53 protein-coding genes and 1 tRNA gene (1 of these 54 only partly in view) are annotated in these 55,998 nt (G+C 67.3%); 22 read left to right on the top strand and 32 right to left on the bottom strand.

The features are described from left to right. The 4 genes in view from IEW85_RS12970 to dut are tightly spaced (at most 19 nt apart) and all read right to left on the bottom strand, a layout consistent with a single transcriptional unit that may run on beyond the window. Nucleotides 1-440: the start of a class I SAM-dependent RNA methyltransferase gene (locus tag IEW85_RS12970; protein ID WP_188686501.1), read on the bottom strand. 1,048 nt of this gene lie to the left of the window's left edge; 440 of the gene's 1,488 nt are visible here — the first part of the coding sequence; its start codon is at nt 438-440; the stop codon falls past the left edge of the window. Further along, a complete protein-coding gene (locus IEW85_RS12965) occupies nt 437-1,111 on the bottom strand; it encodes a DUF3159 domain-containing protein (protein ID WP_229659030.1) in 675 nt (224 codons plus the stop codon). The genes IEW85_RS12970 and IEW85_RS12965 overlap by 4 nt, the downstream gene beginning before the upstream one ends. After that, nucleotides 1,108-1,989: a DUF3710 domain-containing protein gene (locus IEW85_RS12960; protein WP_188686499.1), complete on the bottom strand. Its 882-nt coding sequence runs from the start codon at nt 1,987-1,989 to the stop codon at nt 1,108-1,110. The genes IEW85_RS12965 and IEW85_RS12960 overlap by 4 nt, the downstream gene beginning before the upstream one ends. Before the next feature lie 19 nt (nt 1,990-2,008). Then, the gene (gene dut / locus IEW85_RS12955) at nt 2,009-2,494 is read right to left on the bottom strand and encodes a dUTP diphosphatase (protein ID WP_229659029.1); all 486 of its coding nucleotides are present in this window, start codon (nt 2,492-2,494) and stop codon (nt 2,009-2,011) included. Between the two features lie 32 nt (nt 2,495-2,526). Here dut and IEW85_RS12950 point away from each other — a divergent pair, with 32 nt between their 5' ends. Next, on the top strand, nt 2,527-3,018 hold the full coding sequence (locus IEW85_RS12950; protein WP_188686496.1) for a DUF3093 domain-containing protein: 492 nt from the start codon (nt 2,527-2,529) through the stop codon (nt 3,016-3,018). 54 nt (nt 3,019-3,072) lie between these two features. Here the strand turns inward: IEW85_RS12950 and IEW85_RS12945 are convergent, their stop codons facing one another. Further along, nucleotides 3,073-3,372: a DUF4193 domain-containing protein gene (locus tag IEW85_RS12945; protein ID WP_188686494.1), complete on the bottom strand. Its 300-nt coding sequence runs from the start codon at nt 3,370-3,372 to the stop codon at nt 3,073-3,075. A 268-nt stretch (nt 3,373-3,640) separates the two neighbouring features. Here IEW85_RS12945 and sepH point away from each other — a divergent pair, with 268 nt between their 5' ends. Continuing rightward, complete coding sequence (sepH, locus tag IEW85_RS12940; RefSeq protein ID WP_188686491.1) at nt 3,641-4,969, top strand: septation protein SepH; 1,329 nt, start codon at nt 3,641-3,643, stop codon at nt 4,967-4,969. Nucleotides 4,970-4,972: 3 nt separating this feature from the next. Here the strand turns inward: sepH and IEW85_RS12935 are convergent, their stop codons facing one another. Together IEW85_RS12935 and IEW85_RS12930 are read right to left on the bottom strand one after the other, a co-directional pair. Then, complete coding sequence (locus IEW85_RS12935; RefSeq protein WP_188686488.1) at nt 4,973-6,211, bottom strand: alkaline phosphatase family protein; 1,239 nt, start codon at nt 6,209-6,211, stop codon at nt 4,973-4,975. A gap of 10 nt (nt 6,212-6,221) precedes the next feature. After that, the gene (locus tag IEW85_RS12930; protein ID WP_188686484.1) at nt 6,222-6,821 is read right to left on the bottom strand and encodes a DUF5998 family protein; all 600 of its coding nucleotides are present in this window, start codon (nt 6,819-6,821) and stop codon (nt 6,222-6,224) included. Nucleotides 6,822-6,893: 72 nt separating this feature from the next. Between IEW85_RS12930 and IEW85_RS12925 the strand changes: the two genes are divergently transcribed. The 3 genes from IEW85_RS12925 to IEW85_RS12915 are packed head-to-tail and all read left to right on the top strand — an operon-like array spanning nt 6,894 to nt 11,780. Next, entirely contained in the window at nt 6,894-7,922 is a 1,029-nt protein-coding gene (locus IEW85_RS12925) for a 3-oxoacyl-ACP synthase III (protein ID WP_188686482.1), read from the top strand. Nucleotides 7,923-7,965: 43 nt separating this feature from the next. Beyond that, nucleotides 7,966-10,740, top strand: a complete 2,775-nt coding sequence (locus IEW85_RS12920; protein WP_188686479.1) for an alpha/beta fold hydrolase — start codon at nt 7,966-7,968, stop codon at nt 10,738-10,740. Continuing rightward, on the top strand, nt 10,737-11,780 hold the full coding sequence (locus tag IEW85_RS12915) for an NAD-dependent epimerase/dehydratase family protein (protein WP_229659028.1): 1,044 nt from the start codon (nt 10,737-10,739) through the stop codon (nt 11,778-11,780). The genes IEW85_RS12920 and IEW85_RS12915 overlap by 4 nt, the downstream gene beginning before the upstream one ends. Nucleotides 11,781-12,497: 717 nt before the next feature. Here IEW85_RS12915 and IEW85_RS12910 read toward each other — a convergent pair. Further along, complete coding sequence (locus tag IEW85_RS12910; RefSeq protein WP_188686476.1) at nt 12,498-15,200, bottom strand: bifunctional acetate--CoA ligase family protein/GNAT family N-acetyltransferase; 2,703 nt, start codon at nt 15,198-15,200, stop codon at nt 12,498-12,500. A 55-nt stretch (nt 15,201-15,255) separates the two neighbouring features. Between IEW85_RS12910 and IEW85_RS12905 the strand changes: the two genes are divergently transcribed. From IEW85_RS12905 to IEW85_RS12890, 4 genes are all read left to right on the top strand, one after another. Beyond that, nucleotides 15,256-17,814 (top strand): DNA gyrase/topoisomerase IV subunit A, encoded by a 2,559-nt coding sequence (locus IEW85_RS12905; protein WP_188686473.1) that lies wholly within the window; start codon nt 15,256-15,258, stop codon nt 17,812-17,814. 73 nt (nt 17,815-17,887) lie between these two features. Beyond that, entirely contained in the window at nt 17,888-18,226 is a 339-nt protein-coding gene (locus IEW85_RS12900) for a BlaI/MecI/CopY family transcriptional regulator (RefSeq protein WP_188686469.1), read from the top strand. Nucleotides 18,227-18,297: 71 nt separating this feature from the next. Next, entirely contained in the window at nt 18,298-19,281 is a 984-nt protein-coding gene (locus IEW85_RS12895) for a M56 family metallopeptidase (RefSeq protein ID WP_188686466.1), read from the top strand. A 44-nt stretch (nt 19,282-19,325) separates the two neighbouring features. After that, nucleotides 19,326-19,649 carry a hypothetical protein gene (locus IEW85_RS12890; protein WP_188686463.1) on the top strand — a complete coding sequence of 108 codons (324 nt, stop codon included), beginning with the start codon at nt 19,326-19,328 and terminating at the stop codon, nt 19,647-19,649. On the opposite strand, the gene IEW85_RS12885 is transcribed toward IEW85_RS12890, so the two are convergent. The 3 genes from IEW85_RS12885 to IEW85_RS12875 are packed head-to-tail and all read right to left on the bottom strand — an operon-like array spanning nt 19,639 to nt 21,244. Further along, nucleotides 19,639-20,544: an SURF1 family cytochrome oxidase biogenesis protein gene (locus tag IEW85_RS12885; protein WP_188686459.1), complete on the bottom strand. Its 906-nt coding sequence runs from the start codon at nt 20,542-20,544 to the stop codon at nt 19,639-19,641. The genes IEW85_RS12890 and IEW85_RS12885 overlap by 11 nt on opposite strands. Then, nucleotides 20,541-20,789 carry an acetone carboxylase gene (locus IEW85_RS12880; RefSeq protein WP_188686456.1) on the bottom strand — a complete coding sequence of 83 codons (249 nt, stop codon included), beginning with the start codon at nt 20,787-20,789 and terminating at the stop codon, nt 20,541-20,543. Before IEW85_RS12880 ends, IEW85_RS12885 begins: the two co-directional genes overlap by 4 nt. Before the next feature lie 23 nt (nt 20,790-20,812). Continuing rightward, nucleotides 20,813-21,244, bottom strand: coding sequence for a DUF3099 domain-containing protein (locus tag IEW85_RS12875; protein ID WP_188686454.1), 432 nt, complete (start codon nt 21,242-21,244; stop codon nt 20,813-20,815). A 127-nt stretch (nt 21,245-21,371) separates the two neighbouring features. On the opposite strand from IEW85_RS12875, the gene fabG reads away from it, so the two are divergent. Beyond that, nucleotides 21,372-22,082 carry a 3-oxoacyl-ACP reductase FabG gene (fabG, locus tag IEW85_RS12870; RefSeq protein ID WP_188686451.1) on the top strand — a complete coding sequence of 237 codons (711 nt, stop codon included), beginning with the start codon at nt 21,372-21,374 and terminating at the stop codon, nt 22,080-22,082. Nucleotides 22,083-22,122: 40 nt separating this feature from the next. After that, entirely contained in the window at nt 22,123-22,875 is a 753-nt protein-coding gene (locus tag IEW85_RS12865; RefSeq protein ID WP_188686447.1) for an SDR family oxidoreductase, read from the top strand. Here IEW85_RS12865 and abc-f read toward each other — a convergent pair. Together abc-f and IEW85_RS12855 are read right to left on the bottom strand one after the other, a co-directional pair. Beyond that, nucleotides 22,862-24,460: a ribosomal protection-like ABC-F family protein gene (gene abc-f, locus IEW85_RS12860; protein WP_188686444.1), complete on the bottom strand. Its 1,599-nt coding sequence runs from the start codon at nt 24,458-24,460 to the stop codon at nt 22,862-22,864. The genes IEW85_RS12865 and abc-f overlap by 14 nt on opposite strands. A gap of 88 nt (nt 24,461-24,548) precedes the next feature. After that, the gene (locus IEW85_RS12855) at nt 24,549-25,112 is read right to left on the bottom strand and encodes an LOG family protein (protein ID WP_188686441.1); all 564 of its coding nucleotides are present in this window, start codon (nt 25,110-25,112) and stop codon (nt 24,549-24,551) included. Nucleotides 25,113-25,198: 86 nt separating this feature from the next. Here IEW85_RS12855 and IEW85_RS12850 point away from each other — a divergent pair, with 86 nt between their 5' ends. Next, complete coding sequence (locus IEW85_RS12850) at nt 25,199-25,825, top strand: flavin reductase family protein (protein ID WP_188686438.1); 627 nt, start codon at nt 25,199-25,201, stop codon at nt 25,823-25,825. A 30-nt stretch (nt 25,826-25,855) separates the two neighbouring features. On the opposite strand, the gene IEW85_RS12845 is transcribed toward IEW85_RS12850, so the two are convergent. Then, complete coding sequence (locus IEW85_RS12845) at nt 25,856-26,416, bottom strand: DUF3558 family protein (RefSeq protein WP_188686435.1); 561 nt, start codon at nt 26,414-26,416, stop codon at nt 25,856-25,858. 89 nt (nt 26,417-26,505) lie between these two features. Here IEW85_RS12845 and IEW85_RS12840 point away from each other — a divergent pair, with 89 nt between their 5' ends. Then, nucleotides 26,506-26,652, top strand: a complete 147-nt coding sequence (locus tag IEW85_RS12840; protein WP_188686432.1) for a PhzF family phenazine biosynthesis protein — start codon at nt 26,506-26,508, stop codon at nt 26,650-26,652. Nucleotides 26,653-26,668: 16 nt separating this feature from the next. Here the strand turns inward: IEW85_RS12840 and IEW85_RS12835 are convergent, their stop codons facing one another. The 10 genes from IEW85_RS12835 to IEW85_RS12790 all read right to left on the bottom strand — a co-directional run bounded on the left by IEW85_RS12835 (nt 26,669) and on the right by IEW85_RS12790 (nt 36,225). Then, complete coding sequence (locus IEW85_RS12835) at nt 26,669-27,031, bottom strand: hypothetical protein (RefSeq protein ID WP_229659027.1); 363 nt, start codon at nt 27,029-27,031, stop codon at nt 26,669-26,671. Between the two features lie 30 nt (nt 27,032-27,061). Continuing rightward, on the bottom strand, nt 27,062-27,724 hold the full coding sequence (locus tag IEW85_RS12830) for a hypothetical protein (RefSeq protein ID WP_188686429.1): 663 nt from the start codon (nt 27,722-27,724) through the stop codon (nt 27,062-27,064). 150 nt (nt 27,725-27,874) lie between these two features. Continuing rightward, nucleotides 27,875-28,201 carry a metal-sulfur cluster assembly factor gene (locus IEW85_RS12825; RefSeq protein ID WP_188686426.1) on the bottom strand — a complete coding sequence of 109 codons (327 nt, stop codon included), beginning with the start codon at nt 28,199-28,201 and terminating at the stop codon, nt 27,875-27,877. Nucleotides 28,202-28,261: 60 nt separating this feature from the next. After that, nucleotides 28,262-28,708: a Fe-S cluster assembly sulfur transfer protein SufU gene (sufU, locus tag IEW85_RS12820; RefSeq protein ID WP_188686423.1), complete on the bottom strand. Its 447-nt coding sequence runs from the start codon at nt 28,706-28,708 to the stop codon at nt 28,262-28,264. A gap of 2 nt (nt 28,709-28,710) precedes the next feature. Further along, the gene (locus IEW85_RS12815; protein ID WP_229659026.1) at nt 28,711-29,997 is read right to left on the bottom strand and encodes a SufS family cysteine desulfurase; all 1,287 of its coding nucleotides are present in this window, start codon (nt 29,995-29,997) and stop codon (nt 28,711-28,713) included. A gap of 7 nt (nt 29,998-30,004) precedes the next feature. Continuing rightward, complete coding sequence (sufC, locus tag IEW85_RS12810; RefSeq protein ID WP_188686420.1) at nt 30,005-30,766, bottom strand: Fe-S cluster assembly ATPase SufC; 762 nt, start codon at nt 30,764-30,766, stop codon at nt 30,005-30,007. A gap of 75 nt (nt 30,767-30,841) precedes the next feature. Continuing rightward, on the bottom strand, nt 30,842-32,131 hold the full coding sequence (sufD, locus tag IEW85_RS12805) for a Fe-S cluster assembly protein SufD (protein WP_188686417.1): 1,290 nt from the start codon (nt 32,129-32,131) through the stop codon (nt 30,842-30,844). A gap of 131 nt (nt 32,132-32,262) precedes the next feature. After that, a complete protein-coding gene (gene sufB / locus IEW85_RS12800) occupies nt 32,263-33,720 on the bottom strand; it encodes a Fe-S cluster assembly protein SufB (protein WP_229659025.1) in 1,458 nt (485 codons plus the stop codon). Continuing rightward, complete coding sequence (locus IEW85_RS12795; RefSeq protein ID WP_188686415.1) at nt 33,717-34,613, bottom strand: helix-turn-helix transcriptional regulator; 897 nt, start codon at nt 34,611-34,613, stop codon at nt 33,717-33,719. The genes sufB and IEW85_RS12795 overlap by 4 nt, the downstream gene beginning before the upstream one ends. Before the next feature lie 121 nt (nt 34,614-34,734). Further along, nucleotides 34,735-36,225: an NCS2 family permease gene (locus IEW85_RS12790; protein WP_229659024.1), complete on the bottom strand. Its 1,491-nt coding sequence runs from the start codon at nt 36,223-36,225 to the stop codon at nt 34,735-34,737. A 79-nt stretch (nt 36,226-36,304) separates the two neighbouring features. Here IEW85_RS12790 and IEW85_RS12785 point away from each other — a divergent pair, with 79 nt between their 5' ends. The 3 genes from IEW85_RS12785 to IEW85_RS12775 are packed head-to-tail and all read left to right on the top strand — an operon-like array spanning nt 36,305 to nt 39,052. Further along, entirely contained in the window at nt 36,305-37,279 is a 975-nt protein-coding gene (locus IEW85_RS12785; protein WP_229659023.1) for an ABC transporter ATP-binding protein, read from the top strand. Beyond that, nucleotides 37,276-38,028, top strand: a complete 753-nt coding sequence (locus IEW85_RS12780) for an ABC transporter permease (protein WP_188686414.1) — start codon at nt 37,276-37,278, stop codon at nt 38,026-38,028. Before IEW85_RS12785 ends, IEW85_RS12780 begins: the two co-directional genes overlap by 4 nt. A gap of 10 nt (nt 38,029-38,038) precedes the next feature. Then, on the top strand, nt 38,039-39,052 hold the full coding sequence (locus tag IEW85_RS12775) for a COX15/CtaA family protein (protein ID WP_188686412.1): 1,014 nt from the start codon (nt 38,039-38,041) through the stop codon (nt 39,050-39,052). Here IEW85_RS12775 and IEW85_RS12770 read toward each other — a convergent pair. Both IEW85_RS12770 and IEW85_RS12765 read right to left on the bottom strand, forming a co-directional pair. Then, on the bottom strand, nt 38,977-40,266 hold the full coding sequence (locus IEW85_RS12770; RefSeq protein ID WP_188686411.1) for a YncE family protein: 1,290 nt from the start codon (nt 40,264-40,266) through the stop codon (nt 38,977-38,979). The genes IEW85_RS12775 and IEW85_RS12770 overlap by 76 nt on opposite strands. A 126-nt stretch (nt 40,267-40,392) precedes the next feature. After that, entirely contained in the window at nt 40,393-40,821 is a 429-nt protein-coding gene (locus IEW85_RS12765) for an RDD family protein (protein WP_188686408.1), read from the bottom strand. A 136-nt stretch (nt 40,822-40,957) separates the two neighbouring features. On the opposite strand from IEW85_RS12765, the gene glnA (IEW85_RS12760) reads away from it, so the two are divergent. After that, nucleotides 40,958-42,382, top strand: a complete 1,425-nt coding sequence (gene glnA / locus IEW85_RS12760; protein ID WP_188686405.1) for a type I glutamate--ammonia ligase — start codon at nt 40,958-40,960, stop codon at nt 42,380-42,382. 222 nt (nt 42,383-42,604) lie between these two features. On the opposite strand, the gene IEW85_RS12755 is transcribed toward glnA (IEW85_RS12760), so the two are convergent. The 3 genes from IEW85_RS12755 to lplB all read right to left on the bottom strand — a co-directional run bounded on the left by IEW85_RS12755 (nt 42,605) and on the right by lplB (nt 46,885). Next, nucleotides 42,605-44,548, bottom strand: a complete 1,944-nt coding sequence (locus IEW85_RS12755; RefSeq protein ID WP_188686402.1) for an aconitate hydratase — start codon at nt 44,546-44,548, stop codon at nt 42,605-42,607. Between the two features lie 103 nt (nt 44,549-44,651). Further along, nucleotides 44,652-45,812 (bottom strand): acyl-CoA dehydrogenase family protein, encoded by a 1,161-nt coding sequence (locus tag IEW85_RS12750; protein WP_188686398.1) that lies wholly within the window; start codon nt 45,810-45,812, stop codon nt 44,652-44,654. Next, entirely contained in the window at nt 45,809-46,885 is a 1,077-nt protein-coding gene (gene lplB, locus IEW85_RS12745; protein WP_188686396.1) for a lipoate-protein ligase small subunit, read from the bottom strand. The genes IEW85_RS12750 and lplB overlap by 4 nt, the downstream gene beginning before the upstream one ends. A 98-nt stretch (nt 46,886-46,983) precedes the next feature. On the opposite strand from lplB, the gene IEW85_RS12740 reads away from it, so the two are divergent. Next, on the top strand, nt 46,984-47,982 hold the full coding sequence (locus IEW85_RS12740) for an LLM class flavin-dependent oxidoreductase (RefSeq protein WP_188686394.1): 999 nt from the start codon (nt 46,984-46,986) through the stop codon (nt 47,980-47,982). Nucleotides 47,983-48,015: 33 nt separating this feature from the next. On the opposite strand, the gene IEW85_RS12735 is transcribed toward IEW85_RS12740, so the two are convergent. After that, nucleotides 48,016-51,087 carry a bifunctional [glutamine synthetase] adenylyltransferase/[glutamine synthetase]-adenylyl-L-tyrosine phosphorylase gene (locus IEW85_RS12735; protein WP_188686392.1) on the bottom strand — a complete coding sequence of 1,024 codons (3,072 nt, stop codon included), beginning with the start codon at nt 51,085-51,087 and terminating at the stop codon, nt 48,016-48,018. Between the two features lie 25 nt (nt 51,088-51,112). After that, complete coding sequence (gene glnA / locus IEW85_RS12730) at nt 51,113-52,453, bottom strand: type I glutamate--ammonia ligase (RefSeq protein ID WP_188686389.1); 1,341 nt, start codon at nt 52,451-52,453, stop codon at nt 51,113-51,115. A 73-nt stretch (nt 52,454-52,526) separates the two neighbouring features. On the opposite strand from glnA (IEW85_RS12730), the gene panB reads away from it, so the two are divergent. Beyond that, nucleotides 52,527-53,351, top strand: a complete 825-nt coding sequence (gene panB / locus IEW85_RS12725; RefSeq protein ID WP_188686387.1) for a 3-methyl-2-oxobutanoate hydroxymethyltransferase — start codon at nt 52,527-52,529, stop codon at nt 53,349-53,351. A gap of 62 nt (nt 53,352-53,413) precedes the next feature. Here the strand turns inward: panB and IEW85_RS12720 are convergent, their stop codons facing one another. Then, complete coding sequence (locus tag IEW85_RS12720; protein ID WP_188686385.1) at nt 53,414-53,614, bottom strand: SPOR domain-containing protein; 201 nt, start codon at nt 53,612-53,614, stop codon at nt 53,414-53,416. A gap of 70 nt (nt 53,615-53,684) precedes the next feature. On the opposite strand from IEW85_RS12720, the gene map reads away from it, so the two are divergent. The 3 genes from map (at nt 53,685) to IEW85_RS12705 (ending at nt 55,615) form a co-directional block, all read left to right on the top strand. After that, nucleotides 53,685-54,587: a type I methionyl aminopeptidase gene (gene map, locus IEW85_RS12715; RefSeq protein ID WP_229659022.1), complete on the top strand. Its 903-nt coding sequence runs from the start codon at nt 53,685-53,687 to the stop codon at nt 54,585-54,587. A 4-nt stretch (nt 54,588-54,591) separates the two neighbouring features. Next, nucleotides 54,592-55,467 carry a polyphosphate--glucose phosphotransferase gene (gene ppgK, locus IEW85_RS12710; protein WP_188686378.1) on the top strand — a complete coding sequence of 292 codons (876 nt, stop codon included), beginning with the start codon at nt 54,592-54,594 and terminating at the stop codon, nt 55,465-55,467. Between the two features lie 71 nt (nt 55,468-55,538). Next, nucleotides 55,539-55,615, top strand: a tRNA-Val gene (locus IEW85_RS12705). Nucleotides 55,616-55,998: the final 383 nt, after the last annotated feature.

Raw genomic sequence — 55,998 nt, 5'->3', positions numbered from 1 at the left:
CTGATGTCCTCCACATGGACCTCGCCGTCGGCGTGCTCCTGCGGGATGTTCAGATCATGCAGCGAGATGCCTCCGATCCGTTGCAGCGTGTCCCGGAAGACCTGGCCCTTGAGCCGGCGCTGGTGCTGATCGGTGATGTGTCCGAACTCAGCTCCGCCCACCGGCAGGCGCCCCATCTCATCGGCCCGCAGCGAGTCGGCCAGCTTCCAGATGTGCCGGCGCCGGTAGTCGGAGGCGGAGACGACCTCGACGACGTCGGCGCGCCAGAACTTCGCCTGCTCACCGCCTTCGGTCAGCCGGGCCCGCACCACCTCCCCGGGGATGGCGTGGCGGACGAACACCACGCGGCCCTCATAGCGGGCCACACAGTGACCTCCATGGGCCATCGGGCCGACTTCCAGCGTGAGGACCTGCTGGTCCGCGGAGGGGGCAGCTGTCATGAGGTGCTCTCACGTCCGATCTGCGGTTCGGGGCGGGTGATCATCCAGCACACCCACAGGGCCAGCGCGTAGAGCGGCATGCCCATCACCAGCCGGGCCACACCCAGGGCGGCCACGTCGTCGGCCAGGTACATGGGAACCTGCACGATCAGCCGGGCGGCCATGACCACCACGATGATCCAGGTGGCCAAGGCGTAGCGGCGGCGGCGCACCGTGTCCTTCCGCCAGTCCATACCTTCTCCGCGGACCAGCCCGAAGAGCAGACCGATGATCGGCCAGCGCACCAGGATGGAGACGATGAAGGCCAGGATGTAGGACCCGTTGATGAAGAAGCCGGGGGCGTAGAAGTCGCGGCCGTCGCCGGTGGACATGGCGGCCAAGGCACAGATCCCGACGCCGGCGAGTCCGGAGAGGGACTGGATCAGCGGTCCGCGCTGCAGCAGTCGGCCCACAGCGAAGACCCCCGCCAGGACGAGGGCGATGATCAGCGCCGGGGCGAGGTCATCGGTCACCACGAAGGTGACCAGGAAGAACGCCGCCGGGAGTGCGGCCTCCAGCAGACCGCGCACGCCTCCGATGGAGGCCATGACGTTCAGCGACCCGTCCTCACGGGTGTGAAGCTTCGAGGCCGCGCTGCTGGAGAGCTGCCGTCCGACGTCTTCGGTGCTCACTGTTCGGCCGCTCCCGAGGCAGAGACGTCGGCGGCGGCAGGGTTCGGGCTCTCGCCGGTGCGGCGCTGAGCCGGGTTCCGCGGCACGGTGACGCGCTTGGCGCCCTCCGGCGGACGCAGCTGCAGAAGCTCACGCGGGGGCATCGGGTCATCTCCGCGGACCACGACGATCCGGGAGAAGAGGTCCTCCACCTCTTGGGCCGCGCTGCGGTCGATGGCGCCGCGGCCGCCGACCACGCCGCGCAGGAACCAGCGGTTGCCCTCGAAGCCGATGAACCTGGCCACGCGCCAGCCGGAGCGGCCGTCCTTCAGCGTGGTGGGGACCCGAGCGACGAGCTCCTTGCCGAAGCGGCCCTCGGCCTCTTTGACCTTGCCCTTCTGCTTGACCACAGATTCCTGGATCTGCTGGCGCACCTCATCCCAGGTGCCGCCGGACTTGGGCGCAGAGAAGGGCTGCAGCTGCACGCTGGCCTGGCCCACCGAAATGGTCAGGGCCACCACACGCTTGGTCTTCTGGTCGATGTCCAGGCGGACCTTCTGGTCCTTGCCGCCGGGGATCATGACCGAACCGAAGTCGATGTAGCCCTTGCGCGACTCGATCTCGCTGACGTCATAGGGCCCGCTCGAAGTCTCCTCCTCAGCGGAGTCGGCAGCCGAATCCTCGGGGTCGTGGCCCTCCACCCGGGGCGCATCGGCGGAGAAGGAAGCGGACTTGTTCTCGCCCTTCGTCTCCGCCTGCTCTGCGGCGGCAACGTCCTCAGCGGTCTCGGCCGAGGCGTCCTCCGCCTGATCGGCCGCTGCGGACTCCTCCTTCAGCGCATCGCGGATCGTCGGCGGCGCCGCGGCCTTGTCCTTCGATTTCTTCTTTCCGAAGAGCATGGGGATTGACCTCAATTCCTTACTGTTGCGAGCCGAGTCCGGTGGAGCCGAAGCCGCCTTCGCCGCGCGCGCTGTCCTCGAGATCAGCCACCGGCACGAAGTCGGCCTGGCCGATGCGCTGCAGCACCAGTTGGGCGATCCGGTCTCCGCGGCTGAAGTGCACGGTCCCAGCGCGATCCGTGTTCAGCAGGCACACCTTCACCTCACCACGATAACCGGCGTCGATGGTGCCGGGGGTGTTGACCAGGGTGATTCCGTGCCTGACCGCTAAGCCGCTGCGCGGGTGGACCAGGCCCACCCATCCCTCGGGCAGCGCGATGGCGATGCCGGTGGGGACCAGGCGGCGCTCCCCCGGCTCCAAGGCGAAGTCCTCAGCGGCCAGCAGGTCGGCACCGGCGTCGCCGGGGTGTGCGTAGCCGGGCACCGGGAGCTCGGGGTCCAACTGGCGGATGGGGACGGTGATCTTCTCAGGTGTGATCGTCTCAGGGGAGGTCTGCGGACTCATGCCACTGAGTCTACTCATGCGACGATAGGGATATGACGACTCAGTACGACGACGGCGTGCACTACGCCGAGAAGCTGTGGCCCTCCTGGTGGCTTTGGACCGCTGCAGTGATCATCGGGGCCTCGGTCTCCCTGATCTTCTTCCCCATCGACCTGTTCTTCGGCTTCCTGACCATGGGCGCCGGCATCCTGCTGCTGGTCTTCGCCCTGGTCATCACCACCCCGACCATCGAGGTCCGCGAGGGCTGGCTGCGTGTGGGTCGCGCGCAGATCGAGACCGGTCATCTGGGCCGCATCGTCGCCCACCGCGGACAGGCCGCCCGGGAGCAGCTCGGCCCGGGCTTCGACGCCCGCTCCTACCAGTGCATCCGCGGCTGGATCAGTCCGGTGGTCACCGCTGAGATCACCGATGAGCAGGACGCCACTCCCTATTGGCTGTTCTCCACGCGCAACCCGGAGGCGCTGTTGAAGGCGCTGGGCTCCACGGAGCAGGTGCGCGAAGAGGGCGTCAGCACCACCGGCTGAGCCGGGGGCCGACACCCTCTTGGCGAGTGCGGTCAGCGGGGAGGATTCCTTCTGCTATGCGTCGCAGTCCTTGCAGATGAACATTCCGCCCTGCTCCCGGGATACCTGGGAACGGTGGCGGACCAGGAAGCACTCCCCGCAGGTGAACTCGTCGGACTGGGCGGGCAGGACCCGCACCTGAAGCTCTTCGTCGGAGAGATCGGCGCCGGGCAGCTCAAAGCCCTCGGCGGCCTCAGCCTCATCCTCGTCGACCACCGCGGACTGGCGGTTGTTCGAGCGATTCTTCAGCTCTTCGATCGAGTCCTCATTGACCTCGTCGTCGTTCTTACGCGGTGCATCGTAATCAGTTGCCATGAGAGTCGCTCCACACTTCGAGTCCGTACGGCCTAATCGGTCGCACAGATTGTGCCCTCCCCGGGGGCGTATGGACAAATCGGGACACGCATGTTGAGCCGTGAGCAAAAATCGTTCGGGTCAAGCTCGAAGGATGCGGCCCCATTCTGTCTCCCCCGCGATACAGTGGCGAGAAGCGAAAGCGAGACGGCCGCTCCGGCCGGCGGGCCCGAAACCCGCCTGTGAGCAGGGGCGGCGGTCTCCACAGTCTTTTCGGAGGAAGCCTCTCATGCAGCACCTGCGCATCGTCGGCGTCGGCGACGAGGAGAATCGGAATCAGCTGATCCTCTCAGACGATGATGGCAACGAATACGCGCTGCCTGTCGATGACGCTCTCCGCTCTGCCGCGGGCCGCGCCGCCCGGCAGAGCTCCTCCTCTGACGACTCCCCCGCTCCCCTGTCTCCCCGTGAGATCCAGGCGCGGCTGCGCGCCGGCGACTCGGTGGCGCAGGTCGTGGAGGACTCCGGCCTGGACCACAAACACGTTGAGCGCTACGCCGGTCCGGTGCAGGCCGAACGCTCCTATATCGCCCAGCGCGCCCGCAGCACTGAGGTGGCCGCCGCATCCACCGCCGAACACCACCGCCTGGCCTTCGGCGACGCCCCCGCCAGCCTGGAGGCCATGGTCAAAGTCCGCCTGCGCGCCATGGAGGTGGAGCTGAAGACGGTCTCCTGGGATGCCTGGCGCCGTGAGGACGGACGCTGGACGGTGGAGTGCTGGTTCGATGTGGGCTCCTCGGAGACCCACGGGGCCGGCATCGGGCTGCAGCCGCCGGCCGAATGGACCTTCATCGCCGAGTCCCGTCAGCTGACTGCGGCCAACCGTTGGGCCGAGTCGCTGAGCTCCCTGCCGCTGCCGGGCAAAACCCGCCGCCGCGACAGCTCCCGCCATCTGGCCGCGGTGGATGCCCCCTTCGACGTCGACGCCGAACACTCCCCTTCTGCTGCACGGGACCGCGCGCGCTCCGCTCACGAGTCCGCGCAGCGGGAGCCTCAGCAGCCGCAGCGCCGCCATGACGCCGCCCGCCGGGCCGCCGCAGAGGCTTCGCAGAACACTGAGCCGCAGCCCAGCGGCGACGGCGCCGAGGGCGGAGAGCATGAGGATCTGCTGGATGTCCTGCGCGCCCGCCGCGGCCAGCGCTTGGGCGCCGATGAGGAGTCAGACGAGAAGCTGGCGCTCATGCTCACCCGCGATGAGCAGGGCGAAGGTGAACCCGTTGAGCCCCGCCTGCGCCCGGTGGAGGCTCCCGAGCAGGAGCCGGGGGCCGACCCGGACGAGCAGTTCACCGGCCCGATCCCGGGGCTGGAGGACAGTGGGGTCAGCGCGGACCGCTCCGAGGACAGCGAAGAGCAGGACGCGGCAGGCACCGATGCCTGGGGCTTCTCCTATGAGGACGGCGGCGAAGAGACCGAGGGACCGTCCCCCGAGGAGGCCCCGGAGCAGAAGGAGCCTGAGCAGCGCGAGGAGGCTCCCGAGCCCCGCCACCGCAAGCGTTCCTCCTCCCGCCGTCCCTCGATGCCGAAGTGGGATGACATCCTCTTCGGCGGCAAGGACTGAATCTCAGATCTCCTGACCGCTGAGCGAGAGCAGCGGGACCTTCCTCTCGGCGTCGGTGAGCGAGCCGTGCTGACCCACCATGGACAGCGGAGCCGGACCGCTTTCTGCCGTGTGGAACAGGGCGATGGGACCGTGCACGGCCACCAGCACATCGCCGATGCGTGAGAGCACCCGGTCCTCCACGGGACCGAACCACCCGGCGTCGAGGGCCTGGCGCTTCTGCACCACCCAGGTCTGATCGCCGAAGGCTCGCTGCCAGGCCTCCTGCACCTGAGCCTCTCGCCCTTCGGCGGTGTGCAGGTGCAGGAACCGGGGCTCACCGGCCACATGCTCCACCGCACCGAGCAGCTCATCCTGCTCCTGCTGCTCCAGCGCCTGGAGGTCGATTCGGCTCTCCGCAGCGATGTCGATCATGCCGTGATCGGCGGTCATCAGCACCAGGGCCTGGGAGCCGTAGAACTTGTCCAGGGCGGCGCAGAACCGTTCGGCCTCGGCATCGAGCAGCTCCAGCATGCGGATCCATTCCGCGGAGTCCACTCCATACTTATGGCCCGTCTTATCCAGCTCATCGACATAGAGGTAGACCATCAGCGGGGTGGGCGCGCCCTGACGGACCTGGCCCTTGCGGAGACGGTGCCCGGAGATCCAGTCCTCGGCCAGCCGGAACCGCGCGTCCATATGTTTGGCACCCAGGAACTCGCCCCCGGAGAGTGAGGCCTCGGTGAGTCGTGAGTCCTGGAACTGGGGGCGGGAGACTGTGACCACGGCGGCTCCGGCCCGTTCGGCCCGGGCCAGCAGGGAGTCATGGGGCTGCCAGCTGCGCGGATCCACCTCCGGATCCCAGCCGCCCAGCATGTTCACCACGCGGTCCAGGTCCTGCGCATAGACGTTGTAGCCGGTGAGCCCGTGCTCCCCCGGTGTCCGGCCGGTGCCCAAGGAGGTCAGCGAGGCCGAGGTGGTGGAGGGGACCCCGGCGTCGAGGACCCTGCCGGTGGCCGCCCGTCGCCAGCGCGAGGCCAGGAAGCGGGCATGACCGGTGTGGCGGGCGAGCTGCTCATCGCCGAGCCCGTCCACCATGAGCACCACGGCGATGCTCGCCTCGGGCAGACCCAGACGGTTCTCGAAACACTCCCCCTGGCCCTCGGCGCTGCTGAGACCGAGGGCGGCACCGACGGAGGGCAGGATCTGACGCAGGTGTGCGCCGTTGTAGTCCGGGGCCGCCGGTGGAGGCGGAAGAGTCATCGCAGCGGCCTCAGCGCGCGTACTTCACACAGGCGCGGCGCAGCGCTCGGACGAAGCTGCGGGCCTCATCCACTGCAGTGTCGCCCTCGGCAGTGGCGGCGATGCGCAGCACGATGTCCTCCGGCACCCAGGTGCCGCTGTCGCCGTGATCGGCCATGCAGTCGGGGTTGGCGCATTCGGCCGGCACAGTCTCGAACCGAGCGCCCCCTGTCCAGTGCATGTTCAGCGTCACCTCAGCCAGACCACGTTCCGGGACGAACCGGTCCGGGTGACGGTGGACCTCGGAGAGGATGAGCGACCGGATCCGGCTCACCGGGACCACTTCGGTGGAGATTCTCGCCACAGTGTCTGAGGACCCTGCGGCAGGCTGATGGAGTCCGCCGTCGTCGGCCTCCAGATCATGATCGTCCAGGTGAGCGACCACGACCACGTCATCGGCCAGGACCAGCACAGTGATGTGGCGGTGGACCTCCTCCATGTCGAAATGGGTGTCTACGTGCACGATCTGGTGGCTGGCTTCGCGGCCGTCGAGCGCCTCGGTCACCGTGTGGTGAACCAGAGCGGGGTAGAAGCCGCCGCGCTCGATGGCCTCGCGCATGGAAAGAGTCATGGTCACCATCGTATCCAGAGCCGCTGGAGTCCGAGGCACTGAGCGGTGCTGACTTTCCAGTAGCATGGACCGGTGCCCGGAAACACCACCTTCCATCACCAGAACGCCTCCCTGCTCTCTGTGGCAGAGGTCGAGGCTCCCGCAGCACTGACGTCGAAGGAGCTGGACAAGCGGCTCTCCGATGCGCTGAAGCGGCTGAAGCTGCCCACAGGACTCCTTCAGCGCGTGGCCGGAGTCAGGGCTCGGCGCAACTGGGACACCCCCGACGGCGCCATCACCGGCGCCGTGGAAGCGGGCCGCCGCGCCATCGAGGCCGCCGGCATCTCCCGCGACGACGTCACTGTGATGGTCAACACCTCGGTCACCCGTGAGCATCTTGAGCCCTCGGTGGCCGTGGGGATCCATCACAAGCTCGGCCTGCCGAGCTCGGCGATGAACTTCGACATCACCAATGCCTGCTTGGGCTTCGTCAACGCGATGACCCTGGCCAGCTCGCTCATCGACGCCGGTCAGGCCAAGTACGTGCTGATCGTCAACGGCGAGGACGCGCGGAAGGTCCAGGAGGCCACTGTGGAGCGGATCAACTCCCTGGAGCAGGCAGTCTCCCGCGATGACTTCATGAGCGAGTTCGCCTCCCTGACACTGGGCTGCGGTGCGGCCGCGGCAGTCATCGGCCCGGCGGACCAGCACCCTGAGGGTCACCGCATCATCGGCGGCGTGACCCGTGCTGCCTCTCAGCACCACGGTCTCTGCGTGGGCGATCACCGGGGCATGTTCACCGACTCCCGCGGCCTGCTCGACGGCGGCCTGGAGCTGGTCATGGACGCCTGGGAGGCCGCCGAGGAGCACTTCGACTGGCAGCAGATGGACTCCTATGTGACCCATCAGGTCTCCCAGCTGCACACCTCCTCCATCATCAAGGCGGCCAAGCTGGACAAGAAGCGAGTTCCGGTCACCTACCCCGAACTGGGCAATGTGGGGCCGGCCTCGCTGCCCATCACACTCTCGCGCGAGGCGGCTTCCCTCCACCGCGGTGCGCGCGTGCTCTGCATGGGGGTAGGGTCAGGGCTGAACACCGCGATGGTCGAGATCGAATGGTGAACCGGCAGTCACCGCAGTACACAGATTGAGGGGTGCAGCGCCGATGGCGAAGCTGAAGGCATGGCGTTCGATTCCGGCGGCCGGGGCACGGCTCCCCACCGAACACATCGCCGCTGAGGGGGCCTTCCCCGGGTTGGATCCGAAGTGGTCCCGGCTGGTCACCGCGAAGACCGACGACGGCGCCCACACCTTCCACGTGCTGGACACCGGTCCGGAGCTGGCCGAGCGCGGCATCACCCCCACCGGCACCATCCTGGCAGTGCACGGCAACCCCACGTGGTCCTATCTGTGGCGCCGCGTCCTCGCCGCCTCCCTGGAGCAGGCCGCTGAGGGCCGTGCCTGGCGCGTGATCGCACCCGACCAGCTGGATATGGGCTTATCCGACCGGCTGGAGCACCCGGAGGCACCGGCCGCCGAGGCTGAGTCCTACCGCCGCTTCGAGCAGCGCCTGGGCGACCTGGACGGGCTGATGGACGCCTTGGATGTGGACACCTCCGTCCCTCTGGTCACCCTGGGCCACGACTGGGGCGGTGTGATCAGCATGGGCTGGGCCATGCGCCACGCCGACGAGGTGGACGCCGTGGTCAGCCTCAACACTGCCGTGGACCATCCCGTCGACGAGCATGTCCCCGCCGCGCTGCGCGCCGCGATGGCGCCTGCCGTGCTGCCGATCTCCACAGTGGAGACCGAGGGCTTCCTGAAGGTCACCCTGGGCCTGGCCGAGGGCGGCCTGGAGTCTGCGGTGAAGAAGGCCTACCGCGCCCCCTACACCTCCCGCTGGGGCCGCGGCGGCATCGGCGGCTTCGTGGCCGACATCCCCGCGCTCAGCGAGCATGTCTCCCGCCCCGTGCTGGAGGAGACCTCTTCCAAGCTGACTCAGTGGCAGAAGCCCACCCTCTTCCTCTGGGGCCCCCAGGACCCCGTGTTCCAGGACCGCTATCTGGCCGATCTGCTGGAACGACTCCCCCATGCCGATGTGCACCGCTTCGAAGGCTCCGGGCACCTGCTGGCCGAGGACCGGAACATCGCCGCACCGCTGTTCACCTGGCTGGACGACCGCTTCCCCGCCGCCGATGTTCAGGAGGACGCACGCAGCGGCCTGCGCTCCCCCGAGCCGGCCGGCGAGGTCTCCCGCCTCCACGATCAGCTGGAGCACCTGACGATGACGTGGCGCAAGGCCAGCCCCGCCGTGGTGGACATGGGCGTGGCCGAGGACCAGGAGCGCGCCGTCTCCTGGGACGATCTGGCCGAGAAGGTCGATGCCCTGGCCGTGGGGCTCAGCGAGCTCGGCGTCTCCCCCGGTGACCGTGTCTCCCTGCTGGTCCAGCCCGGCAACGACCTCACCGTGATCCTCTATGCCTGCCTGCGCATCGGCGCCGTGGCCGTGGTGGCCGATCAGGGGCTGGGCCTGAAGGGGATGACCCGTGCTGTGCGCAGCGCCCGCCCGCAGTGGATCATCGGCGCCAAGCCCGGCCTGACCGTGGCGCGGACGCTGAACTGGCCCGGACGGCGGGTCAGCCTGGACGTGCTCTCCGGCCGCCAGGCCAAGCTCCTGGGCACTGTGGCCTCAGTGGAGCGCCTGCTGCGCAGCCACAGCGGACGCAGCCCGCAGGATCTGCCTTATCCGGCACCGGAGGATCCGGCCGCCGTGCTGTTCACCTCCGGATCCACCGGCCCGGCCAAGGGTGTGCTCTACACCCACGGACGCTTGGGTGCCCTGGTGGCTCTGCTGCGCCAACAGTTCGCCGTGAAGCCCGGCTCCTCGCTGATCGCAGGATTCGCACCCTTCGCCCTGCTCGGCCCGGCCATCGGCGCCACCTCGGTGACTCCGGACATGTCGGTGACCAAGCCCTCCACGCTGACCGCTGTGGCCGTGGCCGAGGCCGCCCTGGCCGGCGAGGCCACGATGTTCTTCGGATCCCCGGCCGCACTGCGCAATGTGGTGGCCACCGCCGGTGAGCTGAGCGCCGAGCAGCGCGACGCCTTGGGCGGGATCTACCTGGTCCTGTCTGCCGGCGCCCCGGTGCACCCGGTGCTGTTGGACCAGGTCCAGGAGCTCTTCCCGGAGGCTGAGATCCACACGCCCTACGGAATGACCGAGGGTCTGCTGCAGGCGGACATCTCCCGCGAGCAGGTCCACGAGGCCATGACCTCCGGCCCCTCCGGCGAAGGTCAGCCCGGCGTCTGCGTGGGCCGCCCCGTGGACGGAGTGCGTTTCGCCCTGGCACCGCTGGATGCCGAGGGGCACCCCGTGGAACAGCTGGTGGAGCCGGCCGACCATGTGGGCACCCTGGGTGAGATCGTGGTGTCTGCGGCCCACCTCAAGGAGGGCTATGACCGCCTGTGGCTCACCGATCGGCAGAGCCGCCGGGACACCTATGACGGGCTGATCTGGCACCGCACCAATGACGTCGGACACTTCGACGCCGAAGGCCGGCTCTGGATCCAGGGGCGCCTCCAGCATGTGATCACCACACCCGCGGGTCCGGTGGGCCCCGGCACCGTGGAGACCCCGGTGGACGCACTGGACGAGGTGGCCCGCGCGGCCGCCGTCGGCGTCGGCCCGGCCGGCACACAGGCCGTGGTGGTCATCGCTGAACCTGAGGGCAGCGCCAAGGCGCTGCGCACCGGCCGTTCCCCGCTGGCCCAGCCGGAGTTCGCCCGTACTGTGCGCGAGGCCTCCGAGGTCCCGGTGTCCGCAGTCCTGGTGCTGGAGGGGCTGCCCACCGATATCCGTCATAACTCCAAGATCGACCGCACCCGGCTGGCCGAGTGGGCCGCTGAGGTGCTCGCCGGCGAGAAGGTGAAGTCTCTGTGAGCCCGAAGACTGTGACCGATCAGGAGATCCTGCCCGGCAGCCGCGTGCTGGTCACCGGCGCTTCCGGCCTGCTGGGACGCTCCGTGGCGCAGAAGCTGGTCGACCTCGGCTATGAGGTCACCACCCTGCAGCGCAGCTCCTCCAGCATCGATGGCGCCCAGGAGGTCCGTGGGTCGCTCAGCGACCCCGAGGCCGTGACACGCGCCGTGGAAGGTCAGCACGCCATCATCCACATGGCGGCGAAGGTGTCCGTCTCCGGTGAGCGCGAAGAGTTCGTGGAGGTCAACATCCGCGGCACCGAGCGTCTCCTCGAGGCCGCCTGGAGCGCCGGTGTGGACAACGTCCTGCACGTCTCCTCCCCCTCAGTGGCCCACGGCGGCTCCTCGCTGGTGGGTGAGGGCGCAGGGGCTGCAGATCCTGAGCATGCCGAGGGCAACTACGCCCAGACCAAGGCCGAGGCCGAGCTGATCGCCGAGACCTACGGCAGTGCGGGCATGAACGTGCTGATCATCCGCCCACATCTGATCTGGGGCCCCGGCGACGGACAGCTGACACACCGGATCGTGGCCCGTGCCCGCTCCGGCCGGCTGCCCATCCTGGGCTCCGGCGCGGCCCTGGTGGACACGCTCTACATCGACAACGCCGTGGAAGCTTTCGTGGCCGGCCTGCGGCGACTGCCGGCCATCCACGGGCAGCGCCTGGTGCTGACCAACGGTGAGCCGCGGCCGATCGGCGAGCTCCTGATGGGCATCGCTGAGGCCGGCGGCGCCAAGCGTCCGCGCATGCGCGTGGCACCGGCCATCGCCAAAGCGGCGGGCCTGGCCGTGGAGAAGATCTGGGCCTCGGCCAGCCGAGTCACCGAGATGCCCGGAGACGGCGAGCCGCCCATGACCAAGTTCCTGGCCGAGCAGCTGAGCACTGCGCATTGGTTCGATCAGCGCCGCACCCGAGAGTCCCTGGACTGGACCCCCTCGGTCAGCGTCGATCAAGGGCTCGAGAAGCTGAGCGAGCACGTCCGCCGCACCGGCGGAGTGCTCTGAGGCTCCCCCTCCTCCTCCGGCGCACTCGGGGGCCTTGTGGATAACTTCTGCAGAGTTCGGAGATATCCGGCACGCTGAACGGATGAACCCTCCGCAGCCCAACGCCGCCCACCCGTTCCTCGTCAGCCGGTGGGAGCCGGAGGGGATCCACACGGGGAATCAGTACGGCAGGGCTCTGCGGCGCGGTCGGCTCCTCCGACTCAGGCGCGGTGTCTACCTCCCAGTGGACACCTGGGCTGAGTCGCAGCCGTCGGAGCGGTTCAGCCTGACCGCGGCGGCCCGCTGGCCTGGGCCCCAACTTTCTCCGTGGCTTCGGCACCCACATGATCTCTCCCACCACCGCTCCCGATCCCGCGTCGCCCATTCCCGCGGCGGCTCATGGCGTCAGTCTGCTGACCGAGCCGCTGACCAGGGCGGTTCCAGACGCCGTGGGCAGGATGCGCTTCCCAGCCGGCGTCGTCGTCTTGGATGCTGCGCTCAGAGGTGGTGACAGTCGCCCTACCCTCTCTCAGCAACAGCTCCAGGAGGGCGCCGCGGCTCTGCAGTGGACTTACGACGCCGCCACCTCTGGGCGACAGCCCTGGCCTTCGCCGATCCGGCCTCCGAATCTCCGGGTGAGCCTCTGGCGCGAGCACAGTTCGCCGCAAGCTTTCACACCTGTCGCGGGTCATGACGCGCGGCAATGTTGAAAACTCGCGGCAGCTGCCGAGCGCAGGCTCACCAGCGGGACATGGCGCGGCGGGCTGAGTCGGTGCGCTGCTCCGGGTTGGCGATCTCCACGGCGGCGTGCAGCACGCTGACCCCATCCGGTGAGGCCAGCAGCGGCGTCAGCTCCAGTGAGGCCACCTGCGGGTGGTTGTCCTTCAGGATCGCGATCCGCTGCACCGTCTCCTCCAGCGCACCCACATCCACAGCCGGCACACCCTGATAGCCCAGCAGCTTCTGCCCTGCCCGCGGCCGGCGCACCAGGCGGCGCACATCGCGATCGGTCAGCGGTGGGACCCCGTGGGCCCAGTCGTCGAGCAGATCCACCGCGTCTCCGGAGATGCCGAAGGAGACCACTGGGCCCATCATCGGATCCTCGATGGCCCGCAGGGTGCAGCCCTGTCCGGTGGGCGCCATGGGCTGGACCTCCAGCCCGGGACTGCCGTAGCGGGCCAGCGTCCGGCGCATCTCGGCCACCGTCCGGCGCAGCATCTCGGCATCCTCGATGTTCAGCTGCACACCGCCCAGGTCCAGGCGATGCCGCAGATAGGAGTTGGTGGCCTTGACCGCCACCGGATAGCCCAGCTCCTCGGCCGCGGCCACCGCCTCATCATCGGTGTCGAAGCCGATGGAACGCATCACGGTGACCCCGTAGAGCCCCAGGAGCTCGGCGACCTGATCAGGGTCCAGCCTGCGCAGCTCAGCGCCGCGCACACCGGTGAGCCAGCGCTTGAGCTTCTCATCGGCGTCGCGCAGCACCGTGGTGCCCTCCAGCCCGGCGGGGACGAAGGGCTCGCCGATGCCGTCCTGGCGCCACCGCTGATAGCGCGCGATCTTGCCCAGGGCGGCCACTGAGCGTTCCGGTGAGGAGAAGATCGGCACGCCCTGCTGCAGCGCACCGGTCTCGATCACCGGGGCCGCGTTGCCCACATGGTTCAGTGCCACGTTCTGATCCAGCACTCCGATATAGGAGGCCACCACAGGCTTGGCATACTCTCGCGAGATCTCGGAGATCGCGCGGCTGCGGTCCACATGCTCACCGGTGAAGCTGGGCTGCAGGCACAGCGCGACGGAGTCGACGTCGTCGTCCTCCAGCAGTTCGCTCAGGGCACGGGTCAGAGCTTTCCCTGCCTCACGGTTGGTGCCCTCCAGGTCCAGGTCTCCGACCACGCGGGTGGGCTTGAGGTTCTGCGACTCGGCGGCATCGGCCAACACTCGGCTCATCGAAGGCGAGTTGGAGAGGATAGCGATCCGCCGTCCGGCGGGCAGGGGCTGGGTCGCCAGCACCTGGAGCACGTCCATCAGCGAGTCATGGTTGCCCACCTGGACCACTCCGGAGTGGTCCAGCATGGCATCCACTGCGCCCAGCGGGGCTCGGGTGGTCCGCACCTCGTGGCCGGGCGGCAGCCGGCGGCCCATCACATCGGACTTCGCCACCACCACCGGCTTGGTGCGGGAGAGCCTGCGGACGATGCGCGAGAATTTGCGCGGGTTGCCGAAGCTCTCCAGATAGACTCCCACGGCGCGGGTGGCATCGTCGTCCTCGAAGTACTGCATGGCGTCGTTGCCGGAGAGATCCGCACGGTTGCCCGCCGAGATCACCGAGGAGAGCCCGAGCTCGCGCCGGTGGGCCTGGGAGTAGAGGGAGACCCCCACGGAGGCGGACTGGCTGAACAGGCCCACTCCGCCGCGCAACGGCATCGAGGGTGAGAGCGAGGCGTTGAGCGAGACGTCCGGATCGGTGTTGAGCAGACCCACAGAGGCTGGGCCCACCACGCGCATGCCCCAGCGCCGGGCCAGGCGGACCAGCTCGCGCTGATCGATCTGCGGAGAGTCGGTGAGAACCAGGATTCCCTTGACCCCGTGGCGGCCGCAGTCGGCCACCACCTCCTCCAGATGCTCCGGCGGAACCGCCACCACACCCAGATCGATGTCCTGTCTGATGTGCTCCAGGGAGGCGTAGGCGGTGGTGCCGCCCACTTCGAAGGCCTCAGGGTTCACCGAGTGGACGCCTCCGGTGAAGCGGCCCTCCACGATGTTCTGCAGCAGGTGATAGCCCACGGAGCCGTACTCGCGGGAGGCACCGATCACCGCCACCTGCTCCGGGGCCAGCAGCTCCCCCACGCTGCGGGCCTCCGCACGGTGCTCGCGGGACTCCATGACCTCGCGGGAGCGTTCCGTGGGGTCGATGCTGAACTCCAGCAGCACCACACCGTCCTCGAACTTCCGCTGGACCTCATAGCCGGCCTCGGAGAAGACCAGCAGCATCTTGCGGTTCTCCGGCAGCACCTCGGCGGAGAACCGTTCGATCCCGCGCTCCCGTCCGGCGGCCGCCAGATGCTCCAGCAGGATGGAGCCCAGGCCGCGGCCCTGGTGAGCGTCAGAGATGTTGAAGGAGACCTCGGCCTCTCGGGTATCGTCGATGCGGTCGAATCCCCCGACCCCGATGATCTCGTCGTCGAGCAGGATCACCATCGCCACCCGATCGGTGTGGTCGACCACGGTGAAGCGGGCCAGCTCCTTCTCCGTCAGCGTCGACTTATAGGTGAAGTACCGCAGGTAGATCGACGACTCCGACTGGCCCTGGTGCATCCGCTGCAGCCGGTCGGCGTCGTCACTGCTGATGGGGCGCAGATGAGCTGCCGCTCCATCGCGGAGCACGACATCTGCCTCCCAGTGGGACGGATATCCCTGGGTTCTGCTCTGATGGCCCATAGGATCAACACTACGAGAAGTTTGGCACGACCGATACAGGACCCTCACTCACACTATGGCGAGCAGCACCGAAGAGCCTCCGGCGACCCCCGAGGACAACATCGTCGACATCGACGTCTCTGCGGAGATGGAGACATCCTTCCTCGAGTACGCCTATTCGGTCATCTACTCGCGCGCTCTGCCGGATGCCCGCGACGGGATGAAACCGGTGCAGCGCCGCATCCTCTACATGATGGCCGATATGGGGCTCCGCCCCGAGAAGGGCCATGTGAAGTCCGCCCGTGTGGTGGGCGAGGTGATGGGTAAGCTCCACCCCCACGGCGACGCCGCCATCTACGATGCGCTGGTCCGCCTCGCCCAGTCATGGGCCCTGCGCCTGCCCCTGGTGGACGGCCACGGAAACTTCGGCTCCCTGGACGACGGTCCGGCGGCGGCCCGCTACACCGAGGCTCGGATGACCTCGGCGGCCCTAGCGATGACCGCCGATCTGGACGAGGACGTCGTCGACTATGAGCCCAACTATGACAACCAGCTGACTCAGCCTGGCGTGCTGCCCAGCGCCTTCCCCAACCTTCTGGTCAACGGCGCCTCGGGCATCGCAGTGGGCATGGCCACCAATATGGCCCCGCACAACATGCGCGAGGTGGTCAACGGCGCCCGCCACCTGATCCTCAACCCTGAGGCCACCCTCGAGGATCTGATGCAGCACATCCCGGGCCCGGACCTGCCCTCCGGCGGCCGGATCGTGGGCCTGGACGGCATCAAGGACGCCTATGCCACCGGGCGCGGCTCCTTCAAGACCCGCGCCACGGTCTCCATCGAGCAGGTCACCGCCCGCAAGACCGGCATCGTGGTCACCCAGCTGCCCTATATGGTCGGTCCGGAGAAGCTGATCGAGAAGATCAAGGACGCGGTCCAGAACAAGAAGCTGACCGGCATCTCCGATGTGCTGGACCTGACCGACCGCAAGAACGGCATGAAGCTCATCATCGAGCTCAAGGCCGGGTTCAACCCGCAGGCGGTGCTGGCCCAGCTCTATAAGCTCACGCCGATGGAGGACTCCTTCGGCATCAACAATGTGGCGTTGGTGGACGGCCAGCCGCGGACCATGGGCCTGCTGGAGCTGCTCCAGGTCTATGTGGACCACCGCCTGGAGGTCGTGCGCCGCCGCACCTCCTTCCGGCTGAACAAGCGCCAGGACCGGCTGCACCTGGTCGAGGGCCTGCTGATCGCGATCCTGGACATCGATGAGGTGATCCAGGTGATCCGCGCGGCTGAGGACAGCGGCACCGCCCGTGAGCGGCTGATGACGATCTTCGATCTGACCCAGCCCCAGGCCGAGCACATCCTGGAGCTGCGCCTGCGCCAGCTGACCCGCTACTCCACGCTGGAGCTGGAGCAGGAGAAGCAGAAGCTCGAGGAGGAGATCGCCGAGCTCAAGGCCATCCTCGAATCTGAGGCCAGGCTGCGCCAGACGGTCGCCGATGAGCTGGCCGATGTGGCAGAGAAACACGGCGATGACCGCCGCACCGTGCTGGTGGAGTCCGAGACCATGGAGCCTGCTGCGGCCGCCGCGCCCGCCGCCTCAGCTCCCGACGCCGGCAGCGGCCTGCAGATCGCCGACTCCCCCTGCTGGGCCCTGCTGTCGACCTCAGGGCAGCTGGCCCGGACCACAGACCGCTCCGCACTGATCCACCCCACCCGGCGCAGCCGTCACGACACCCTGGTCTCAGCGGTGCCGACCACGGCGCGCGGCGAGATCGGCGCAGTGACCTCCTTCGGCCGCATGATCCGCGTGCCGGTGGTGGATATGCCCGCAGTGGAGATCGCCTCCGGCAAGGCCAACCTGTCGCAGGGCGTGAAGACCAAGGAATTCTTCACCGGGGTCCACCAGCTGGAGAAGAAGGAAGAGCTCATCGCCTTCGTCCCGCTGGACGAGGTGATCGCACTGGGCACCGCCTCCGGCCGCGTGAAGCGGGTGAACCCGGACTACCCGCTCAACCGTGACGAGTGGGAGATCATCGCGTTGAAGGACGCCGGCACGCGCAATGCCGACACGGTGGTGGGTGCCTCCGTGGCCGCGGACACCGACGAGTTGGTCTTCGTCACCGCCGGGGCGCAGCTGCTGCGCTATGAGGCCTCCCTGGTGCGCCCGCAGGGCCGCACCGCCTCCGGCATGGCGGGCATGAAACTGGCCGAGGGCGACCGTGTGGTCGGCTTCTCCGTGGTTCCCGCAACGGCCGGCGAAGAACAGGCTGAGGGTGTCTCCAACGCAGTTGTGGTCACTCTGGCCGCCGGTGAGGTGCCGCTGGAGGGCTTCGAGTCCGGCAGCATCAAGGTCACCGACTTCGCCGAGTTCCCCGCCAAGGGCCGTGCCACCGCCGGTGTGCGCGCCCACCGCTTCGGCAAGGGCGAGGATCACCTGAAGCTGGGCTGGGCTGGTCCATCGCCGGCACTGGCTGCGGCCAAGAACGGCACCGCCCGGGTGCTGCCGGCGGAGATGTCCAAGCGCGATGCCTCCGGTGTGCCGCTGGAGCGCGCCATCGACGCCGTGGCCACCAGCCCCGAACAGCTCACAGCACAGCTGACAGCCTCCGAGACTCCGGAGGCGTGAGCGTCGCCACATTGTGACACGGTCCTACTACACAATGTAGAAGTCGGGCCCTCACCAGGAGTATCGTAGTGATATGGCCACACTTGGAGACCTCGAGCGTTCCGTCATGAGTCTGCTCTGGGAAGGCGACACCTCCCTCAGCGCCAATGACGTCCGGGACCAGCTGGGCGAAGACCTGGCGGTCACCACTGTGCTCACCGTGCTCTCCCGGCTGGAGAAGAAGGGCCTGGTCCGCCGCGAGCGTTCCACCCGCCCGCACCGCTACACCGCCACCGCCTCCCGCGAGGAGCACACGGTGGAGATGCTCAACGAGGTGCTCGGCACCGCCTCCGACCGCGAGGCTGTTCTGGCCCGGTTCATCGGCGGCGTCTCTGAGGAAGAGGCCGCGGCGCTGCGTCGCATCCTCAAGTAGACGCCCCTTCTCCTGTCCGGCGGTGCCGGACTGCTGCAGAGACCTGCCCCAGTCCCACGTAGGATGGTCCGGTGGAGTTTCTCGCCCTCTTTCTGGCGCTGCTCGCCTTCCTGCTGGCCGTTCCGGTCCCGCGCGCGTTGAGCACTGCCCGCTTCCGTTCCCGGTCCCCGTGGTCCGCCATGCTGCTGTGGCAGGCCATCGCACTGGCCGGCGGACTCTCCATCCTGGGCGCCCCGATGACCTATGGCCTGGCGCCCTTCGGAGAGTCCCTGCCTGAGGCTGTGGCTGAGGTGATCCGACTGATGTTCGCCGAGGACTACACGGCCCTGGCTGAGCGAGAGGTCCACCCCACCCATATCTTCGCGCTGTGCTTCAGCGTGGTCATGGGCGGGCACCTGCTGCTGACTCTGCTGCGCACCTATATGCGGGTGCTCGCCTCCCGACGCCGGCATCGGGACCTGGTGCGCCTGCTCTCCACCCCGGTGGACGGTTCCCCCGGCGCAGATCTCGGCCGGCACAGCGGCCTGGGCGCCCAGCTGGACGACGCCCATGTCATCGAGCACGACGCGCCGCTGGCCTACTGTCTGCCGGGCCGCACCTATGCCGGATCGGTCACCGTGATCTCCCGCGGCCTGCTGGATCAGCTCTCGGAGAAGGAGCTGGCAGCAGTGGTCGCCCATGAGCGGACCCATCTGCATCAGCGCCATCATCTGCTGACCATGGCCTTCGATGCCTGGTACCGCGCACTGCCCTGGCTGCCCACAGCGCGCCATGGGCGCGAGGCCGTGCTGGAGCTGACTGAGATGCTGGCCGACGACGGCGCCCTGCAGCATCATTCACGGGATGATCTGCTGCGTTCCCTGGCGCTGAGCTCGCCGGAGGAGGAGTCGAAGGAGGCCGAGCTGAGTCGGCACTCCTCGGCGCTGATCACCGGTGTGCGGCTCAAGCGCCTGATCGTCCCGCCGCAGCCCCTGGGCCGCCCTGCCGCCTCAGGCATCCTGTCCGCGGCCGCCGCCCTGCTCCTGGTGCCCACGGGCCTGCTGCTGACGCTGTGATCAGGGTCTGAGCGGGTGACGGCCGGCTCAGCTAGGCTGAGACGATGGCCTCCACCGTGACGATCACCCCACACACCCATTGGATGAACGGCTGGGTGCTGCGCCCCCTCGCCGTCCCTGTGATCCGCATCGACGGCACAGACCATCCTGTGACGTGGGGCCGCGCGGCCGAGATCGAGGTCAGCGTCGGGGCCCACACCATCGGAGTCGGCGCACGTTATCGCGGCACCGGCAGCGTGCTCGGCATGGAGGAGACCACCGTGGAGGTGGGCGAATCCCAGACAGTGGTCCTGGAGGCGAGGAACGGGCTGTTCAACCATCAGCCGTTCACCATCACCCAGCTGGGATCGGCCCAGTTCAGCGACTGAGCTGCTCCTCCACCCAGGCGTCCTCCATATCCTCGTCGCTGAGCTTGCCGGAGCGCAGGCGGTGGATGCGCTTGGCCTCCCGCAGGCGCTCCTGCTTGGAGACACCGGAGGCGGCGTGCCGGCCGTCGTCGTCATCGAGCATGTCGAGATCGTTGTTCCGGGCCTGCAGGCGGGCCGCATAGCCCCAACCGACGAAGCCCAGCAGGCCGAAGGCCACCCACTGCATGGAGTAGGCCAGATGGGGACCCTCATCCAGGGCCGGGCGGGCCAGCTGCTGAGGGGTCTCCGCAGGGGCCGGAGACTCCTCAGCCATCAGGCCGTAGGCACCCGGGATCAGCTCGTAGCCGACCTCGTCCTCGTACTCAGCGATGTCCACCGAGGCCAGCTGGCCCTCGGGGGCGTCACGGTCGATGGCCGGCTCCCCGGGCTTCAGGCGCCAGGTCACGTCTACCTCGCCCTGAGGCGGATCCGGAAGGGTGGCCGGCTGTCCGCCGTCCTCGCTGTGGGTGGCCAGCCAGCCGCGGCTGATGATCAGCACGTCGCCTGCGGCCTCACCCTGGGTGACCTCGAACGGGATCAGCTGCTCATATCCCACGGCACCGCCGTGGCCGCGGTTGCGGACCAGCAGCATGTCCTCTTCACGGTACTCACCGGTGGCCTCTGCGACCGTCCACTCGTCCTCATCATCGGTGTCCACGAAGAGGTCGCGCACCTGGGCATAGGGAACCGGGTCCTCGTCATAGTTGTGGACCACACGGTTGATCTCCTCCAGGGCCTGATCGCGGCGGTCCATCTGCCACTGACCCAGGAAGATGCAGACCACCAGGAACAGGCCGCAGATGGCCAGCCAGCCCAGCCAGGTGGGCGTCAGGAGGAACGAGTAGCGCTGCTTCATGCCTCGCCTTCCTCCAAAGGCTCGGTGCTGCGCCAGAACAGGCGCTGCTGCAGGAAGTTCTCCAACCAACCGCGGTGCTCATCGCAGGCCAACCAGATCTTGCGCCGTTCGGCGTCGTGGATCTTGGGGTTGTTCCAGAGGATCTGCCATACGGCGTCGGCGCGGCAGCCCTTGCGGGAGCACTGCGGCACATCGGGGCCGGCATTGCCCTCATCGCCGCTGCCGAGTGAGCTGAGGAGATCCATCGTGTCCTATTCTCTCAAAGGGTTCAGCGGTCGCCATCGGCGTCGTCGCGGACGATCTCGCCCTCGATCACGGTGCCCGCGGCGCCGTTCTCCGAGGCCTGCTCGGACGCCTCCTGCTCCTCGGTCTCCCACCATTCGGGAGCCTCAGCGGGCTCCTGGTGCCCTGTGGTCAGCCGGGCCTGCGGGTCCACCTCATCGGACTCGCGCCCACGGGTGTAGCGGTCGCCTCCGGCGTTGGCGTCCACCACGGCCACATACGGCAGGATCATCGCCGCTACGACGAAGGCCATGGACCACCAGCTCTGCCAGATGATCGCAGTGACCGCGGCCAGGATGAAGCAGAGCATGCGGACGCCCTGGGAGTACGCGTAGCGCATCATCCGGGCATGCTGCTCCTCACTGTGCCGCTGCGGGGCATCAGTGATCGAGTGCACCTCATCGCCGTGTCTTGCCACCGCCCCAGTCTACGCCTGATCTTCTACAACAGGTAGAACACTGCGACGGCGCCAGCAGGTGACGCGACGGTCACCGCATCTCTGGCATAGGCTGGGGTGCAGCTTTTCTGCACCGATCCTGAGGAGAATGATGTCCGGACGCAGCGTTCTGGTCACCGGCGGAAACCGCGGCATCGGCCGCGCCATCGCCGAGGAGTTCATCGCGAACGGCGATAAGGTCGCCGTCACCACCCGCAGCGGCGAGGCCCCCGAGGGGGCGCTCGGCGTGGCCGCAGATGTGACGGACTCCGCCTCCGTCGACGAGGCCTTCAAACATGTCGAGGAGGCCCACGGCCCCGTGGAGATCCTGGTGGCCAATGCGGGCATCACCAAGGACACCCTGCTGCTGCGCATGACTGAGGAGGACTTCTCCGAGGTCCTCGACACCAACCTCACCGGCGCCTTCCGTGTGCTCAAGCGTGCCTCCAAAGGCATGCTGCGCCTGAAGCGCGGCCGCGTGATCCTGATCGGCTCCGTGGTGGGCCTCTACGGCTCCCCCGGTCAGATCAACTACTCCTCCTCCAAGTCCGCCCTGGTGGGCATGGCCCGCTCGCTGACCCGTGAGTTGGGCGGCCGCGGCATCACCGCCAACGTGGTGGCACCGGGCTTCGTGCGCTCGGATATGACCGACGCGCTGGACGAGGACACCCAGAAGAAGTACCTGGAGAACATCCCCGCCGGCCGCTTCGCCGAGGTGGACGAGGTCGCCCGCGTGGTGAAGTGGTTGGGTTCCGAGGATGCCGGCTACATCTCCGGTGCGGTGATCCCTGTGGACGGCGGACTGGGCATGGGCCACTGAGCGCCCCGCCCTCCTACTGACGAAGACGAAGGAAACGACGATGACTGACACTCCCCAGAAGGATCTCGCCGGCAAGGGCGCGATCATCACCGGCTCCTCCCGCGGCATCGGCGCGGCCACCGCACAGCTGCTGGGCGCCCGCGGCGCCGGCGTCGTGGTGAACTACCGCGCCAAGGCTCCCCGTGCCCAGAAGGTGGCCAAGGGCATCGAGGAAGCCGGCGGCCAGGCCGTGACCGTCGGCGCGGACCTGACCGAGGCCGAGGGAGCGAAGGCCCTGGTGGACGCCGCAATGGAGAGCTTCGGCTCCCTGGACCTGCTGATCCTCAACGCCTCCGGCGGCATGGAGTCCGACCGCGGCGACGAATACGCCCTGAAGCTCAACCGCGACGCCCAGGTGCAGATGGCACGCACCGCCCTGGAGGTCATGCCGGAGGGATCCCAGATCATCTTCGTGACCAGCCACCAGGCACACTTCATCGACCAGACCGCCACGATGGACGCCTATGAGCCGGTGGCCCGCTCCAAGCGCGCCGGTGAGGACGCTCTGCGTGAGATGGCCCCTGAGCTCGCAGAGAAGGGCATCAAGCTCACCGTGGTCTCCGGCGACATGATCGAGGGCACCATCACCGCGACTCTGCTCAACCGCGCCGAGCCCGGCGCCATCGAGGCACGCCGCGAGGCTGCCGGCAAGCTCTACTCCGTGCAGGAGTTCGCCGCAGAGATCTCCCANCAACAGCTGACACCCGCCCTGGAGCGGGCCGGCGCTCAGCTGCACCGGCTCACTCCAGGGTGATGAGGTCTTCATACTCCTGTGTATAGAGGTCCTCGGCGCCGTCGGGAAGCAGCAGCACCCGCTCGGGGTCGAGGGCCTCTACGGCACCCGGGTCGTGGGAGATCAGCACCACAGCACCCTCATAGGTGCGCAGCGCGGCCAGGATCTCCTCTCGCGACGCCGGGTCCAAGTTGTTGGTGGGCTCGTCCAGCAGCAGCACATTGGCCTGCGAGGCCACCAGGGTGGCCAGGGCCAGACGCGTCTTCTCCCCGCCAGAGAGGACCGAGGCGGGCTTATCCACCTCATCGCCGGTGAAGAGGAAGGATCCCAGGACCTTCCGCTGGTCGGTGTCATTGAGGAAGGGCGCGGCAGACTTCATGTTCGCCAGCACCGACTGCTCGGTGTCCAGGGTGTCGTGCTCCTGGGCGAAGTAGCCCAGCTTCAGGCCATGACCGTGGATGACCTCACCGGTGTCCGAATCGGTGGCCCCCGCCAGCAGCTTCATCAGCGTAGTCTTGCCCGCACCGTTGTAGCCCAGGATGACCACCCGTGAGCCGCGGTCGATGGCCAGGTCCAGCCCGGTGAAGATCTCCAGGGAGCCGTAGGACTTGGAGATCCCCTCGGCCATGAGCGGCGTCTTGCCGCAGGACTGCGGCTTGGGGAAGCGGATGTTGGCCACCTTGTCCTGCTGGCGTTCCCCCTCCATGCCGCGCATCATGCGCTCAGCACGCTTGAGCATGGACTGCGCCGCAGTGGCCTTGGTGGCGGTGGCCTTCATCTTCTCGGCCTGCTGGCGCAGCTGAGAGGCCTTCTTCTCCGCGTTGGCGTATTCGCGCTTGCGGCGGGCCTCATCCTGTTCGCGCTGGACCAGGTACTTCTTCCACCCCATGTTGTAGGTGTCCACCGTCTGCCGGATGGCATCCAGGTAGAGCACCTTGTTCACCGTCTCCTCGATGAGGTCCACGTCGTGGGAGATCATCAGCACACCGCCGGGGAAGGTCCGCAGATGCTCGCGCAGCCAGGCGATGGAGTCGGCGTCGAGGTGGTTGGTGGGCTCATCCAGCAGCAGGGTGTCGGCATCGGAGAAGAGGATGCGGGCCAGCTCCACACGCCGGCGCTGACCGCCGGAGAGCGTCTTCAGCGGCTGGACCAGGATGCGCTCAGGAAGGTCCAGGTTCGCGCAGATGGTGGCGGCCTCCGACTCGGCGGCATAGCCTCCTGCAGCGGTGAAGCGGGCCTCCAGGCTGGAGTAGCGCTTCATGGCCTTGTCCCGGACGGTGTCGTCTTCGGAGGTCATGTCTTCCTCGGTCTGGCGCATCTTGGCCACGACCTCGTCCATGCCGCGGGCCGAGAGGATGCGGTCCCGGGCCAGCTGCTCCATGTTCTCCACGCGGGGATCCTGGGGCAGATAGCCGATCTCGCCGCGGCGCTCCACCGTTCCCGCCGTGGGGGCGGACTCTCCGGCGAGCACCTTGGTCATCGTGGTCTTGCCGGCGCCGTTGCGTCCGACCAGCCCGATCTTGTCTCCGGAATCGATGCGGAAAGAGACCTCGTCCATGAGCAGACGCGCACCGACGCGCAGCTCAAGGTCGGACACAGTGATCACGGAAACGCAGAACCTCTCAGAGCTTTCGGGGGATGTCTGCCGGATGGCAACCTTTCCAGTGTACCGGGGAGCGCCCGGCCCGCGGCATCTACTGCTGGGGCATCTGCCAGGCCCGCAGCGCAGCGATCAGCTCCTGCGGCTCATCGCTGATCACCAAGGCATCGCGGCGCCACTCGGCCATGAAGCCCTCGGCCACCATATGGTCCACCATGTCCAACAGCGGATCCCAGAACCCGTTCACGCTATAGAGGCCCACCGGCTTGTGGTGGATGTTCAGGTACTGCCAGGTCCAGGTCTCGAAGAACTCCTCCAGCGTGCCCATGCCTCCGGGCAGCGCGATGAAGGCGTCTCCCTGCTCAGCCATCAGCCGTTTGCGCTCATGCATATCGGCGACGACGTCCAGGCGGGTCAGCCCAGGATGAGCCACCTCACGCTCCACCAGGACATCGGGGATGACGCCGCGGACCTCTCCCCCGGCCTCCAGCGCGGCATCTGCGATATGTCCCATCAGGCCCACACGGCCGCCGCCGAAGACGACGCCGATCCCCTCCTGAGCGAGCAGAGTTCCGAGACAGCGCACCTCCCGCTGGTATCCGAGGTCTGCTCCGGTGGCCGATCCGGTGAACACTGTCAGGTGGGAGATCTCACTCATGGACCGATCCTATCGGGCGGACTCTGGAAGACTGGCCGACGGGGCACCGCGACCCGCCGCCGCCCGCAGACGACTGAGGAGGACCGTTGATCGCTGAGCACCATTTCTATGAGCCGGCCGCCGGACATGGGCTGCCGCATTCACCGTTCAACGCGATCATCGCGCCCAGGCCCATCGGCTGGATCTCCTCGCAGAGCTCGGGGGGCACTTTGAACCTGGCGCCGTTCAGCTTCTTCAACGCCTTCAACTATGAGCCGCCGATCATCGGATTCGCCGGCAACGGCCCCAAGGACAGCGTCCTCAACGCCGAGGCCGTGGGCGAGTTCTGCTGGAACCTGGTCAGCGCCGATCTGGCCGAGCAGATGAACGCCACCTCGGCGGCTGTCCCGCCGGATCAGGATGAGTTCGCACTGGCCGGACTGACCCCTGCGGCCTCCCACGTGGTGGATGTCCCGCATGTGGCCCAGGCCCAGACCGTCTTCGAATGCCGGACCACTCAGGTGGTCCCGCTGCTCTCAGCCGCTGGGGAGGAGACGGTGACCAAAGTGGTCTTCGGCGAAGTCGTGGGCGTGCACATCAGCACCTCGCTGCTCACCGACGGCATCTACCAGACGGCGGCCGGGCACCCGCTGCTGCGCGGCGGCGGACCCTCGGCCTATTTCACCGTCCGCGAGGAGGACCGCTTCGATATGCACCGGCCCCCAGCGCCGTAGGGAGGCCGGCGCCGCGGACATACCGACTGCTCAGACCGCGTCCATCAGCTGTTCGGCCAGCTCCTCTGCCTGGTGAAGCTCCTCCACTGCGGAGACCTGGAAGACGGCGTCGCCGTATCGGAAGATCAGCATGCCCTCGTTCCAGATGGCCTGGTCCCCGACCTCGACCTGCTCATAGCCGCCGCCCTCCTGATCGATGTCCACCTGTCCGGAGATCTGCTCGAAGAGCTGATCGCCCGTGGCCTCCTCATCGGCGTGCAGGACCACTGAGACCAGAAGCTGATCCCCCGGAGCGGTCCACATGCAGGTCTGCATAGTGCCGCCCTCCTCCTCGGCGGACCCGGTGGCGTCCTCCACGGTGTCGCCGAAGATTCCGCCGAGCTCCTCCTCGTCGAGCAGCTCGCAGACATCCACTCCCTGCAGCTCCTCCGCAACCGCCCCGGCCTCCTGACCCTCGGCCTCCTCGGCGATATCCACACCCTCGTCATCACCGCAAGCGGCGGCGCTGAGCAGGAGGGTCGCACCGCCCAGCAGGGCAGCTCCTCGGCGGAACAGCAGCGGAGCCGTCGGACGGTCGGAGATCTGAGGCATCGAGCACCCTCCCAGGGGCAGGCCGGACTATGACCCCGCCAACATAGCAAACGGCCCCGACAGATTCAGCGGCGACCCAGAGTGGCGGTATGACCAAGCCGTTCAGCCAAGTCGACGCCTTCGGCCACACGCCCTTCGCCGGGAATCCGGTCGCCGTGGTGGCCGACGCCGATGACCAGGGTCTGTGGGTGGGCGGCTCCACTGCCGTTGCACTCTCGGACACCATCAACCTCTGACGCAGCACCGTCGGCTCTAGAACAGAAGTGTGGCGAGGACTCCGATGAGCCCGGCCCAGAGATAGCTGGCCAGGGTGCCGATGATGAACCGCTCCGTGGCCTTGGCCCGCTGATCGGTGCCGGTGGCCCGCAGTTCGGGATAGCGGCCCAGGCCTTTGACAGCCAGCACCACGGCTACTGCCTCCGGATAGCCAGCGATGGTGGCGCCCGTGATGGCCAGCCGCTCCAGGACGCCGATCCAGGTCCCGCCGCGCAGCACCCCCGGGGCATAGCCCTCCGGCTCCACCCAGCGCAGGACCACGGAGACCAGCAGTGCGCCCAGTGCCGCGGAGACGGCCAGCGCGCCGATCACAATCCCGGCATCGATCAACATGTCCATGCCTCCATTCTGCCCAGCGGCACGGACATGTCAGCGCGACGCCGCAGTCGGCGCGCCTGCTGCATCGTCGGCGGAACCGCCGGCTGCCTCACCTGCTGCACCGGACAGCAGCTGGGCGATCACCGGACGGACGCGCAGCTCCTCCTCGGCCATGGCGGCCCGCAGCCGCTTGCTGACCGCCTGGGGCGTGACCTCAAGCTCGGCGGCGATGCTGGTCTGTGTCATCCCCTGCAGCTTCAGCTCGGCGGCCTGCTGGCCGCCTTCAGAGCGTCGCCTGATCGTGGAGGCGAGCAGCTGGAGCACAGCGGTGGCCGAGGCTGCGGCGGCGTCGTCGGTGCCTTCGATGACCACCGGCGCAGGCTCCGTTCGGCTCTTGGCCCGCTCCACTGCGGTGCGCGCCAGGTAGAAGGCCTCTCCGGAGCTCTCACGGGCGCTGGCGCCCAGCGGGTGTTCCACGGTTCCGGCTCCGATGCCCACGGCCCAGTGCTCGGCGGCGATCAGCCGGATACTCAGATCCACGGCCGCTTCCGCCCTGGAGAGCAGGATCTGGACCTCATCGCCCACTGTGCGCTCCAGCGGCAGCTCGATGACCTCAGCGTGATCCTCAGCCCATGGGCGCAGCTGCTCGATGAGCGCAGGGACACGGTCCCGGCCCCCACGGCTTGAGCGCTGATCCGCTGTCACCACAAACATAGTTAAACCCTAGAGGGTTGATCCTGGTGAATCAACCCTTCGAGGTTGTTCATGGAGGGTCAATGCTGAGAGGTGGATATGCGAAAGGGGTCCGGCACCTGCGGATGAGCAGCTTCCGGACCCCTTCACGCGATCTCTGCGGAGAAGACCTCAGATGTTGAAGCCGAGAGCACGCATCTGCTCGCGGCCGTCATCGGTGATCTTCTCGGGACCCCATGGCGGCATCCAGACCCAGTTGAGCCTCCACTCATCGACCATGGTGCCGATGTTCTGGCCGACCTGCTCCTCGAGCACGTCGGTCAGCGGGCAGGCCGCAGTGGTCAAGGTCATATCGATGATCAGGGCGCCGTCCTCGGCGTAGTGCAGGCCGTAGAGCAGCCCCAGATCCACGATGTTGATCCCGAGTTCCGGGTCGATGACCTCTTTGAGGGCCTCTTCGATGTCTTCCAGCGGAGTCTGAGCAGCAACGTCACTCATCCAGCTCTCCTTCCTGTCCGCCCGACGCTTCTCACAGCGTCAACGTCAATAGTCTCTCAGCTATGCCCGAGCCTGTGCCAGAGCATCTTTCAGGGCCGCCCAGCCCAGCAACGCACATTTGATCCGGGCCGGGTACTTGGCCACCCCGGTGAAGGCGCTCAGGTCCTCCAGGTCCTCCTGCTTGGCGGCGGCGAGCTCCTTGCCGCGGCCGTGCATGAGCTCGCGGAACAGGTCCCCGAGCTCATCGGCGCGCTGCAGGTGCTCGCCGTCGAGCATCTCGTGCATGATCGACAGGGAGGCCTGAGAGATGGAGCATCCGCGGCCCGCCCAGGCCACAGTCTCCAGCTTCCCGCCTTCGAGACGGACCTGCACAGTGCACTCATCGCCGCAGGTGGGGTTCACCTGGAAGGAGGAGCCGTGGGCGCTCTCCAGCTCGCCCTCCCCGGACCGTGCCCGGGAGTGGTCGAGGATGACCTGCTGGTAGAGCTGTTCCATCGCATCGGCCATGGTCAGCTCCTCCCTTCGGCTGCTCCGAAGAAGCTGCGCACACGGTGCAGCCCCTCGATGAATGCGTCGATCTCGGCCTCTGTGGTGTGGACTCCGGCTGAGGCCCGCGCCGAGGCGTGGACACCCAGGCGACGATGCACCGGCTGGGCGCAGTGGTGACCCACACGCACTGCGATGCCGGCGTCGTCGAGGACCTGCCCCACATCGTGGGGATGGACGCCCTCGACCTCGAAGGCCACCACGGCCAGCCGATCATGAGCATCCTGCGGCCCGAGCACGCGCACGCCCGGGACCTCCGCGATGCCGTCGAGCAGACGCTGGGTCAGCTTCTGCTCGTGGGCCGCGAAGGCCTCCATGCCTACCTCGCTGAGGTAGTCCACGGCGGCGTGGAACCCGGCGGCCTGGGCCACCATCTGGGTTCCGGCCTCGAACCGCTGCGGCGGGGGCATGAAGCTCGTGGACTCCATGGTCACCAGCTCCACCATCGATCCTCCGGTCAGGAAGGGTGGCAGGGCTTCCAGCAGCTCACGGCGTCCATAGAGGGCGCCGATCCCCGTGGGGGCCAGCATCTTATGACCGGAGAAGGCGGCGAAGTCCACGCCGAGCTGGTGCAGGTCCACCGGCAGGTGGGCCGCCGACTGGCAGGCGTCCAGCACGGTGAAGGCCCCAGCGGCCTGAGCCCGGCGCACGATCTCCTCGACCGGAGTGATGGCCCCGGTGACGTTGGAGGCGTGGGTGAAGGCGAGGATGCGGGTCTTCTCCCCGATGACATCGAAGTCATCCGGGTTGAGCCGACCCTCATCGGTCACGCCGATCCACCGCAGCTGTGCGCCGGTCTTGGCCGCCAGCTCCTGCCAGGGCACCAGGTTCGCGTGGTGCTCGAGCTCGGTGACCACGATCTCGTCGCCCTCGGCCAGCACGAACTGCTCCTCACCAGCGCTGCTGCGGCCCATCCGGGCGTTCAGCGTGGCGTTGAGGAAGCCGTAGGCCACCAGATTGAGGCCCTCAGTGGCGTTCTTCGCCCAGACCAGTTCGTCGAACTCTGCTCCGACGAACTCCGCGACGGCGGTGCGGGCCGCCTCATAGGCCTCAGTGGCCTCCTCGGCCACGGCATGGGCACCGCGATGGACCGCCGCATTGGTGTGCTCGTAGAAGTGCCGCTCGGCCTCGATGACTTGGCGGGGCTTCTGCGAGGTCGCACCGGTGTCCAGGTAGACGAGCCGTTTCCCGTCCCGGACCTCACGGTCCAGGAGCGGGAAGTCGGCTCGGATGCGCTCGATATCGATCACGTCTGGATCAGGCGCCGACGGCGGCGAGGAAACGGTCGTACCCGTTGGCCTCCAGCTCGTCAGCCAGCTCCGGACCGCCCTGCTCGGCGATCTGGCCGTCGACGAAGACGTGGACGTAGTCGGGCTTGATGTAGTTCAGGATGCGGGTGTAGTGGGTGATCAGCATGGTGCCCATGTTGTTCTCGGAGTGAGCACGGTTCACACCTTCGGAGACCACGCGCAGTGCGTCGATGTCCAGGCCGGAGTCGGTCTCGTCCAGGACGGCGAACTTCGGCTTGAACAGCTCGAGCTGCAGGATCTCCACGCGCTTCTTCTCGCCGCCGGAGAAGCCCTCGTTCACGTTGCGGTTGGCGAAGTCGGCGTCGATCTTCAGCTGCGCCATGGCCTCCTTGACCTCCTTGGTCCAGGTGCGCAGCTTGGGAGCCTCGCCGTCCAGGGCGGTCTTGGCGGTCCGCAGGAAGTTGGTCATGGTCACGCCGGGCACCTCGACGGGGTACTGCATGGCCAGGAACAGACCGGCCTGGGCGCGCTCGTCGACCTCCATCGCCAGGACGTCCTCGCCGTCCAGGGTGATGGAGCCGGAGGTCACCTCGTAGCGGGGGTGCCCGGCGACGGTGGAGGCCAGAGTGGACTTCCCGGAGCCGTTGGGACCCATGATGGCGTGGGTCTCGCCGGAGTCGATGGTCAGGGAGACGCCCTTGAGGATCTCCTTGGCGCCCTGCTCGGTCTCGATGGAGACGTGCAGGTCCTTGATCTCGAGAGTAGACATGTTCTCTATGTGTCCTTTGCTCGTGTGGTGAAGCGTTGAAGTATGTGCTGCCGGCGGTCTGAGCCGGCGGGGAACTCAGTAGCCGGCGATCTCCAGCTCGTTCTCCAGGTCCTCTTGGAGGGACTCCTCGATGGAATCCACCCCGATCTTCTGGATGATCTCGTTGAGGAAGCCGCGGACCACCAGCTGGCGGGCCTCCTTCTCCGGGATGCCGCGGGCCATCAGGTAGAAGAGGTGGTTCTCGTCGAAGCGGCCGGTGGAGGATGCGTGGCCTGCGCCCTCGATGACGCCGGTCTCGATCTCCAGGTTCGGCACCGAGTCGGCACGGGCACCGTCGGTGAGCACCAGGTTCTGGTTCTTCTCGTAGGAGTCGGTGCCTTCGGCGGCCTTGCGGATCAGCACGTCGCCCACCCACACAGTGCGTGCGGACTCGCCCTGCAGCGCGCCCTTGTAGAGCACGTTGGAGGCGTTGCGCGGGGCGTTGTGGTCCACGAAGGTCCGGTGCTCGAGGTGCTGGCCGGAGTCGGCGAAGTACAGGCCGTACATCTCGGCCTCGCCGCCCTCTGCCGCGTAGCGGAAGTTGGCGTTGAGGCGCACGACCTCACCGCCCAGGGTGACGGCGACGTGCTTGTACTTGGCATCGCGGCCGACCTCGGCATCGTGCTGACCGACGTGGATGGCGTCGTCGTTCCAGCGCTGCAGGGAGATGACCTTGATGTCGGCGCCGTCGGCGACCTTGACCTCCACGTTGCCGTTGAAGGCGGCGCTGCCGCGGTGCTCCAGCACGAAGACGGCCTTGGCGTGGGACTCGGCCTCGAGCACGATGTGGCTGTTGGCGCGCTTGCCGGACTCAGCACCGGTGATGTCCACGCGGATGGGCTCAGTGACCTCGGCGTCGGCGGGCACCTTGAGGTGCAGCGCCTCGGCGGTGTTCTTGGAGCCGACGACGGCGGCACGGTCTGCCGGATGCAGGACGGTGTTCCGCGGAGCGGCGTCCTGGCCCAGGGAGGAGACGGTGACGTTCTCGGGAGCGGTGACCTCGTAGCTCACCGGCTCGCCCTCGGTGGCGGCGTCGGTGATGACCGGAGCCAGCTTCTTCAGCGGGGTGAAGCGCCACTCCTCCTCCCGGCCGTTGGGCTCAGGGAAGCCCTCGACGTCGAAGCCGATGTGGCGCTTGGCCCGGGAGCCGATGCCCGCAGTGATCTCCTTGGACTCGCCCACACCGCCGTGGGAGTGGTCAGCGGCGGTGTTGGTCTGGGCGGCGAGGTTCTCGCCCTCTTCGGACATGCCGGGGATGGAGATGCGGCGTTCGCCGACCTCCACGCCAGCAACCTTCTCCGCCTGCTCAGCAGGGGTATTCGTCATCTGTTTCTCGTCCCTTAACTCTCGATGAGATCTGAAGTGAAAGTGGTGAGGAAGACTCGTCCGGCCCACAGCCGCCCGCCTGGGCCTCAGAAGGCCTCAGGCGGGCGGCCTGGGTCGCAGCGACGGCTGGATCAGCCGACCGAGCCCTCCATCTGCAGCTCGATCAGGCGGTTGAGCTCCAGCGCGTACTCCATGGGCAGCTCACGGGCGATCGGCTCGATGAAGCCACGCACGATCATCGCCATGGCCTCGTCCTCGGCCATGCCGCGGGCCATCAGGTAGAACAGCTGGTCCTCAGACACCTTGGAGACCGTGGCCTCGTGGCCCAGGGTCACATCGTCCTCACGGATGTCGATGTAGGGGTAGGTGTCGGTCTTGGAGATCGTGTCCACCAGCAGGGCGTCACAGACCACGGAGTTCGCCGAGTTGTTGGCGCCCTCATTGATCTGGACCAGACCGCGGTAGGAGGCGCGGCCGCCGGAGCGGGCCACCGACTTGGACACGATGGAGCTGGAGGTGTTCGGCGCCATGTGCACCATCTTGGAGCCGGTGTCCTGGTGCTGGTTCTCGCCGGCGAAGGCCACCGAGAGGGTCTCGCCCTTGGCGTGCTCCCCGGTGAGGTAGACCGCGGGGTACTTCATGGTGACCTTGGAGCCGATGTTGCCGTCGATCCACTCCATGGTGCCGCCCTCTTCGACGACGGCGCGCTTGGTCACCAGGTTGTACACGTTGGTGGACCAGTTCTGGATGGTGGTGTAGCGGACGCGGGCGTTCTTCTTCACCACGATCTCGACCACTGCGGAGTGCAGGGAATCGGTGTCATAGATCGGTGCGGTGCAGCCCTCGATGTAGTGGACATAGGAGTCCTCGTCCGCGATGATCAGGGTCCGCTCGAACTGGCCCATGTTCTCGGTGTTGATGCGGAAGTAGGCCTGCAGCGGGATCTCCACATGGACGCCCTTGGGGACGTAGACGAAGGAGCCGCCGGACCACACTGCGGTGTTCAGCGCGGCGAACTTGTTGTCTCCCACCGGGATGACGGAGCCGAAGTACTCCTCGAAGAACTCCGGGTGCTCCTTCAGAGCAGTGTCGGTGTCCATGAAGATGACGCCCTGCTCCTCCAGGTCCTCGCGGATCTGGTGGTAGACGACCTCAGACTCGTACTGTGCGGCCACACCGGCCACCAGGCGCTCACGCTCTGCCTCCGGGATGCCCAGCTTCTCGTAGGTGTTGCGGATCTCCTCCGGCAGGTCCTCCCAGGTCTGGGCCTGCTTCTCAGTGGAGCGCACGAAGTATTTGATGTTGTCGAAGTCGATTTCGGTGAGGTCGGCGCCCCAGAGCGGAAGCGGCTTGCGGTCGAAGTACTTCAACCCTTTCTGGCGCAGCTTGAGAATCCACTCGGGCTCGTCCTTTTTGCTGGAGATGTCAGCGACGACCTCGGAGTCGATGCCACGTTTTGCGTTGGCACCGGCTTCGTCCTTGTCAGACCACCCGTACTCGTAGGCACCGATGGCATTGAGCTCAGGGTTCGCATCCAGGACTTCCTGGATGACCCCCGGGTCCTCGGTCTTGTTGATCTGCTCGGTCATGACAACCTCTCTTGTTGACGGGGGGAGATGACGATTCTCCGGCGTCCGCCGCCGGACGCCCGGGTTCCAGCCGGGCCGGCGCCTGCGGACTCGGAAGCTTGTGGTCCCGGCTCAGCCGCCGCCTGTGCGGCGCGCACTCGGCGATCTGCGGCGAGCTTTTCGCGTCCCACCGGGACGTGGGTGGTGCAGACGTGGGCGCCGCCGGCCTGCGTGGAGAGCCTGCGGACGTCGACTTCGAGCAGGCGGGAGATCATCTCCGTCTCCTCCTCGCAGAACACCGGATGCGCCTCAGCTATTTCCCGGATGGGGCAATGGCCCTGGCACAGCTGGGTGGACTGCATGGCCAGCAGCGGGTTGTCCCGGCCGACCAGTCGGGTGAAGCCGGCGAAGCCGTCCTGGTTGAAGAGCTCGGAGAGCTTCTCCGTGCGCTCGTCGAGATCGGCGATGCCCTCAAGCTCGTGGCGGTACTTGGCTTCGAATTCGCCGAAGTACCTCGTGGCCAGACTGCGGGCGGCGTCGTCCTGCACACTCTCCTCCAGCAGGCTCAGAGCCTGGCGAGTCAGGGAGAGGTAGTCGTCGCCGAGCACCTCCTGGCCGCGCTGGGAGATGACGTACCGGCGCGACGGACGTCCGGCGCCCTTGCGACGGGTGGTCACGTTCTTGATCTCCACGATGCCCTGCTCGGTCATCGCGTCCAGGTGGCGGCGGACCGCCGCTGCGGTCAGATTCAGCGTGCGTCCGAGGGCGGCCGCGCTGATCGGACCCTCCTCCACCACGAGCTGAAGAACCCGCTCCCGGGTGGAACCGTCAGCCTCGCGGGACGTATCGGCCTCAGCGGACTCGCCCGGTCCGGGCAGCCGCACGGCGTCTGGTCGCGAAGCGATGGAATTCATATGTCTATTGTGAACTATTACGATCTGGCGGACCAGTAAGGCCGCCCTTGCCCGGGGATCCTCTTCATAAGCTCCCGACCCCGGCCGCTCGAGTCCCCTGAATCGCCCCCTCCAGCCCCGATCAGCTGACGCCCAGGGCGTCCTGGATCGGGCCGGATACGAAGTAGAGGACGAACAGCGCCGCGGTGACGTACATCAGCGGATGCACCTCGCGGAACTTCCCGCGCAGCACCTTGATCAGCACGTAGGTGACGAACCCTGCGCCGATGCCGTTGGTGATGGAGTAGCTGAAAGGCATCATGACCAGCGTCATGAAGGCGGGGATGGCGATCTCCACGTCCTTCCAATCGATGCGGGTGATCTGCTGCATCATCAGGAAGCCCACCAGCACCAGCGTGGCCGAGGCGGCCTCTGTGGGGACCAGGGCCGCCAGCGGCGCCAGGACGATGGTCGCCAGGAAGAGCAGGCCGGTGATGACGTTGGCGAAGCCGGTGCGGGCGCCGTCGCCCACACCCACGGTGGATTCGATGAAGCCGGAGTTCACCGAGGTTCCACCGGCGCCGCCGCCCATCGTGCCCAGGGCGTCTGCGACCATGATGCGGCGGGAGTAAGGGATCTCACCCTGCTCATCCTTGATGTCACCGGTGTTGGAGACGCCCACCATGGTCCCCAGCAGGTCGAAGAAGTTGGCCAGCAGCAGGGTGAAGATCAGCAGCGTGGCGGCCACCAGGCCCACCGACTCCCAGGAGCCCAGCAGGTTGAACTCACCCAGAAGGCCGAGGTCAGGTGCAGTGATCCAGTCCTGGTCCAACGTGGGCACGTTGAGGTCCCAGCCGTATTCGTTGACCACCTCGCCGTCGTCATCGGTGCGCGGCCCCACGGTGAGCAGGGACTCGATGGTGATGGCCAGGACGGTGGCGGTGATGATCGAGTACAGGATGGCACCGCGGACGTCAGCCGACCACATCACGAACAGGGCGAACAGGGCCACCAGGAAGATCAGCAGCGGCCAGCCGAAGACGAATCCGCCCACACCCAGCTCCAGTCCGGCGCCGCCGGAGTTCTGGATGAACCCGGCGTTCATCATGCCGATCAGCGCGATGAACAGGCCGATGCCCACACTGATGGCCACCTTCAGAGGTGACGGCACGGCGTTGAAGATGGCTGAGCGGAACCCGGTCAGCACCAGGATCAGCAGGATGAACCCTTCGATGACCACCAGACCCATGGCATCAGCCCAGGTCATGCCGGGCAGCACTACGATGCCGTAGGTGACGAAGGCTGAGAGCCCCAGCGAGGATGACACCGCCATGGGGAACTTTCCGATGATCCCCATCAGGATGGTCAGCAGGCCCGAGATCAGCGAGGTCGCCGCGGCCACCGCCGGCAGGTTCGGCTCGGTGCCCCCGCCCAGATAATGGCCGGTGGAATCCTCAGCGGCACCGATGATCAGCGGGTTCAGCACGATGATGTAGGACATGGCGAAGAAGGTCGCCAGCCCCCCGCGCATCTCGCGGCCCAGCGTGGATCCTCGCTCGGTGATGTGGAAGTAGCGGTCCAGGACGCCGAGCGGCCTGCTGCTCGAGGGGGCGGTGTCATTCTGCGCAGTCACAGCACGGCACTCTATCGCCTCCTCACACGGAGCGCGCGCGGCTTTCTTCTACGCACTGTAGAAAAGGTAGACTGGACCGGTGCCCCAGCATCCACCCTGCCTCAGCCTGCGCCAGGTGCGGTACGCCGTCGGCTCCGCCCGGCAGACGGCTGGCGTGAAGGAGATCCTCCGCGGCGTCGACTTCACCGCACGCCGCGGCGAGGTGACCGTCCTCCTCGGCCCCAACGGCGCCGGCAAGACCACCACCCTCGGTGCCGCCCAGGGCCTCATCCGCCCCTCCCAGGGCACCGTTCAGCTGCTCGGTCAGGACCCCTTCGCCGCCGGTGCGGAGCTGCGCGCCCGCGTAGGTGTCATGCTGCAGGACGGCGGACTCCCCCAGTCCCAGCAGCCCGGTGTCCTGCTGCGCCATGTGGCCCGCCTCCACCAGGACCCCTGGCCCGTGGAGGACCTCGTGGAGCGCCTGGGCATGGCGGACTTCATGACCACCAATATCCGCCGACTCTCCGGCGGGCAGAAGCAGCGCGCAGCCCTGGCCGCCAGCCTGATCGGCCGCCCGGAGGTCGTCTTCCTGGACGAGCCCTCCGCCGGCCTGGATCCGCAGTCCCGGCAGATGGTCTTCGACCTCGTCCAGCACCTGCGCGAACTGGGGCTGGGCATCGTGCTGACCACCCACCTGCTGGAGGAGGCGCAGAAGCTCGCCGACTCGGTGTTCATCCTCAAGGACGGCGTAGTGGTCCGCCACGGCACGGTCTCGGAGCTCACCGGCGACGCCGACCCCGCCCTGACCAACGGAGCCGCACCCGAGCGGCGGCTGGTGTTCGTCGCCCCGCGCACCCTCACCCGCGGTGAGCTGGAGTCGGCACCCACCGCTCTGGAGCTCGACGGCAGCGCGGACAATGAGCCCGGCGCCCGCTGGGCCGCCTCCGGGATCAGCACTCCGGCCGATCTCAGCGCCCTGGCCACCTGGTGGGAGCAGATCAGCCTCATGCCCGGCGAGGTCTCCTTCGAGGCCCGCACGCTCGAGGACGTGTTCTGGGAGGTCTCCACCTCATGAGCATCGAGATCTCACGCCCCGCCCCGGCCTCCCGGCGGATCCTGGCACACGGTCTCTATGAGACCCGCAATGTGCTGCGCAACGGCGAGCAGCTGCTGGTCTCCCTGATCCTGCCCCTGCTGGTGCTGTTGGGCGCCCACCGACTGGACATCGCCCTGGGCGACGGTTCCCTGCCCAGCATCGACGTCATCACCCCGGGCGTGCTGGCCCTGGCCGTCATGGCCTCGGCTTTCACCGGACAGGGCATCGCCACCGGCTTCGAACGCCAATACGGAGTGCTGGCCTATCTGGCCACCACTCCCCTAGGCCCCACGGGCCTGATACTGGGCAAGGCCCTGGCCGTGCTCTGTGTGGTCATCGTCCAAGCCGTGGTGCTCGGCGGTGCCGGACTGGCCCTGGGCTGGTCCCCGGACCCAGCCGGACTGCTGTGGCTGGCCGCCGTCGTCGTGGTGGGTGCCGCCGCATTCACGGCACTGGGGCTGCTGCTGGCCGGAACAGTCCGGGCCGAGGCCACGCTTGCGCTGACCAACGTGCTCTGGGTGCTGATGGGTGCCGTCGGCGGGACGGTGTTCCCGCTCGATCACGACGGCGCAGCCGCCCTGCTGCTCCTGCTGCCTTCAGCCGCGCTGGGCGAGGGCATCCGCACTGCGACCCTGGAGGGCAGCCCGGCACTGCTGCCCCTGATCATCCTTGCCGGCTGGGCCGCCCTGGCGATCCTGGCCGCACGCCGCTGGTTCAACTGGAGATGAGGACCCTCCCATGAACATCATCGATAGCATCCGACGTCGGCTCCCCACCGAGATCACGCGCAGGACCAAGCTGATCGCCTGGGCCTCGCTGGTGGCCAACATCGGCATCATCCTCACCGGCGGTGCCGTCCGGCTCACCGATTCCGGCCTGGGTTGCCCCGAGTGGCCCATGTGCACCGAAGACTCCCTGGTCTCCACTGCGGAGATGGGCATCCACGGCGCCATCGAGTTCGGCAACCGGATGCTGACCTATGTGCTGATCGCCATCGCCGCGGCCATGCTGCTGGCCGTGGTGCGGCTCTGGGAGACCCACCGCTCGCTGGTGGTCATGTCCACCCTGATCGTGGCCGGCATCCCGGTGCAGGCCGTGATCGGCGGCATCACCGTGTGGACCAACCTGAACCCTTGGGTGGTAGGGCTGCACTTCATCGCCTCCGCGGGCCTGGTCATGGTGGCCACCTGGATCCTCAACCGGGTGAACCTGGAGCTGCGCAGCAGCGAGCCCGGAGTCTCCCTGATCGACGGCGGCACCGACAACGTCACCCGCGGCATGGCCTGGGTCGCCCTGGGCGCGGCCTGGGCCGCCGTGGTGCTGGGCACTGTGGTCACCGGCACCGGCCCCCACGCAGGAGATCCGGGATCCCCGCGCCACGACTTCGATCCGCAGCTGGTCACCCAGATGCATGTGGTCCCGGTCTACGTCCTCTGCGCCGCCACCATCGCCATCCTGTTCCGCCAGGTCGGGCTACGCACCTCTGGCGCCCAGCGCCGTGCGGCATGGCTGCTGGTGGGCGTGATCGTGGCCCAGGGCGTGGTCGGCTACTGGCAGCACTTCACCGGGCTGCCCATCGGCCTGGTGTGGGCCCATATGCTGGGCTCCGCGCTGACCATGGTGGCCGCGGCCAACCTCTGGGACCGCTACCAGAGCAGCTACCTGACCCGGAAGCCCTACTCCGCTGAGCCGTCCTCGGCATCCCCGGAGGCCTCGCCGGAGTCGTCGAAGACGTCGATGGTGCCGGAATAGTTCGCCACCCACACTGAGGCGGTCACCGGGTCATAGCTGACCCCGATGGGCAGATGCCCGGTGGACTCGCGGCTGATCTCCTCGAAGCTCTCGGCGTCGAATTTGGAGACGGTGTCCTCGTCGTAGTTCACCACGTAGAGCGCGCTGCCATCGGCCGAGATGTCCATGGTCCGCGGCTCCTGGCCGGTGTCGGCGGTGCGGATGACCTCATCGGTCTCCGTGTCAAAGGCGACCAGCAGGTTGGAGCGGGAGAAGGTCACATAGAGGGTCTCACCGTCAGGTGAGAGCACCAGATGCCGCGGGAAGCTCGCCTGGTCGTAGATGACCTCGCTCTCCTGGGACTCCAGGTCCACGGTGTAGAGCTCATCGGCGTACATCGCAGTCACGTAGACGGTCTCATTGTCCGGCATGGCCGCGATTCCACGTGGCTGAGCGTTGAGCGGAACCCTGAACTCCTCCTCACCGGTCTCGGTGTCGATGACCGAGAGGTCGAAGTCACACCAGTTGGTGACCAACAGACGCGAGCCGTCCGGGGTCAGCTCCACGAATTTTGGCACCCGGCCCACTTCGATGAACTGATCCCAGTCCTGTTCGGCCACGTTGTAGCGGTAGACCGCCGAGGGTGCGATGGCATCGCCGGCCGCGCAGCTGTCCTCCGCGGTGGCACCCATATCGGCCAGCCGGTAGTTGGAGACATAGGCGTAGTCGCCGTCCTCGGTCCAGACCGCCTCCACCGGGGCGCCCTCCACGGAGTCCGGGTGGCCCTCTGCGCCCAGCTCGCCGGGATTCACCGTATCCGGCAGCTCCTGGACCAGCTCCTTGGTCTCGGTGTCATAGATCGTGACGGTGTTCTGGTAGAGCATGTTGTTGGCGATGGCCAGGCCGTCGCCGCTGGCCACCACGGACTTCGGAGAGATGACCGTATCGGTCAGGCTGTCCTGGTGGAGCGTGGTGTCGTGGATCATGGAGGTGCTGCTGGACTCGGCGAAGTCAGGAGCCTCGTCCTGGCGGGCCTCCTGCTCAGCGTCGGCCTGAGACTCGCCCTCGGCGTCCTCGCCGGTGGTCGCCTCCGCGCCGTCTCCACCCTCGGCGGCCGGTGTGGCCTCGTCCTCGGCCGTGCCGTCCTGGGCGGCGTCCCCGCCTCCGCAGGAGGTCAGCATCAGCAGCGCCGCCAACGACGCCGCACCCCACACCTGCTGAGCCCTCTGCTCCACTGTGTCTCCCTCTCCTCGCAGATCTGTTCCGTTCACCGGTGGGTGCTGGCGAGCATGCTGCGCTGTCCACCCGTCCGGATCAGGTTCTGCACAGACTCTACTCGGCCTGGGAGCAGGGCTCAGGGATCACATGCGCAGCTGGAATGTCCCCGCTGCCTTGTCATGCAGCGTGCGGCCGTCGGGGCCAGCCAGGATGGCGGGCAGGACCAGAAGCAGCAGACCGGTGCGCAGCGCGACGGCGGACAGGCCAGGCACCTCAGTCCCGCGGACCACCTGGATGCGGACGATCCGCTTGCCCACGGTGATGCCCAGGAAGCTGACCATCGTCAGATGCATCAGCACGAAGAGCACCAGGGCCACCAGTCCCCCGGTCTGATCGGCCACCTGCGCCGAACCGGCGAAGGTCCCGGCCAGCAGCGTCCCCAGGAACATCACCAGCGCCCAGTCGATGAAGAGGGCGAGCACGCGCCGACCGAAGGGTGCCATGCTGCCGGCTCCGGACTCAGGGAGCCCATACTCTTGGCCGGGCCAGCCGGCGTCGTTCTCTGCAGTCATCCCCGCCATCCTAATTCGGAACCGGATGAGCGACTTAAGTTACATGCCTGAAACATTTGCGTGATGGGTGAGAAACTCAGACCTCGGTAGGGTGAGGGGTGACCCGAACGCATCACCCATAGAGGAGCACGGACGCATGTTCACCAGCCCCGAGGAAGTTCTGAAGTTCATCAAGGAAGAGGACGTCAAGTTCGTCGACATCCGCTTCACCGACCTTCCCGGCCTCCAGCACCACTTCAATGTTCCGGCCAAGACCGTCGATCTCGAGTTCTTCGAGAACGGTCAGCTGTTCGATGGCTCCTCCATCCGCGGCTTCCAGGGCATCGAAGAGTCCGATATGCAGCTGATCCCGGATGTGGCCACCGCGTTCCTGGACGAGTACCGCGCAGAGAAGACTCTGGCGATGAACTTCTCCATCGTGAACCCCCGCACCGGCGAGCCCTACGCCCGCGACCCGCGCGGTGTGGCTCAGAAGGCGGAAGATTACCTGTCCTCCTCCGGCATCGCTGACACCGCCTTCTTCGGTCCCGAGGCTGAGTTCTTCCTCTTCGACGACGTGAAGTGGTCCTCCACCCCTCAGGCCTCCTTCTACTCCGTGGACGCTGAGGAAGCAGAGTGGAAGTCCGGCGAGGAGATCCCGGGCGGCAACCTGGGCCACAAGCTCGCCACCAAGGGCGGCTACTTCCCGGTCACTCCGCAGGACAAGAGCGCTGATGTCCGCGACGCGATCTGCCTGGCCCTCGACGCTGTGGGCCTCGAGGTCGAGCGCTCCCACCACGAGGTGGCCGGCCCCGGTCAGCAGGAGATCAACTACAAGTTCAACACTCTGGTCCACGCGGCCGACGACGTCCAGAAGTTCAAGTATGTCGTGAAGAACACTGCACTGGAGTACGGCAAGTCCGCCACCTTCATGCCCAAGCCGATCTTCGGTGAGAACGGCTCCGGCATGCACTGCCACCAGTCCCTGTGGTCCGGCGGTGACCCCCTGTTCTACGACGAGAAGGGCTACGCCAACCTCTCCGACACCGCTCGTTGGTACATCGGCGGCCTGCTGAAGCACGCACACGCCGTGCTGGCCTTCTCCAACCCCACCGTCAACTCCTATAAGCGTCTGGTCAAGGGATACGAGGCTCCGGTCTCCCTGGTCTACTCCCAGGGCAACCGCTCCGCAGCGGTGCGCATCCCGATCACCGGCGCCAATCCGAAGGCCAAGCGCTTGGAGTTCCGCGCACCGGATGCCTCCGGCAACCCCTACCTGGGCTTCGCCGCCATGCTGATGGCGGGCCTCGACGGCATCAGGAACCGCATCGAGCCCCACGATCCGGTGGACAAGGACCTCTATGAGCTGCCCGCCGAGGAACTCAAGGACATCCCGCAGGCTCCGGGCAGTCTCGAGGAGGCCCTGGACGCCCTGGAGAACGACTACGAGTTCCTGCTGGAGGGCGGCGTCTTCACCGAAGAGCTGGTCAAGGCGTGGATCGAGTACAAACGTGAAGAGGAGATCGCTCCCCTGAACCTGCGTCCGAACCCTTACGAGTTCGAGCTCTACTACAGCGTGTGATCGGTCCTCGGAGAGTCTGACTCTGCCAGCATCACGGGAGGTGACCGCTTCCTGCCACCCCAAGAACCGGTCACCTCCCCCGTGCCACGGTGACTCAGCCACTCTGACATCTCTCAGAAGCGCCTCGCGCATCGCCCAATCCTCGGGCGGCTGCCCGAGGCGCTTCTGTGCTGTCCGGAAGCCGGGCGGGGGCACTCTCGCGATCCACGGTACAGAGTGCCCTCAGGCTCTCTTCGCCGCCTGCGGAATACGGCCGCCTTCGAGGACCATGTCAACCTGACGATCTGAGAGACGGTGGTGCAGCGCCACGTCACGTCCGCCGATCTGGGCTGAGATCCGGGTTCCTGACTTCAGGGCTGAACGCAGGTCCTCGAACACGACCTCGTCATCCTGGGCGATGCTTCCATACGCATCAGGATCGTCGAATTCGAGCGCGAGGATCCCGAAGTTCGCCAGGTTCTGCCAGTGGATCCGCGCGAATGATTTGGCGATCACGGCACGCAGTCCCAGGTATCGCGGCGCGATCACAGCATGCTCACGTGAAGAGCCCTGACCGTAGTTCGCTCCGGCGACGACCACATGTCCGCCTTGGGCCGCGGAGGCTCTCTGGGAGTAGGTGGGATCGATGCGCTCAAAGCTGAATTCGGCGATCTTGGGGATATTGCTGCGGTACGGCAGCACGCGCGATCCTGCCGGCATGATCTCATCGGTGGAGACATTGTCCCCCATCACCAGCAGAGCCGGAGCCTCAAGTCTGTCTCGCAGAGGCTCGAAATCTGGCAGCGACGCGATGTTCGGGCCTTTCACCAGCTCGACCTGTGCCGCCTTCTCCGGATCCAGCGGTGCCAGCAGCATGTCGTCGTAGGCGCTGTAATGCTCAGGCATCTGCGGCTTCGGATACTGGATCCGATGGCTGGACGCGAGTTCGCGCGGGTCTGTGATCTTCCCGGTCAGAGCAGAAGCGGCCGCCGTCTCCGGCGAGCACAGCCAGACGGCATCCTCTTCTGTCCCCGAGCGGCCTGGGAAGTTGCGTGGCATCGTCCGCAAAGAGTTGCGTCCGCTCGCCGGGGCCTGGCCCATGCCGATGCAGCCCATGCAGCCGGACTGATGGATCCGCGCGCCGGAAGCCACCAGAGAGGTCATCCATCCTCCCGTGATCAGGTCTGCGAGGACCTCGCGCGAGGTCGGGTTGATGTCCACTGATACCTGGTCGCTGGTCTGGGTCCCCTGAAGGATCTCAGCGACGACAGCGAAGTCGCGCAGCCCCGGGTTGGCCGAGGAGCCGACGACCACCTGGAACACATCCTCGTCGCTCACCTGAGACACCGGCACCACGTTTCCCGGCGACGACGGCTTTGCGATCAGCGGTTCGAGGGTCGAGAGGTCGATATGTTCCTCGACGTCGTAGGTGGCGTCGTCGTCAGCCACGATCCTGGTGTAGTCATCTGCACGGCCTACTGCCTCCAGGTACTCGCGGACCGCATCGTCGGCGGGGAAGACGCTGGTGGTGGCTCCGAGCTCAGCGCCCATATTGGCGATCACGTGGCGGTCCATCGCAGTCAGCTGCGCCAATCCAGGACCGTGATACTCGATGATCCGTCCGACTCCGCCTTTGACGTCGTGGCGGCGCAGCAGCTCCAGAATCACATCTTTGGCCGACACCCAGTCAGGAAGGTCACCGGTGAGCTCCACTCCCCAGATCTCAGGCATCTCCACATACAGGGGCTGACCGGCCATGGCCATCGCCACTTCCAAGCCCCCGACACCGATCGCCAGCATTCCCAGCGCGCCGGCGGCACACGTATGGGAGTCAGAACCGATCATCGTGGCACCCGGTCGCCCGAACCTCGACTGGTGCACCGGATGAGAGACGCCGTTTCCGGCTTTGGAGAACCAGAGGCCGAAGCGTTGGGCCGCCGATTGGAGGAAAAGGTGGTCGTCGGGGTTCTTCTCGTCTGTCTGCAGCAAGTTGTGATCGACATACTGCACCGACAGTTCGGTCTGAATGCGGTCCAGGCCCATGGCCTCGAGCTCGAGCATCACCATGGTGCCGGTCGCGTCCTGGGTGAGCGTCTGGTCGACGGTCAGAGCGATTTCGCTTCCGGGAGTCATCTCTCCCTCGACCAGATGGTCGGCGATGAGTTTCTGCGCGACGTTCTGTGACACGACTCTGCCCTCCTGGGGTATTGAGTCCTGCGTCGGTCCGACGCAGGACCTCTTCCCCCACCCTACTGCAGAGGATCCGGGGAGCCGCAGAGCTCCTCAAGGATCAGTCCGCGGGGCCGAGGGTGAAGTTCGCCAGGGTGCGGTGGGCGGATTCGTCGTCCGAGGGGTGATGGATGCCGGCCAGGGCGTCCCGGTGCAGCCGGGAGAGCTCCGAGGTCCGGCGGTACTGCGCTCCCCCGCCTGCGTTCAGCGCCGCCTCCAGCACAGAGCGCGCCGTCCGAGTGGCTGAGGTGCGCAGGGTGACCAGCCGAGGGAACCAGGAGGCCCCGTAGTCGGCACCCTGCTCCACGTCCTGAGCGATTCCGCGCAGCTGGGAGTCCAGCGCCAGCTGCTGCATCTGCGCCTCGGCCAGCTTGTACCGGATGTCCGGGTCCTGGCTCAGGCTCTTCCCGGTGGTCAGTGCAGTCCGCGACGCCGCATGCTCGGCGCCCAGCTGCAGGGCCCGGTCTCCGATCCCGGTATAGATCGAGGAGAGCAGCGTGAGGAAGGAGGAGAACACGGCGAAGACCAACGGATCCTGATTGGGCCCCACCGGGAGCCGGCGCACGATCCGCTCGGCCGGCACGGCTGCACCCTTCAGCGCCGTGGCGTTGGAGTGGGTGGCCCGCATGCCCAGGACGTCCCAGTCGTCGATGATCTCCCAGCCCGGGGCCTCACGCGGGAGGAAGCCGACGATCAGCGGCTTCTCCTCCGGATCCCCAGAGGCCGAGACATCCTTGCCGAAGAGCCCCAGACGCGTCCACGCCGGGGACAGCGTGGTGAAGATCTTGGTGCCGGTGAAGCTGACCGAACCGTCCTGGAGCACCTGAGCCTGTGTGGTGGAGTCGAAGAGGACGGCATCGTTGCCCGGCTCCGAGATGCCGAAGGCGAAGAGGTGCCCCTCAGCAGTCTCGGTGAGCACCTGTTCGAACTCCTGGTGGCCCCTGGCCACCATCTGGCGGGCCACAGAGATCCAGACGTGGTGCATATTGACCGCCAGCGCAGTGGCCGGGGCATGCGCGGCCAGCAGCCGCTGGGCCTGGACCAGCTGCGGAAGGTCCCACCCGAGCCCGCCGTGCTCGGCAGGCACCAGGGCCCGGAGGTAGCCCGCCTGGGTGAGTTCCTGGAGGTCTTCGGCGCAGAACTCATTGCGCTCGTCATAGCCCGGAGCCCGCTGCCGGATGCTGTCCAGCAGCGGCTGGGTCAGGATGTCCTCGATGCTCATGGAACCCGTTCCGTCCATTCCTCGGTTCCGAACTTCTCTGCCACCAGCTGCTCCGCCCGGGCGAGCTCATGCGGCCGGATGCTGGCCACCTTCGCCCCGTGGCGCTCTGCGAAGGTGCGGACAAAGACGTCCATGATCTCTCTGCGGGCCAGTCCGGTCTGGCTGCGCAGCGGATCCACGCGCTTGACCGCTGAGCGGTGGCCCTTATCGGAGAGCTTCTCGCGGCCGATGCGCAGCACTTGGGTCATGCGCTCGGCGTCGATGTCGTAGCTCATGGTCACGTGGTGGACCATACCGCCGTTGGCCAGCCTCTTCTGGGCGGCGCCACCGATCTTGCGGCCCCGGCCCACGCCCTCGGCGGCGGAGACGATGTCGTTGAGCGGCTTGTACTCGGCCTGCACCCCCACATGTTCCAAGGCCTCCATGACCCAGGAGTCCAGGAATGGATAGGAATCGGCGAAGCTCAGTCCGTCCACCAGCGACTGGGGGAAGCACAGGGAGTAGGTGATGCAGTTGCCCGACTCCATGAACATCGCCCCGCCGCCGGAGATCCTGCGGACCACCTCGGCCTCGAGCTGCTGAGCGGCCTGACTGTCCACCTCATTGGCCAGCGACTGGAAGGAGCCGATCACCACGGCACGCTCGGACCAGTCCCAGAGGCGCATGAGCGGAGGCCTGTTGCCAGCGCCCACCTCCTCGGTGAGCACCTGGTCCAGGGCCACGTTGACCGCTATGGGCAGGTTGGTGGCCGGCAGCACCTCCCACTGGTGGTCCTCCCAGCCGGTGGCCCGTCCCAGAGCCCGGCGCACCGCTGTGGCCACCGAGGATTCGTCGAAGCCGATCATCAGGGCGCCCTCGGACAGTCCGGCACGCACTGCAGCGGCGATGTCCTCCCGGGAGGCATCGGAGGGCAGTCCGCTCAGCGCGGCGTTGAGGTCCTCCAGCGCGTCATCGGGTTCGAGGAAGAAGTCACCGTTGATCGAAGCCCGTGCGATGACCGAGCCGTCCTCGCTGAGCTGCAGATCTGCCACCACCAGCTTGCCGCCGGGCACCTTATATTCGCCATGAGCCATGCCTCCCATCCTAGGAGGTCGGCGCCCTCGGAGACTGGCCGGAGACGGGCCGCATCACAGATGGGATTACGCGAGCCCGCTGCGGCGTTGGCGTGGATATGTCCACCACTGCATCCCGCCCGCTGTCCCTGCTCGACCTCGCCCGTGTGCACTCCGGGGAGCCGATCGCAGAGGGCATCGCCCGCAGCCGACGCCTGGCGCAGACTGCGGACTCCCGGGGCTACACCCGGCTCTGGTTCGCCGAGCACCACAACATGCCCCATGTGGCCTCCTCGGCCACCTCCCTGCTGATCCAGCACATCGCCGCCGCCACGGAGAACATCCGGGTGGGCGCCGGCGGCATCATGCTGCCCAACCACTCCCCCCTGGTCATCGCCGAGCAGTTCGGCACCCTGGAGACCCTCTTCCCCGGACGCATCGACCTGGGGCTGGGCCGCGCACCGGGCACCGACGGCGTCACCATGCGCGCCCTGCGCCGCGACGGCACCGAGGCCGATCACTTCCAGTCCGACGTCATGGAGCTCAACGGCTACCTGGCCGGCTACAGCCGCATCCCGGGGGTCAACGCCTTCCCCGGTCACCGCACCGATGTCCCGCTCCACATCCTGGGATCCTCGCTCTTCGGCGCTCAGCTGGCCGCCCAGCTGGGCGTCCCCTACGCCTTCGCCTCGCACTTCGCTCCGCAGATGCTCACCCAGGCCGCCGAGACCTACCGTGAGCAGTTCGACTCCTCGAAGTCGCTAGCCGGCCCGGGCTCCAAGCCGCACTTCATCGCCGCGGCCAATGTGATCGCCCACGACGACGGCGACTACGCCCGAGAACAGCAGCGTCAAGCTGAGGACAGCTGGATCCGCACCATGCTGGGCCGCAATAAACAGCTCTCCGATGACGATGTCACCCAGCTGCGCGACCACCCCGCCGGCCAGCAGGTCCTGGGCATGCTCAGCCGCACCGTCTCCGGCACCCAGAAGGAGGTCGTGGACTGGCTGGACGCCTTCGGCGACGGGGTCCAGGCCGATGAGATCATGCTGGTGAACCTGGCACCCTCCGAGGAGGCCCAGCAGCGGACTCTGGAACTGCTGGCCCCCACGGGCTGAGGGGTCTCAGCCAGCGGCCCGTCAGCCTGCCGGTCATGCCTCTTCGTAGAACAGCCGCTCGAAGACCTGCCGGCACCGGCGGGTGGTGCGCAGATAGTGCTCCTCGAAGCCTGAGGTGCTGCCGGGCTCGAAGCCGCACCACCTGCCGATGGCGTCCAGATCCCGGCGGGCTGAGGGCAGCACATCGGAGGTCTTGCCGCGCCAGATCATGGAGGCGGAGCGGACCTTGGTGCACAGCGTCCAGGCCTCAGCCAGGATGGCGGCGTCGTAGGGGCTCAGCAGCTCCTCATCCACCAGGGCGTCCAATGCCGCCAGTGTGGAAGGGGTGCGCAGCTTTCTCCGGCGGTGCGCGTGCTGCAGCTGGAGCAGCTGGACCAGCCATTCGACGTCGGAGAGGCCTCCGCGGCCCAGCTTCACATGCCGCGACGGATCCGCTCCGCGGGGCAGCCGCTCAGACTCCACCCGGGCCTTGATGCGCCGGATCTCCCGAACCTGAGCCGTGCTGGGCTCCTCGCCGTAGCGGATGCCGTCCACCAGCTCCATGAAGTCGGCGGCCAGCTCATCGCAGCCGGCCAGCGGACGGGCACGCAGCAGGGCCTGGCGCTCCCAGACCTCCATCCAGCGGCGGTAATACTCGACGAAGGAGTCCAGGGAGCGTGAGAGCGGCCCGTTCTTCCCCTCCGGCCGCAGATCGGCGTCCAGCTGCAGCGGGTACTCACCACGGATGGCCGCGCCCTGGGACAGCAGGGCCCTCAACCGGACAGCGAGCTTCTGCGCCTGGGCGTCGGCCTTTGCCGGGTCTCCTCCCTCGGCCAGCCGGTGGACGAAGAGCGCGTCCATATCGGAGCCGTAGGAGATCTCGCGTCCACCCTGGCGCCCCATGCCGACCACCAGGAACTTCACATGCTGGCGGTCCTGGGCGAAGACCTCACGCTCGGCCATGTGCAGGGCACCCAGGGCGGCCGCACGGTCCGCATCGGAGAGCGCGGCGCCCACCTCTTGGACGTCCAGCCGTCCCACGGCATCGGCGATGGCCACCCGCAGCACCTCGCGCTGGCGGATGAGCCGCACCAGGCGCACCGCGGCTGCAATGTCCGCCTCATGGCGGGCCAGGGAGTTGCGGATCTCGCGCCATAGCTGGTCGAAGCTGCGCGGCACCAGATCCTTATCCTCGCCCAGCCATTTGGTGGACTCCGGGGAATGCTCCAGCTGATCGGAGATGAACCGGGCGCTGGAGAGGATGTGGCAGAGCCGCTCGGCCGCCACAGAGGAGTCACGCAGCATGGTGAGGTACCAGGGGCTGGTGCCCAGCGACTCGCTGAGCCGGCGGAAGGCGAGCAGGCCGGCGTCGGGATCCACCCCTTCGGCGAACCAGCCGAGCATCATCGGCAGGATCCGGCGCTGCAGTGTGGCCCGACGACTGACCCCAGAGGTCAGCGCCTCGATATGGCGCATGGCCCCGCGGGTATCGGCATAGCCCAGGGCCGCCAGGCGCTCCTGCGCCGCCTCGGGCGAGAGCCGAGCCTCCGCATCGGAGAGCACCGCCGTGGTGGAGAGCAGGGGCCGGTAGAAGATGGTCTCGTGGAAGCTGGAGACCTCACGGACGATACCCCGCCACTGCTGGTGCAGAGCCTCAGGATGGGAGCGGCGCAGCGGGCTGGGCGGCTCCACGGCCAGGGCCAGCGCGCGCAGCTCGGTCTCCTTCTGCGGCATCAGATGCGTGCGCCGCATCTGGGACATCTGGATCCGGTGCTCATAGAGCCGCAGCTGACTGTAACAGCGCGACATGGCGTCACGGTCCCGGCTGGCCATGTACTCGCCGGCGGTCAGGGCATCGATGGCCGAGAGCGTGTCTCGGACCCGCAGCGACTCATCCACACGTCCGTGCACCAGCTGCAGCAGCTGGACGGTGAACTCCACATCGCGCAGGCCGCCGCGGCCCAGCTTCAGCTCCCGCTCCGCGGAGGCGGCCGGCATGTTCTCGAAGACCCGACGCCGCATCCGCTGGACGTTCTCCACGAAGCCCTCCTGCTGGGATGAGCTCCAGACGAAGGGCCAGATCTTCTCCATATAGTCCGCCCCGAGCGCGGCGCTGCCCGCGATGGGACGGGCCTTGAGCAGAGCCTGGAACTCCCAGCCGTGGGCCCAGCGGCGGTAGTACTCCACATGGGAGTCCAGGCTGCGGGAGAGCTCGCCGTCCTTGCCCTCAGGGCGCAGATTCGCGTCCACCTCCCAGAGCCCGGGCTCCGGGGCGGCGGTGTTGATGACCTTGGAGATCCCGGCGGCCATGGCAGCGGCCGCAGTGCGGGCCTGGCCGGGGTCCACGTCCTCCGGGGCGCGATGGACGAAGATGACGTCCACATCGGAGATGTAGTTGAGCTCGCGGGCGCCGCATTTGCCCATCCCGATGACAGCCAGCTCCAGGTCGTCGACCAGCTCACCCTGCTTCCGACGCTGCTCGGCGCGGCTGACAGCCAGGGCGGCCTCCAGTGCGGCGGCAGCGAGGTCGGCCAGCTGACGCGCCACCAGAGGCTGATAGCCCAAGGGGTCCTCCGCACAGAGGTCGCGCAGGGCCAGGGAGGCCAGTTCACGGCGATAGGCCACCCGCAGCGCCACGGAGGCGTCCTTGCCGGTGAAGTCCTCGGCCAGCTCAGCCTGCGGTACCTCGGCGTCAGGGTCCGCCCGGACGGCGCGCAGCAGAGTGCTGCGCAGCTCCCCGGGTACGGTCACCGCCGGAGGCTGGGCGGGAGTGCCGTCCTCACCGGGATGCAGCATCGCCGCGGAAGCCAGGAGCAGATCGGTGTGCTCGGGACGGCGGATCAGGAACTCGCTGATGGCCTGGGAGGCTCCCAGCAGCCGGAACAGCGGAACGGCCCGCGGATACTCGCCGCGGGACACGGTGAAGAGCTCCTTCAGCTGCGGAGCGCGCTCCAGCAGGCGGATCAGCAGCAGGACCGCCTGGTCAGTATTGGGAGCAAACCGCAGCGCAGCCAGCAGCGGGGCCGGTTCGAAGTCGGCCAGCTGCTCATCGGCCAGGAACGCGGTGGCACGCTCGAGGTCCTGGAAGCCGGTGGCGATCAGGTCACGTCGTGAGTATCCGGTCATGCGAGGCAGCAGCAGTCAACTCGACTCAGATGGTCCCCAGGTAGCGGCTGATCTCCCAGGGTGAGACGTTCACGCGGTACTCATCCCATTCCTGCTGCTTATTGCGCAGGAAGTTGCCGAAGACCTGCTCGCCCAGGACCTCGGCCACCAGCTCGGAGTCCTCCATCTGACGGATCGCGTCATGCAGGGTGCCCGGCAGCGGCTTGATGCCCAGGGCCTTGCGCTCGGCGGTGGTCAGCGACCAGACGTCCTCGGTGATGGCGTCACCCAGGTCGTACTCCTCGCGGATGCCCTTCAGGCCGGCACCCAGGACCATGGCGTAGGCCAGGTAGGGGTTGGCCGCAGAGTCGATGCCGCGGAACTCGATGCGCGCCGATCCGCCCTTGGTGGGCTTGTAGAGCGGCACGCGGATGAGGGCGGAGCGGTTGTTGTGGCCCCAGGAGACGTGGGAGGGAGCCTCTCCCCCGCCCCAGAGGCGCTTATAGGAGTTCACGAACTGGTTGGTGACCGCGGTGAACTCGGGGGCGTGGGTCAGTACGCCGGAGATGAACTGGCGCGCCGTGGTGGAGAGGTTGAACTCGGCGTTGGGCGAGTACAGCGCGTTGGTGTCGCCCTCGAAGAGGCTGAAGTGGGTATGCATGGCCGAGCCTGGGTGCTCCGAGAAGGGCTTGGGCATGAAGGAGGCGAACTTATCGTGCTGCAGCGCCACCTCTTTGACGATGGTGCGGAAGGTCATGATGTTGTCCGCAGTCGTCAGGGCATCGGCATAGCGCAGGTCGATCTCGTTCTGGCCGGGGCCGACTTCGTTGTGGGTGAACTCCACCGAGATGCCCACGGCCTCGAGCATGTTGACCGTCTGACGGCGCAGGTCCTGGGAGACCGAGCCGGTGATGTGGTCGAAGTATCCGGCGCGGTCGGCGGGGCGAGGCAGGCCGTCGGCGTCGAGCTCCTCGGACTCGAAGAGGTAGAACTCGATCTCCGGGTGGGTGTAGCAGGTGAAGCCCATCTCACCGGCGGCCTCAAGCTGGCGGCGCAGCACCCAGCGCGGGTCACCGGCGGCCGGCTCCTGGTCCGGGGTCAGGACGTCGCAGAACATGCGGGAGGTGGGCTCGTCCTCGCCGCGCCAGGGCAGGATCTGGAAGCTGGACGGGTCCGGCTTGAGCAGCATGTCCGACTCGAACACGCGGGACAGTCCCTCGATGGAGGAGCCGTCGAATCCCAGCCCCTCGCTGAAGGCACCCTCGACCTCTGCCGGGGAGAGCGCCACGGACTTCAGCGAACCGACGACGTCGGTGAACCAAAGCCGCACGAACCGGACATCGCGCTCCTCGATGGTGCGCAGTACGAATTCCTGCTGTCGATCCATGCGTGCAGCCTCCTGACACGGGGTGAGTCCAATCCGCGACCCACTCTACCCAAATCGGGCCAGGCTGTACTCTATGGGCATGTCCGATGCGCAGAAGTCGACTCCGACCCGGATCCGCACCCTTCATCTGAGGCAGTTCAAGGAGCAGGGGCGGCGCTTCGCCATGCTGACCACCTATGACGCCATGACCGCGGGCATCTTCGACGAAGCCGGCGTCGAGGTTCTGCTGGTGGGCGACTCCGCCGCCAACGTGATGATGGGCCGGGAGAGCACACTTCCGATCACCACCGATGAGCTTCTGGTCTTCGCGAAATCTGTGGTCGCCGGCGCCCGCCGCGCCCTGGTGGTCGCAGATCTCCCCTTCGGCACCTACGAGGCCTCCCCGCAGCAGGCGGTCGAGACCGCGGTGCGCTTCATGAAGGAGGCCGGAGTCCACGCGGTGAAGGTGGAGGGCGACGCCGAGCTGGCCCCCCATATCCGCGCCATGGTCTCCGCAGGGATCCCGGTCATCGGTCATGTGGGCTTCACCCCACAGTCCGAACACGCCCTGGGCGGCTACCGGGTCCAGGGCCGTGGAGACGCCGCACAGAAGGTCCTGACCGACGCCCGGGCCATGGAGGAGGCAGGCGCCTTCGCTGTGCTGGCCGAGATGATCCCAGCTGACGTGATGGCTCTGCTCGACGCCGATCTGAAGGTCCCCACCATCGGCATCGGCGCAGGTGCCGCCGCCACCGGCCAGGTGCTCGTGTGGCAGGACATGCTGGGACTGGGCGAGGGTAGGACCCCGCGGTTCGTCAAGAGGTACGCAGACCTGCGCCAGGTGATGACCGAGGCGGTCAGCAGCTATCGCCAGGAGGTGCTCGAGGGCGCATTCCCGGGCGAGGAGCATTCCTTCTGACTGGCCTGTCCCGACTCTGACTGATCTGCGCCGTCTGCGACTGAACTGTCCCGGCTGCTCGCTCAGCCGCTCTGGCCGCCGTCGTCCTGCCAGTGCTCGGAGGCATCTTCGTCCTCCCAGGCCTCGTTGTTGGCCTTGACACGCTCCATCGCCTGCGCAGCCTCACCATAGGAGCTGTAGGGGCCCAGCAGGTGCTTCCAGCTCGACTGGGCTCCCTCTTCCACCTGGCCGGTCTCGATGTTGTACCAATAGTCGTTGCCCATGGGTCCAGCCTACGTCCGGCCGCAGGTGCGACGACAGCACCACCGTCCGCATAGCGTTAGGATGACATCTATGACCTCAGCGCAGTCCTCTGCTTCTTCCTCCGCGCCGGTCGGCACCCTCACCAAGGGCATCGTCTCCCCGCAGCGCAGCGTCCCAGACCATATCCAGCGGCCGAACTATGTCGGACTGGACGCACCGCCGGAGTACACCGGCCCGGACGTCTTCGACGCCGAGACAGTGGAGAAGATCCGCCGTGCCGGACAGCTCGCAGCCGACGCGATGGTCGCCACCGGGCGGCTCATCCGCCCGGGTGTGACCACCGATGAGCTGGATGCCTTCGCCCATCAGTACCTGATCGAACGTGGGGCCTATCCCTCCTGCCTATCCTACCGAGGCTTCCCGAAGGCCATCTGCACCTCGGTCAACGAGGTCGTCTGCCACGGCATCCCTGACTCGACCGTCCTGCAGGACGGCGACATCGTGAACCTGGACATCACCGCCTACCTCGACGGCGTCCACGGGGACCACAACGTGACCTTCCTGGTGGGCGAGGTGGATGAAGAGTCACGGCTGCTGGTGGAGCGGGCGAAGGAAGCCATGATGCGGGGCATCCGCGCGGTGAAGCCGGGCCGTCCCATCAACGTGATCGGCAGGACCATTGAGGTATACGCCCGGCGCTTCGGCTATGATACCGTCCACGAGTTCATCGGCCACGGGGTCGGCCCCGCCTTCCATACCGGACTGGTCATACCTCACTTCGATGCGGCTCCTGACCATTCTCAGCCCATGGAACCGGGAATGGTCTTCACCATCGAGCCGATGATCACACTGGGGACCCGCCATTGGGACATGTGGGAAGACGGCTGGACCGCCGTCACCCGTGACCGGAGGCGCACTGCCCAGTTCGAGCACACCCTGGTGGTCACCGAGGACGGTGCCGACATCCTGACCCTGCCCTCAGAGGAGAATTGACTTCATGACCACCTCCGACCGCTCCCCCGAGAACCTCCCTGAGGGCGACGCCCTCGCCGCCCGGGCCATCGGTCCGGCCAGCGCAGGAGTGAAGCGCCTTCCACGGCGTGCCATCGGCATCGACGTCGGAGGAACTGGCATCAAGGGCGGAATCGTGGATCTTCCCACCGGTGATCTGGTGGGCGAGCGATACCGCATCCCGACGCCCAAGCCGGCCACTCCGGAGGCTGTGGCTGAGGTGATCGACACGATCCTGCACGAGCTGCTGCACCGCAAGGGCGCGCCGTCGCCCGATGATCTGGCGGTGGGTGTGCTGGTGCCCGGCATCGTCATCGACAATGTGGTGCTCTCCGCGGCGAACATCGATGACTCCTGGCTGGAGTGCGACGCCGGCCAGCTGCTGGCCGAGCTTCCCGGCCAGATCTACACCATGAACGACGCCGACGGCGCCGGCCTGGCAGAGGCGCGCTACGGCGCCGGCGTCGGGCGCACCGGCACAGTCATGACCATCACCCTGGGCACCGGGATCGGTGCCGCCATGGTCCACGACGGCGTCCTGGTGCCCAATGCCGAGTTCGGCCACCTGGAGTTCGAAGGCGAGATCGCAGAGAAGGTCGCCTCGGCCTCGGCCCGTGAGCGCGCCGATATGCCCTGGGATGAGTACGGGCGCACTGTGGGCCGGTATCTGAAGCACCTCGAGCGGATCTTCCCGCCCTCGATGTTCATCATCGGCGGGGGCATCTCCAAGCGCAGCGAGGACTTCCTCCCCTATGTGGAGGGCCTGCGCGCCGAGGTGGTCACCGCTCAGCTGCAGAACAACGCCGGCATCGTCGGGGCGGCTCTGTACGCTGCCGAGCAGACTGCTCTCACCGACGGGTGACTCCACGCAGGGTCTGTGGAAACAGAACTCTGCTATAGTTCTAGGCTGTTGCCGTTCATGCGGCACAGTCCGGGCGCTTAGCTCAGTTGGCTAGAGCACTTCGTTTACACCGAATAGGTCGGGGGTTCGAGTCCCTCAGCGCCCACCAGATCGTCGTTGTTCAAACCGCCGACATCACCGGTTTGAGTCCTAGTGAGGTCTCCGTCCGTCTGCTGGCGCAACGCGGTCGCCTGGACCTGGGGGTTGAACGGCACCCCGGGCTCCCCGTCCACGGTGTCAGCCTCGGTCACGTAGAGCTTGTCGAAGAAGGCCTGGTTCGCGATCCGTCGCAGCGAGTCATCGATGCTGGTGTAGATCGCATGGCAGTCCCCGGCCAGAGCCAGGCAGTCCTCCAGATGTGACTTGGGTCTGCTGAAGGTTCGGTTGACCGTCGGGCTTATGCCGCCAGGGCGACGGCATCCTTGTGAACGGTCTCGTATTCGACCGGAGTCAGCTTACCCAGCCTCCGCTGTCGGCGGCGGCGATGATAGG

Source organism: Nesterenkonia cremea (assembly GCF_014642675.1).
Taxonomy (GTDB): domain Bacteria; phylum Actinomycetota; class Actinomycetes; order Actinomycetales; family Micrococcaceae; genus Nesterenkonia; species Nesterenkonia cremea.
This window is presented reverse-complemented; position numbering and strand designations above follow the sequence as displayed.

Coding starts and splice junctions, on each gene's coding strand:
- IEW85_RS12920 (WP_188686479.1), top strand. CDS start 7,966: ATGGCGAAGCTGAAGGCATGGCGTTCGATTCCGGCGGCCGGGGCACGG.
- IEW85_RS12905 (WP_188686473.1), top strand. CDS start 15,256: ATGGCGAGCAGCACCGAAGAGCCTCCGGCGACCCCCGAGGACAACATC.
- IEW85_RS12950 (WP_188686496.1), top strand. CDS start 2,527: ATGACGACTCAGTACGACGACGGCGTGCACTACGCCGAGAAGCTGTGG.
- IEW85_RS12935 (WP_188686488.1), bottom strand. CDS start 6,211: ATGACTCTTCCGCCTCCACCGGCGGCCCCGGACTACAACGGCGCACAC.
- fabG (WP_188686451.1), top strand. CDS start 21,372: ATGATGTCCGGACGCAGCGTTCTGGTCACCGGCGGAAACCGCGGCATC.
- IEW85_RS12835 (WP_229659027.1), bottom strand. CDS start 27,031: ATGGACATGTTGATCGATGCCGGGATTGTGATCGGCGCGCTGGCCGTC.
- sepH (WP_188686491.1), top strand. CDS start 3,641: ATGCAGCACCTGCGCATCGTCGGCGTCGGCGACGAGGAGAATCGGAAT.
- glnA (WP_188686405.1), top strand. CDS start 40,958: ATGTTCACCAGCCCCGAGGAAGTTCTGAAGTTCATCAAGGAAGAGGAC.
- IEW85_RS12720 (WP_188686385.1), bottom strand. CDS start 53,614: ATGGGCAACGACTATTGGTACAACATCGAGACCGGCCAGGTGGAAGAG.
- IEW85_RS12885 (WP_188686459.1), bottom strand. CDS start 20,544: ATGAAGCAGCGCTACTCGTTCCTCCTGACGCCCACCTGGCTGGGCTGG.
- glnA (WP_188686389.1), bottom strand. CDS start 52,453: ATGGATCGACAGCAGGAATTCGTACTGCGCACCATCGAGGAGCGCGAT.
- IEW85_RS12825 (WP_188686426.1), bottom strand. CDS start 28,201: ATGAGTGACGTTGCTGCTCAGACTCCGCTGGAAGACATCGAAGAGGCC.
- IEW85_RS12855 (WP_188686441.1), bottom strand. CDS start 25,112: ATGAGTGAGATCTCCCACCTGACAGTGTTCACCGGATCGGCCACCGGA.
- IEW85_RS12795 (WP_188686415.1), bottom strand. CDS start 34,613: ATGAATTCCATCGCTTCGCGACCAGACGCCGTGCGGCTGCCCGGACCG.
- dut (WP_229659029.1), bottom strand. CDS start 2,494: ATGAGTCCGCAGACCTCCCCTGAGACGATCACACCTGAGAAGATCACC.
- IEW85_RS12840 (WP_188686432.1), top strand. CDS start 26,506: ATGACCAAGCCGTTCAGCCAAGTCGACGCCTTCGGCCACACGCCCTTC.
- IEW85_RS12765 (WP_188686408.1), bottom strand. CDS start 40,821: ATGACTGCAGAGAACGACGCCGGCTGGCCCGGCCAAGAGTATGGGCTC.
- IEW85_RS12735 (WP_188686392.1), bottom strand. CDS start 51,087: ATGACCGGATACTCACGACGTGACCTGATCGCCACCGGCTTCCAGGAC.
- IEW85_RS12910 (WP_188686476.1), bottom strand. CDS start 15,200: ATGGGCCATCAGAGCAGAACCCAGGGATATCCGTCCCACTGGGAGGCA.
- IEW85_RS12750 (WP_188686398.1), bottom strand. CDS start 45,812: ATGAGCATCGAGGACATCCTGACCCAGCCGCTGCTGGACAGCATCCGG.
- ppgK (WP_188686378.1), top strand. CDS start 54,592: ATGACCACCTCCGACCGCTCCCCCGAGAACCTCCCTGAGGGCGACGCC.
- IEW85_RS12945 (WP_188686494.1), bottom strand. CDS start 3,372: ATGGCAACTGATTACGATGCACCGCGTAAGAACGACGACGAGGTCAAT.
- IEW85_RS12740 (WP_188686394.1), top strand. CDS start 46,984: ATGTCCACCACTGCATCCCGCCCGCTGTCCCTGCTCGACCTCGCCCGT.
- IEW85_RS12900 (WP_188686469.1), top strand. CDS start 17,888: ATGGCCACACTTGGAGACCTCGAGCGTTCCGTCATGAGTCTGCTCTGG.
- sufC (WP_188686420.1), bottom strand. CDS start 30,766: ATGTCTACTCTCGAGATCAAGGACCTGCACGTCTCCATCGAGACCGAG.
- panB (WP_188686387.1), top strand. CDS start 52,527: ATGGGCATGTCCGATGCGCAGAAGTCGACTCCGACCCGGATCCGCACC.
- IEW85_RS12845 (WP_188686435.1), bottom strand. CDS start 26,416: ATGCCTCAGATCTCCGACCGTCCGACGGCTCCGCTGCTGTTCCGCCGA.
- map (WP_229659022.1), top strand. CDS start 53,685: ATGACCTCAGCGCAGTCCTCTGCTTCTTCCTCCGCGCCGGTCGGCACC.
- sufD (WP_188686417.1), bottom strand. CDS start 32,131: ATGACGAATACCCCTGCTGAGCAGGCGGAGAAGGTTGCTGGCGTGGAG.
- sufB (WP_229659025.1), bottom strand. CDS start 33,720: ATGACCGAGCAGATCAACAAGACCGAGGACCCGGGGGTCATCCAGGAA.
- IEW85_RS12890 (WP_188686463.1), top strand. CDS start 19,326: ATGGCCTCCACCGTGACGATCACCCCACACACCCATTGGATGAACGGC.
- IEW85_RS12780 (WP_188686414.1), top strand. CDS start 37,276: ATGAGCATCGAGATCTCACGCCCCGCCCCGGCCTCCCGGCGGATCCTG.
- IEW85_RS12960 (WP_188686499.1), bottom strand. CDS start 1,989: ATGCTCTTCGGAAAGAAGAAATCGAAGGACAAGGCCGCGGCGCCGCCG.
- IEW85_RS12930 (WP_188686484.1), bottom strand. CDS start 6,821: ATGACTCTTTCCATGCGCGAGGCCATCGAGCGCGGCGGCTTCTACCCC.
- sufU (WP_188686423.1), bottom strand. CDS start 28,708: ATGGCCGATGCGATGGAACAGCTCTACCAGCAGGTCATCCTCGACCAC.
- IEW85_RS12880 (WP_188686456.1), bottom strand. CDS start 20,789: ATGGATCTCCTCAGCTCACTCGGCAGCGGCGATGAGGGCAATGCCGGC.
- IEW85_RS12830 (WP_188686429.1), bottom strand. CDS start 27,724: ATGTTTGTGGTGACAGCGGATCAGCGCTCAAGCCGTGGGGGCCGGGAC.
- lplB (WP_188686396.1), bottom strand. CDS start 46,885: ATGGCTCATGGCGAATATAAGGTGCCCGGCGGCAAGCTGGTGGTGGCA.
- IEW85_RS12775 (WP_188686412.1), top strand. CDS start 38,039: ATGAACATCATCGATAGCATCCGACGTCGGCTCCCCACCGAGATCACG.